This is a genomic window from Kitasatospora sp. NPDC093679 (assembly GCF_040683455.1).
In the GTDB taxonomy this organism is placed as follows: domain Bacteria; phylum Actinomycetota; class Actinomycetes; order Streptomycetales; family Streptomycetaceae; genus Kitasatospora; species Kitasatospora arboriphila.
The window spans coordinates 1-49,224 of record NZ_JBFBDW010000061.1; the positions used below are offsets into that span (position 1 = coordinate 1).

37 protein-coding genes and 2 tRNA genes are annotated in these 49,224 nt (G+C 71.2%); 20 read left to right on the forward strand and 19 right to left on the reverse strand.

Going from position 1 to position 49,224, the window contains the following annotated elements:
- Positions 1–108: 108 nt before the first annotated feature.
- On the reverse strand, positions 109–1,611 hold the full coding sequence (locus AB0O09_RS33095) for a glycosyltransferase family 39 protein (RefSeq protein ID WP_363548403.1): 1,503 nt from the start codon (positions 1,609–1,611) through the stop codon (positions 109–111).
- Between the two features lie 606 nt (positions 1,612–2,217).
- Between AB0O09_RS33095 and AB0O09_RS33100 the strand changes: the two genes are divergently transcribed.
- Positions 2,218–2,532 carry a hypothetical protein gene (locus AB0O09_RS33100; RefSeq protein ID WP_363548347.1) on the forward strand — a complete coding sequence of 105 codons (315 nt, stop codon included), beginning with the start codon at positions 2,218–2,220 and terminating at the stop codon, positions 2,530–2,532.
- Between the two features lie 143 nt (positions 2,533–2,675).
- On the opposite strand, the gene AB0O09_RS33105 is transcribed toward AB0O09_RS33100, so the two are convergent.
- The 5 genes from AB0O09_RS33105 to AB0O09_RS33125 form a co-directional block, all read right to left on the reverse strand.
- Complete coding sequence (locus AB0O09_RS33105; protein ID WP_363548349.1) at positions 2,676–6,083, reverse strand: ATP-dependent DNA helicase; 3,408 nt, start codon at positions 6,081–6,083, stop codon at positions 2,676–2,678.
- 345 nt (positions 6,084–6,428) lie between these two features.
- Positions 6,429–7,442 carry an EcsC family protein gene (locus AB0O09_RS33110; RefSeq protein ID WP_363548351.1) on the reverse strand — a complete coding sequence of 338 codons (1,014 nt, stop codon included), beginning with the start codon at positions 7,440–7,442 and terminating at the stop codon, positions 6,429–6,431.
- 150 nt (positions 7,443–7,592) lie between these two features.
- Positions 7,593–7,883 (reverse strand): hypothetical protein, encoded by a 291-nt coding sequence (locus AB0O09_RS33115; protein WP_363548353.1) that lies wholly within the window; start codon positions 7,881–7,883, stop codon positions 7,593–7,595.
- 93 nt (positions 7,884–7,976) lie between these two features.
- Positions 7,977–8,351, reverse strand: coding sequence for a hypothetical protein (locus AB0O09_RS33120; protein WP_363548355.1), 375 nt, complete (start codon positions 8,349–8,351; stop codon positions 7,977–7,979).
- Positions 8,348–10,771, reverse strand: coding sequence for an AAA family ATPase (locus tag AB0O09_RS33125; protein WP_363548357.1), 2,424 nt, complete (start codon positions 10,769–10,771; stop codon positions 8,348–8,350). Before AB0O09_RS33125 ends, AB0O09_RS33120 begins: the two co-directional genes overlap by 4 nt.
- A 393-nt stretch (positions 10,772–11,164) precedes the next feature.
- Here AB0O09_RS33125 and AB0O09_RS33130 point away from each other — a divergent pair, with 393 nt between their 5' ends.
- Genes AB0O09_RS33130 through AB0O09_RS33145 form a run of 4 tightly spaced genes read left to right on the forward strand, consistent with a single transcriptional unit; the run spans position 11,165 to position 19,398 of the window.
- Positions 11,165–13,315 carry a hypothetical protein gene (locus tag AB0O09_RS33130; protein ID WP_363548359.1) on the forward strand — a complete coding sequence of 717 codons (2,151 nt, stop codon included), beginning with the start codon at positions 11,165–11,167 and terminating at the stop codon, positions 13,313–13,315.
- Positions 13,316–13,332: 17 nt separating this feature from the next.
- On the forward strand, positions 13,333–14,955 hold the full coding sequence (locus tag AB0O09_RS33135) for a class I SAM-dependent DNA methyltransferase (RefSeq protein ID WP_363548361.1): 1,623 nt from the start codon (positions 13,333–13,335) through the stop codon (positions 14,953–14,955).
- The gene (locus AB0O09_RS33140) at positions 14,948–16,141 is read left to right on the forward strand and encodes a restriction endonuclease subunit S (protein WP_363548363.1); all 1,194 of its coding nucleotides are present in this window, start codon (positions 14,948–14,950) and stop codon (positions 16,139–16,141) included. The genes AB0O09_RS33135 and AB0O09_RS33140 overlap by 8 nt, the downstream gene beginning before the upstream one ends.
- A complete protein-coding gene (locus tag AB0O09_RS33145; RefSeq protein ID WP_363548365.1) occupies positions 16,138–19,398 on the forward strand; it encodes a type I restriction endonuclease subunit R in 3,261 nt (1,086 codons plus the stop codon). Before AB0O09_RS33140 ends, AB0O09_RS33145 begins: the two co-directional genes overlap by 4 nt.
- 481 nt (positions 19,399–19,879) lie before the next feature.
- Here the strand turns inward: AB0O09_RS33145 and AB0O09_RS33150 are convergent, their stop codons facing one another.
- Positions 19,880–20,203, reverse strand: coding sequence for a helix-turn-helix transcriptional regulator (locus AB0O09_RS33150; RefSeq protein ID WP_363548405.1), 324 nt, complete (start codon positions 20,201–20,203; stop codon positions 19,880–19,882).
- Positions 20,204–20,673: 470 nt separating this feature from the next.
- On the opposite strand from AB0O09_RS33150, the gene AB0O09_RS33155 reads away from it, so the two are divergent.
- The 4 genes from AB0O09_RS33155 (at position 20,674) to AB0O09_RS33170 (ending at position 24,654) form a co-directional block, all read left to right on the forward strand.
- On the forward strand, positions 20,674–21,717 hold the full coding sequence (locus AB0O09_RS33155; RefSeq protein WP_363548367.1) for a hypothetical protein: 1,044 nt from the start codon (positions 20,674–20,676) through the stop codon (positions 21,715–21,717).
- Between the two features lie 241 nt (positions 21,718–21,958).
- Positions 21,959–22,888 (forward strand): hypothetical protein, encoded by a 930-nt coding sequence (locus tag AB0O09_RS33160; RefSeq protein ID WP_363548369.1) that lies wholly within the window; start codon positions 21,959–21,961, stop codon positions 22,886–22,888.
- Complete coding sequence (locus AB0O09_RS33165) at positions 22,885–24,390, forward strand: hypothetical protein (RefSeq protein ID WP_363548371.1); 1,506 nt, start codon at positions 22,885–22,887, stop codon at positions 24,388–24,390. Before AB0O09_RS33160 ends, AB0O09_RS33165 begins: the two co-directional genes overlap by 4 nt.
- A 191-nt stretch (positions 24,391–24,581) precedes the next feature.
- Positions 24,582–24,654, forward strand: a tRNA-Arg gene (locus AB0O09_RS33170).
- 209 nt (positions 24,655–24,863) lie between these two features.
- Here AB0O09_RS33170 and AB0O09_RS33175 read toward each other — a convergent pair.
- The 4 genes from AB0O09_RS33175 to AB0O09_RS33190 all read right to left on the reverse strand — a co-directional run bounded on the left by AB0O09_RS33175 (position 24,864) and on the right by AB0O09_RS33190 (position 32,014).
- A complete protein-coding gene (locus AB0O09_RS33175; protein ID WP_363548373.1) occupies positions 24,864–25,997 on the reverse strand; it encodes a serine hydrolase domain-containing protein in 1,134 nt (377 codons plus the stop codon).
- Between the two features lie 163 nt (positions 25,998–26,160).
- Complete coding sequence (locus tag AB0O09_RS33180; RefSeq protein WP_363548375.1) at positions 26,161–28,428, reverse strand: N-acetylmuramoyl-L-alanine amidase; 2,268 nt, start codon at positions 28,426–28,428, stop codon at positions 26,161–26,163.
- A 339-nt stretch (positions 28,429–28,767) separates the two neighbouring features.
- Complete coding sequence (murJ, locus tag AB0O09_RS33185; RefSeq protein WP_363548376.1) at positions 28,768–30,780, reverse strand: murein biosynthesis integral membrane protein MurJ; 2,013 nt, start codon at positions 30,778–30,780, stop codon at positions 28,768–28,770.
- 307 nt (positions 30,781–31,087) lie between these two features.
- Complete coding sequence (locus AB0O09_RS33190; protein WP_363548378.1) at positions 31,088–32,014, reverse strand: phosphatase PAP2 family protein; 927 nt, start codon at positions 32,012–32,014, stop codon at positions 31,088–31,090.
- A gap of 453 nt (positions 32,015–32,467) precedes the next feature.
- Between AB0O09_RS33190 and AB0O09_RS33195 the strand changes: the two genes are divergently transcribed.
- Both AB0O09_RS33195 and AB0O09_RS33200 read left to right on the forward strand, forming a co-directional pair.
- A complete protein-coding gene (locus AB0O09_RS33195; protein ID WP_344625982.1) occupies positions 32,468–33,349 on the forward strand; it encodes a sigma-70 family RNA polymerase sigma factor in 882 nt (293 codons plus the stop codon).
- Between the two features lie 108 nt (positions 33,350–33,457).
- On the forward strand, positions 33,458–33,682 hold the full coding sequence (locus AB0O09_RS33200; protein ID WP_363548380.1) for a hypothetical protein: 225 nt from the start codon (positions 33,458–33,460) through the stop codon (positions 33,680–33,682).
- Positions 33,683–33,735: 53 nt separating this feature from the next.
- Here AB0O09_RS33200 and mscL read toward each other — a convergent pair whose 3' ends face one another.
- The 5 genes from mscL to AB0O09_RS33225 form a co-directional block, all read right to left on the reverse strand.
- Positions 33,736–34,152, reverse strand: a complete 417-nt coding sequence (gene mscL, locus AB0O09_RS33205; protein ID WP_363548382.1) for a large conductance mechanosensitive channel protein MscL — start codon at positions 34,150–34,152, stop codon at positions 33,736–33,738.
- 77 nt (positions 34,153–34,229) lie between these two features.
- Positions 34,230–34,511, reverse strand: a complete 282-nt coding sequence (locus AB0O09_RS33210; RefSeq protein WP_344625952.1) for a hypothetical protein — start codon at positions 34,509–34,511, stop codon at positions 34,230–34,232.
- 287 nt (positions 34,512–34,798) lie between these two features.
- On the reverse strand, positions 34,799–35,107 hold the full coding sequence (locus tag AB0O09_RS33215) for an FmdB family zinc ribbon protein (RefSeq protein WP_363548384.1): 309 nt from the start codon (positions 35,105–35,107) through the stop codon (positions 34,799–34,801).
- Between the two features lie 119 nt (positions 35,108–35,226).
- Positions 35,227–36,627, reverse strand: coding sequence for an MFS transporter (locus AB0O09_RS33220; protein ID WP_363548407.1), 1,401 nt, complete (start codon positions 36,625–36,627; stop codon positions 35,227–35,229).
- 338 nt (positions 36,628–36,965) lie between these two features.
- Positions 36,966–38,450, reverse strand: coding sequence for a potassium/proton antiporter (locus AB0O09_RS33225; protein WP_363548386.1), 1,485 nt, complete (start codon positions 38,448–38,450; stop codon positions 36,966–36,968).
- Between the two features lie 221 nt (positions 38,451–38,671).
- Between AB0O09_RS33225 and AB0O09_RS33230 the strand changes: the two genes are divergently transcribed.
- Positions 38,672–41,419, forward strand: a complete 2,748-nt coding sequence (locus AB0O09_RS33230; RefSeq protein ID WP_363548388.1) for a penicillin acylase family protein — start codon at positions 38,672–38,674, stop codon at positions 41,417–41,419.
- 24 nt (positions 41,420–41,443) lie between these two features.
- On the opposite strand, the gene AB0O09_RS33235 is transcribed toward AB0O09_RS33230, so the two are convergent.
- Positions 41,444–42,046 (reverse strand): 5-formyltetrahydrofolate cyclo-ligase, encoded by a 603-nt coding sequence (locus tag AB0O09_RS33235; RefSeq protein WP_363548389.1) that lies wholly within the window; start codon positions 42,044–42,046, stop codon positions 41,444–41,446.
- 58 nt (positions 42,047–42,104) lie between these two features.
- Between AB0O09_RS33235 and AB0O09_RS33240 the strand changes: the two genes are divergently transcribed.
- From AB0O09_RS33240 to AB0O09_RS33275, 8 genes are all read left to right on the forward strand, one after another.
- Positions 42,105–43,043 carry a GGDEF domain-containing protein gene (locus AB0O09_RS33240; RefSeq protein ID WP_363548391.1) on the forward strand — a complete coding sequence of 313 codons (939 nt, stop codon included), beginning with the start codon at positions 42,105–42,107 and terminating at the stop codon, positions 43,041–43,043.
- Between the two features lie 55 nt (positions 43,044–43,098).
- Entirely contained in the window at positions 43,099–44,019 is a 921-nt protein-coding gene (gene galU, locus AB0O09_RS33245) for a UTP--glucose-1-phosphate uridylyltransferase GalU (protein WP_263103980.1), read from the forward strand.
- Between the two features lie 24 nt (positions 44,020–44,043).
- A complete protein-coding gene (gene glp, locus AB0O09_RS33250; protein ID WP_363548393.1) occupies positions 44,044–45,366 on the forward strand; it encodes a gephyrin-like molybdotransferase Glp in 1,323 nt (440 codons plus the stop codon).
- Between the two features lie 54 nt (positions 45,367–45,420).
- A complete protein-coding gene (gene moaC, locus AB0O09_RS33255; RefSeq protein WP_030270697.1) occupies positions 45,421–45,918 on the forward strand; it encodes a cyclic pyranopterin monophosphate synthase MoaC in 498 nt (165 codons plus the stop codon).
- The gene (locus tag AB0O09_RS33260; protein WP_363548395.1) at positions 45,915–46,451 is read left to right on the forward strand and encodes a MogA/MoaB family molybdenum cofactor biosynthesis protein; all 537 of its coding nucleotides are present in this window, start codon (positions 45,915–45,917) and stop codon (positions 46,449–46,451) included. The genes moaC and AB0O09_RS33260 overlap by 4 nt, the downstream gene beginning before the upstream one ends.
- Positions 46,448–47,065, forward strand: coding sequence for a GNAT family protein (locus AB0O09_RS33265; RefSeq protein WP_344625984.1), 618 nt, complete (start codon positions 46,448–46,450; stop codon positions 47,063–47,065). Before AB0O09_RS33260 ends, AB0O09_RS33265 begins: the two co-directional genes overlap by 4 nt.
- A gap of 160 nt (positions 47,066–47,225) precedes the next feature.
- The gene (gene glpR / locus AB0O09_RS33270) at positions 47,226–48,323 is read left to right on the forward strand and encodes a gephyrin-like molybdotransferase receptor GlpR (RefSeq protein ID WP_363548397.1); all 1,098 of its coding nucleotides are present in this window, start codon (positions 47,226–47,228) and stop codon (positions 48,321–48,323) included.
- 123 nt (positions 48,324–48,446) lie between these two features.
- Positions 48,447–48,523, forward strand: a tRNA-Ala gene (locus AB0O09_RS33275).
- Positions 48,524–48,544: 21 nt separating this feature from the next.
- On the opposite strand, the gene AB0O09_RS33280 is transcribed toward AB0O09_RS33275, so the two are convergent.
- Both AB0O09_RS33280 and AB0O09_RS33285 read right to left on the reverse strand, forming a co-directional pair.
- Positions 48,545–48,910: a tyrosine-type recombinase/integrase gene (locus AB0O09_RS33280; RefSeq protein ID WP_363548399.1), complete on the reverse strand. Its 366-nt coding sequence runs from the start codon at positions 48,908–48,910 to the stop codon at positions 48,545–48,547.
- A 1-nt stretch (position 48,911) separates the two neighbouring features.
- Complete coding sequence (locus tag AB0O09_RS33285) at positions 48,912–49,103, reverse strand: hypothetical protein (protein ID WP_363548401.1); 192 nt, start codon at positions 49,101–49,103, stop codon at positions 48,912–48,914.
- Positions 49,104–49,224 lie beyond the last annotated feature (121 nt).

The following is a 49,224-nucleotide window of genomic DNA, read 5'->3' on the forward strand; positions in this document are numbered from 1 at the left end:
GTTCTCGGCCTCGTTGTAGGTCGGGATGATCACCAGCACCCTGCCGAGATCGGCGAAGGTGGTCTCCTCAGGGGCAGTCACGGCACAGCCTTTCGGGTCGGCGGCGGGTCACGGACGGCCCGGCGCGGGTGCCGCACCGGCCGCCGGGCGGCGGACCAGGAGCGACACCGTCAGCCCGGGGACGTGCCGGACCTCGGCCGGGACGAATGCCGTCCGCAGGGCCCGGGCCTGTTCGCCCGGGAGTCGCTCGTACGGATCGTCGCCCGTGCCGATGGTAACGACCCAGACACGCTTCTCGTCACCGACGCAGGTCACGGGCACCGGGCATTCGACCGCGAAGAGGTCGTGGGCGGCCGCCGCGCTCTCCCGGACGAAGAGCTGCCGGGGGCGGACCCCGGCGGGCAGGTAGTAGGAGACGGCCGGGCCGACCATCATCCAGTCCAGGTCGCCGCCGACCGCGACCAGTGCGTCGCCCGGTGCGTACCCGGCCGCCACCAGCCGGGCCGCCCCGCGGTAGTCGGTGTCGGTGTGCGAGGCGGCCGTCCGCAGCACCCGCTGGTGGTCCAGGCCGAGCCAGGCCGGGACGGCGGCCGCCGCGGCCACCAGCAGCACCGCCGCCGCGGCCGACACCGCGGCCGGCGCCCGGCGGACGGGGACGGGCCGGCCGAGCAGCGCGGCCAGGGCGCCGATCCCGCCCCCGGCGAGGGCCGCCCAGAGCGGCACCGTGAAGAGCAGGTAGCGCGCCAGGAAGAAGGAGGTGCTGCCGAGCCGCGACACCCCCCACACCGCGCCGACCGGGAGCGAGGCCGCGAGCAGCAGCAGCGCGGCCGGGCGCCGGGAGCCGCGCAGCAGCAGGGCCGGCAGCGCCATGGCCAGGAACGCGTACAGCACCTGGTGCGAGCCGAACAGGTCCTGCCAGACGAACCGCAGGTCACGGACGGTCGGCGCGGCCAACCAGGACAGCTGGCGGCCCGACTGCAGCCGGCCGAGCGCCATCACCGGCAGCACGGGGGCCACCCCGGCGGCCACCGCGAGCGGCCACTGCCGGAGCACCCGGCGGGCGTCCGGCCGCAGGGCGGCGGCCGCCACCATCGGCAGCTGGCCGACCAGGCAGGCCAGCGAGACGAGGTGGAAGACCCCGGCCACGCCGGTCGCCAGCGCGTACCAGGCCCAGCGGTCGGCGGTCGGCCGCTCCAGCGCCCGCAGCAGCAGCCAGGTCGCGGCGGCCACCGCACAGGCCACCACCGCGTAGGCGCGGGCCTCCTGGGCGTAGCGGGAGATCTGCGGCACGGTCGCCAGCAGCAGGCCGCCGGCGAGTCCGGCGACCGGCGAGGCGAACATCCGTCGGGCGATCAGCGCGGTGAAGCAGGCGGCGCCGGCGACCGCCAGGGCGGACGGCAGCCGCAGGGCGGCGGGTGAGTCGCCGAACAGACCCGTCCAGGCGTGCAGCAGGACGTACGAAGCGCCGTTGCTGGCATCGACGTTGGCCAGCATCGCGAACAGTCCGCGCAGCGGCCGCCCGGCGGCGCTCCAACTCGACACCTCGTCGCGCCACAGCTCGGGCACACCGATCCCGGCGAGGCCCACGGCGAGGGCGACCAGACCAGGCACCAACCAGAAAAGCTCTTGTCGGATTATCTGTACGTATCTACTCATCAGCTGCCAACCCGGACATAGCGGCCGGGCCAGAATAGCCAGTTCCCGCCCTCGGCACCTGCCACCGCACACGATCTCCGAGCGCCGGATCCGCTAGTCTGTCTGCCGTCGGCCGAACACCGCCCGCCCCACCGCAGGCAGTCGGCAGGCCCCGCCTCAGTGGGATCTGCAGGAAATTGGATCGCCGCAGATCAGGGCGAATGCGCTGGGAGGCCGCCGAACGCGCCAGGGCATTTTTCCCAACGATTTTCCAGGTTCGCGCAGGTCACGCCAGGCCTCACGCCGTTCATCGGCTGCCACTCGGAGCCTGACTGAAGTGCCTCAGCCCATCCCTTTGGGTGCGCCAGCTCGCCCATCCGACGACCCAGAAGTCGCTACTCAAATAGCAGCGCGTGAGGCTTGAGATGTGACCCTCCACGCTGCCCCTTGGGTGCCCTGGCCCCGCTCCGACCGCCGCGCGTATCTCCTTTACTGGACGACCAGCGCTGACTCCTGCTGTGTGGCGGGTGCTGCGGCGGCTGGACCGTCCCGCAAGTCCGCATGCTGAGCGGAGCACAGTTCATGGAGTCGGCTGTCCGGCTCCTGGATGAGCAGTTCGGATTGTCGAATCCACGTCTCGGCTCCGTCTACGGATTCTGGCAGTCGCGCGCCGGCGACAACTGGGAGTTCGGCCGCGTGACGGCGGCACGTGTCTTCATCGTCCGCATCAGCGACACCGAGGGGGCGGCAATCGAGCAGAGATCCCCCACGCACTCTCGATGGGGTGTCGCAGACCTGCGAAGACGGAGGCGGGAGATCCACCCTGAGGGCATCGCCCTGCTGGCCACCGGATACATCGAGGGGCGGATTCCCGGCGGGCCCATCTCTCTTTGTTGAGCGCCTGCGAGTTGTGACCCTGGTTGCCGGGGCCGGCACTTCATCGGGGCGTCAGAACTGCTCGACTTCACTCCCAACCCACGTGGTATTACCTGCGCCTGCTTCGTCTGCTCCAGCAGGCGCAGGAGCGAACTGGACGACGGCTACTGGTGATTACTCACCCCGGAGGAGCCAAAGGCGGTGTCCGCGTTCTCGCCACCCCAGCCGGCCGGGCTGCGCCAGATGACATTGACGCGGAAGACGTCACGAATCGTGTCCACAGACCAATCCTCGACGGGCGGTTCGGAGAGAACGAGGTAGAGACCGTCGGCCGGCGCGGGCAGCGTGTGGTTGATCTCGAGCAGGCGGGTCGCGCCCGATCGCAGGTCCGCATAGGTGGAGCAGCCTGCCCCCAGGGCCTCGTAGAGGAACAGACCATGCTTGGTGACGCAGCTGACGTCGACGACCGAGGAGTCGGCCGGCTGGAGGTCCGCCCAGAGAAGTGATGCCTTCAGCGCGTGGCGGACCGCCTCGTGCTTCTTGCACGTACGGTCGGCCCCAGCAGCCGCTTCCAGTGCACGGAGGAAACCGTCCTTCGTGGTCGCAGCCGGTGTTGCGGCGATGGTGTCCGCGGTGGTCATCTGCACTTCTTCCTTCTGGTCGGGTTGCGTCGGGGCGTCGGGGACCGCGCCGTCGGAGTTCGGCGTCGTGCAGAAGCGCTCCTGGAGTTCTCGCCGCGCTACAGCAAGAGGTCCCGCCCAGCCGGAAGCTGCCAACCCCTCCGCGAGCCGGCCCACGTCGAAAGTGCCCTCCTTGAGCGCGCGGTTGGTCGCCGCGGCGAGGTCGCGAAGAACTCCGAGTCGCTCTCTGCCCGGGTCGCCGAACAGGTGAAGCACGTCGACCCAGTCGGCCTGGTCTCGCCGGAGGATGCGGTTGGCCATGCCCTGGAGTTCGGAGAGACGGCTGCGGGCGTCAGGAACGTCGCCGTCGCTCTCGGCCAAGTCTCCGAGAACATCCAGTGCCGCGAGGTAGCGCCCTGCCATCCGCTCCGAAACGGGCGACCGACCGCGCTGGTCGGCGGTGAGCACCGTCTGGGTTGTCTCGTTGGCAAACACCCAGCAGTCCAGCTTCTCCCCCCGCAGCGGGGGAACCGATCCATGGCGGACGGTGAGGACGAGCGGTCGGTCGATCACCGGTGACAACGGCTTGACCTTGTAGCGACCGCCCGGGGCCCGGTCCACGACCTCGACCCGGACATCGGTACCGATCCGGGGAAGCCTTCCGACCTCGGCGCCCTCCGGCTGGGCATCGGGCACCGTCGGTGCCTGGGCGTCCCCGGAACCGGTGAGCACCTCCGGCAGCGGGGCGGTGTGCAGAACGGTCAGACTCTGGGTGCTGCGGGTGAGGGCCACGTACAACTGGCGCAGCCCGGCGGGGCCGCGGTCGGCGATCGTGGCGGGCTCGACAACCAGGACGTGGTCGTACTCCATGCCTTTGACCTGCGCCGCGGCCAGCACGGAGACAGCCTCGCCGTTCCGCTCACCGATGTCACCGTTCTCGGCGATCCTGCGGCTGATGGCGTCCAGCCAGTCCGAGTCGTCGGGAACGATGACGGCCACGGAGCGGGGGGCGCTGCCATCACTGGTGTCCATGAGCCGGGCCACATGGACGACGGTGTCGTCGAGCAGCTTCCACGGCTCGGTCGCCACGGTTCGTACGGCGTCCGCTCCCGCCTCGCGGACGGCCTGCGGGTACGGCAGGGCTGGCGCGATCGTCCGTGCGAGAGGGGCGACGAACTCCATGATCTCGGCGGGGACACGGTAGCTCGTGGTGAGCTGAGCCACCCTCCAGTCGCCGTGGTCGGAGAGGAGCGCGCCGAGCAGGTCCCAGCTTGTCGGGATGTGGGCGCCAGTCGCCTGCGCGAGGTCGCCCAGGACGGTCATGGAGCCGCCCACAGCACAGCGCCGCCGCAGGGAGCGGGCCTGCATGGGGGTGAGGTCCTGGGCCTCGTCGACGACGATGTGGCCGTATCGCGGTGGGGTGTCGCCGCTGATCAGGACGCGGAGCTCTTCGAGGCAGACATGGTCGTCGAGGGTCCACGGATCGGCGTCGGCGCTGGCGGCGCGGGCTCGCAGCAGGGCCGCCTGCTCGTCCTCGTCGAGGAGGCCGTCGGCGCAGTCCCGCAGAAGGTCGGCCGAGTCGTAGAGGCTGCGCAGGGCCTCCCGGGGGCCGGGGGACGGCCAGACGCGTTCGACGAGGCGCTCGACCCGGCGGTTGCGCTCCAGGTCGCGGCGGATCGTGCCGGCCTGCCCGCGGCGCGGGGCGATGTCGGCGAGCTCCTGGAGAAGCCGGTCGACGAAGAGGCCGCGGAAGCGGTCGCGCCGCTCCCGGAAGGGCCCGTCGCCGGCGTGGGCTCGGTCGAGGAGGGCGAGGACCTCGGACTTCGGCACGCGGAGGGTCGTACTGCCGGCGGTGACGACGATCGCGGGCTCATCGCCCTCGAAAGAGGGATCGACGGTGAGTGCATCGAGAGCCTCAGGTCGGTAGTCGTTCTCGATGCGACGCCGTAGGACGGCCGCCATGCGCTCGTCCGACTTCACGAGACGCGCCTTCGGCGAATCGGCACCGAGAATCTCGCCCTCCCACAGCCGGTCCAGCTGGACGGCGTTGACGTTCCGGGTGCCGAGGGTTGGGAGGACCTGTCCGACGTAGTCGAGGAACCGTTGGTGGGGGCCGATGACGAGGATGTCCTGGGCCTTGAAGTGCTCGTTGTTGACGAGCCAGGTCACCCGGTGGAGACCGACCGCCGACTTGCCGGTACCAGGGCCGCCCTGCACGACGAGGATGTCCGACGGGGAGCCGGTGACCAGCTCCATCTGGTCGCGGCGGATGGTCTCGACGATGTCCCGCATCCGGCCGCCGCGCGACCGCTGGAGCTCCCGAAGCAGGAAGTCGTCCGGCTGGAGCCCCTTCCGCAACTGGCGTCGTACGACATCGCCGGGGCTGGAGGCCGACGTGTGCCCCGGTGCGGGGGGTGTGTCCTTCTCCTTCGTCGCGCTGTCGTCGGCGGCCTGCCGGGGCTTCGGTATGGTGGCGGGCTCGTGTTCGGCCGAGGGCGCGGGAACGGGCGTCGGCAGGGAGATCTCGTCGAAGTAGCTCTCGACGATCCGCTGTACGCAGCGGAGCTGTCGGCGCAGGACCACCTCGCCCGGGTTCTCGGGCCGGGTCTCGATCCACTTCTTCGCCAGCGGACTGGTCCACAGCAGGACCACCGGCTCGTACTCCGCGTCGTGCACGCCGCGGCGCCCGATATACCAGGGACGGGGTTCTCCTCCCGGGTCTTCCGGCGCATCGACGCGGGCAAAGACCAGGGCTTCGTCGCCGAGCCCTCCGTAGGCCTTTGCGCGAGCCTCCGCCTCGGCCCGGTTGGCGATTCCGTCCTTGCCGCTCGCCGAGGCGGTGGCGGCCGAAGTGCCGCCCAGTTCTGCCAGTTTCGTGGTGTAGCAGTCGTACGCGTGGTCCACCGCCCGCTGTTCGCCGGCGAGGATTTCGTCCCGAGTGGTGGTGCTCATGTGCGTCCTCCCTGCGGTGCCGGGGGACACCGCCGCGGGCATGTGCCCGCACCTCGCTGAAATAGCTATTGCAAACCAGATGATGACGAATAGTCATTGGATTAATCGGTGGCGGGCAGTGCTCAACACCGACCTGACTGGCCGGCAATTCACCTCGCCCCTACCTGGGATGCAGCTGAGCGATGCCCGACCACCACGGCGTCGGGCTGCCGGTCGCCCCCGCCGATGCCGGTAGGACGCGGTGGCCTTGGAGGACAGCTCCATCATGCACACCGGTCGCGGCGGCGAGGGGGCGCAGCCGACTCCGCAGACGACCCGCCGGGGGCATGGGCCGGCGGCCATCACTTACGTGGTGCTGGCCTGGGGGTCGTCGTCCCGGTCGGTCGCCAGTGCCGCCGGCAGCGGCAGCCCGTACTTGTCGCACAGGAACCGGGTCTGGCAGTACCGCTGGGCGTCGGCGGCCACGCTTCCGAGGACCGCCGAATTCATGCCGGCACCGACGAGGACGCCCACGAATGGCACGACCTTGGCGACGTTCTTGACGGGTACCCTGGAGCCGGCCGGGCCCAGTTGCTGCATCAACTTCTCAAGGGCGGCCAGGAGGCGGTGGTCCTGGCGGAGCTTTTGTGACCAGTTCACGCGCCCCTTGACCGCGTCCGCTGCCCGTGCGACGTCACGCAACGGCTTTGCTTTGGCCGCCTGGGTCATGAAGGACCGCTGTACAAGGCGTTCAATGAAGTCCTGTTCCTTGGGGTCCTTGGCGTCATAACCGTAGGAGTATGCGATGCGCGCTGCTATCGACGTGCTCAGAACCTGGATGACGAGGATGTCGGCGGTCATCGCGGCGGGGATGCCGGCTACGGGGACCATGGCCAGCAGACCCATGGCTCCGCCTTCGAATGCACCGGCGGTCCGCCACTTGAGGGTGTTGCGGGTCAGCAGCCGGTCGCAGACTTGGAGGTCCTGCTGCCGCAGTTCATAGAAACTGTCGATTTCGAAGCCGTGCTTGCGGGCGAGTTCCTCAACGCTCTTCGGGTTGTTGAGATCCATGGCCCAGTCGTTGACCAGCTCGAGCAATGCTGCCGCGCCTGCGATCGCCGGCCGCACGGCCGTGTCGGCGACCGCGTCGCCTGCGCGACGGATCGGTTCCGCGACCGCCTCCGGCACAGCGTCCTTGACTCGCCTCACGGCGTTTCCCGCGACCTCACCGGTACGACCGAGCGCGGCGCTTGCCCAGTTCGGCAGACCACGGCGGTTGTTACGGCGCTGCCAGTGCTCATTGAGCGTGTCCCATACCTGCCCCTCGTACGCGGTCATCGGGGTTGCACCGTCGACCAGTGGGTCGGCGTAAGTGCTCATTGGGGTTCTCCATTTCGACTGTGATCACTGGGTCCACGATGTCTTGCCGATCGACACGTGGGTGAAGCCGCAGCAGTGCGGGGAAGGTGTCCGACATCGACGGCACCGGCCACCTGCGGGTGGTAATTCGCCTCTGCCGCCAGGCAGTAGTCAGGCTTCGTGATCCTGGTTCTCTTGAGGCAAGGGCAGGTCCTGGGGTTCGTTGAGGTGTCCGTACACCGTCGGCCAGGACAGATGAGGGCTCTTGTCGTCGAGCCCTCCGTACGCCTCGGAGCGGGCCTCCGCCTCGGCCTGATCGGCGATGACGTCCTTGCCGCTCGCGGATGCGGCGGCCGTCAGACCGCTGATCAGTTCGGCGAGTTTCATGGGGTCGCAGTCGTACGCGTGGTCCACTGCCCGCTGTTCGCCAATAAGGATCTCGTCCCGAGTGGTGGTGCTCATGTGCGTCCTCCCTGCGGTGCCGGGGGACACCGCCGCGGGCATGTGCCCGTACCCCGCTGAAACAACTACCAGAAACCGGATGATGGCGGGCAGTCAGTGGGCCAGTTCTCGGACGAGGTTGCCGGCCTCGGTCCGCCAGGCCCGTACCTGGTCGTACGTGGGCCCGAGCTCGTACAGGTGGTAGTGGCACCCCAGACTCAGCCGGGACCAGAGGGCCTTTGCCCGTCGCGCCGTTTTCGTCGGCGCGACGGAGTGCAGGAGGAGCAGCTTGGCGCGCCCCGTGGTGCGGGACAGACCGGGCGTCGTGGCTTCCAGTACCTGGTCGACGCAGAGCTCCAGCGCGGTCCGCAGCGCGAGACAGGCGCCGCGGTGCCGGCCAGCGTTGGTGGCGCCCGCGAGTTCGCCGTCGAGGAGGCGGTCGGCAGTAAGCAGCAGACCTTGGACGGAAGCAGGGGAAGCGGTGGTCATGCGGTCACCTCCGGCTTGCGGATCTTCTGTGCCAGGTTCTCGACGTCCGTGACGAAGCGGTGGGGGGCGGGGATCCAGGTACCGTCGGGATGGGCTCCCTTCTGGCACTGCTGGATCAGGAAGCAGGCCGGGCTTCCGTAGCGGCGGCGCACCTCCTCCTTGACGTCGTTACCACGCTTCACGTCGCCGAAGAGGGCGAAGGCCGCGACCTCCTGGAACCTCTCCGCACTGTCGATCGCGGCCTGGAGGTCGTGCTCCGATCCGCCGGTGCGGTGGTGGCGGATCCACGCGGCCTCCAGGAAGGCGTTCTCCAGGGCGATACGGCACAGGCCGGGGAGCACGTGGCTGTACGTCTCGGAGGGGAGGCCCGGGGTGGCGGCGATGGCCCGGGCGTCGCCGATGGCCTGGGCGACCGGGTCGTCGACGCGGTCGACCTTCACCCGGGACCTCTCGCCTCGTGTCACCTGGAAGACCGTGACAGGCAGCTCCTGGTCGGTGAACGCCTTCTGCAGGCGGGGGTCGTGCGTGAAGACGATGATCTGCCGGTGCCTGCCGATCTCGTGCAGCACCTGGGCGAGTCCGTGCACCTTGGTCGGGTCCATGGACTGCACGGGGTCGTCGATGACAAGGAAGCCGAACGGGCTGTCCGCGGTCGTGGCCCTCGGCAGGAAGAGGGAGAGCGCGAGGGAGTGCAGCTCCCCCTGGCTCATGACGTCGAGCGCCGGGGCGTCCTGGCCGTCGACGGAGGCCGCCATGACGAGCTTGCGGACGTTCGCCTTCTCGCTGCCCTTCAGGCTCACCGCCGTGAGGTCGACGTTGCTCTCCTGCCGCAGGCGCTCCCAGATGCCCTGGGTGGCGTCGGTGAAGCGCTCCATGCGCTGCTCCCGCAGCTCGGTGGAGAGGTCCTTGAGCCACTTGACCGCCTTGCGGATGTTGCCCAGCAGAGGCTTGTTCCGCTCGGTCTCGCGCGCCTTGTCCGCCCAGGTGGCGAGCCGGATGACGAGCGCACGCCACCGCTCGTCGCGCTCCTCCAGCTCGCGGGCCGCATGCCTCCTTACGGTGTCGCAGGCGTCAGTGAGGACCGCGGCGGCCTCCTCGGCGCTCCTGGCGAGCTCGACGGGGTCGGTGATCTGCCGGCAGTCGGTCCACACCTTCCACGGGCCGGCCAGAGCCACGGGGATCCGCTTGGGGTTCTCGATGAGGTTCTGGAGGTTCCGCTCACCTGTCCGTACGGCGTCCCGCGCGTCTTCGGCGGTCTTCGCCTCACGGCGCAACTCCGCCACCTGCCGAGAGGCGCGGTCGTGCCACTCCCGTCCGAGGACCCGTTCCGTTCCGCACGCCGGGCAGACGTCGTCGTCGGGATGCCGGTCGGCGTGGGCGAGGGCCTTCTCCAGCAGGTCGGCGCGCAGCCGGGCGTTCTCGGCGTCGGAGCCGTGGAGGTCTTCCACGTCGGCAAGGGCGATCCGCAGCTGCTGGACGGCCTCCCCGACCTCCGCCAGGTCGGGCCCCTGCGCCCCGGACTCGATCTGGAGCTCGGCGAGTCGGCTGTCGTCGGCCGGGGGGAGACCGGCGACGAGCGCGTCGATGGTGTCGAGGTCCAGGGCTCCCGGGGTGTCCACGGCGAGCAGGGCCTGTACGGCGCGGTCGTCGTCCTCCAGCGAGTAGAGGGCCTCCTTCAGGCCGGGCAGGGCGTCCCTCGTCTCCTTCGCAGTGGTGGCGAGGGCCTTCTCCCGCGCGCTCAGCCTGTTGGTCGCGGTGGAGAGCAGGTCCATGCCGAGGATGGCGGCGATTGCGTCGTACCGCTCGGACGGCTTGCCGGTGAGCATGAGGTCGAGGTCGGTGTACGAGAGGAAAGGCCGGTGGTCGGCGAGGGCCGTGTCCCAGCCGGCTTCGGCCAGGGGGACGGTTCCGTGACCGGGGCGCTTGAAGGTGCCCTCGGAGCTGCCGAACTCCTCGCTCGTCCAGGTGCGGGTGAGGGTGCTGTTGCCGGTGTCGCCCTCGATCGCGAGCTTGAGCTCGATCTTGGGGCTGTCGGCGTTGTGGAGGTTGGACCAGTGGCCGCCGCGCGTGGCATCCTGACCCGCCCGGTGGGCCCGGGTGCCGGTGAAGCCGACCTCGATGGCGTCGGCGAGGCTGGACTTGCCGGAGCCGTTGCGGCCCACGACGAGGTTGACGCCGGGGCGGGGGCTCAGGCTCAGCCTGGCGCGGGGGCCGATACCGCGGAAGCCGTTGACGGCGAGGGAATCGAGGTAGACGCGCCCGGAGGGAGCCGACGAAGCGGCGGTGCCGGCGGCGTCGCTGTCGAGTGCTTCACGCAGAAGGGCTTTGACGGGTCCGGGGAGGGCCGACTCGGCCAGGCGCTTCGCCACCGTGTCGGCGAGGGGGAGCGCGGTCTGCTGGTGCTGTTCCTTCTCGGTCACGAGGGCCTCCTGCATGGTGTGGCGGCGTTCGGCGGTGTCGATGCCGCTTTCTGACAGGAGGAGACGATAGGGAGGAGGCAGGCCATAAAGCCTTCAAGAAGTTGATAACTAGGGTTATCAACTTTCCTTCTTTCGAAGCGAGTTGATGGCCTTCAGTCGGTACCTGGCTGGCGGGGGTATGCGGGTCATGGCGAGCTCCGCTTCGGGGAGGGAGCTTGTCAGTCGTGCAAATCGCTGAGCACTATCAGTCTGATAAGGGGGGTTATCAGGCAGATCATCGATCTAACGGCGATTGACGGTAGGCTTCTGCCGTCCGCTCACCGAAGCTGTCGCGGCGGACACGAATCCGCGGAAATCCGTGAACGCCCACGAAAGCCCAGGAGAGGGGGACCGATGAGTAGTCCGGCGCTGGTCGACGGCTCTCCCATCCTGCCCGGTCTGCTGTCCTGGCGTATCGGATACGCCGAGATCGCCGCCCTCGCGCAGGTGAAGCGGCCCGTCCCCACCACTTGGAGCCGGCGCCACCCCGACTTCCCCGCACCAGTGACCCGCGAGGGTGGCAGCCCCCTCTTCGACGTCCGGGAGGTCGTGGACTGGCTGATCCGGACCCACCGCGGCAACGCCGAGCCCCGGCGGCTGCGGGCCGAGGCGGCTCTGCACACCCTTGCCGCCTGGCGGTCCTTCGGCCTCTCCGCCCCCGTCCTGGTGGGCGCGCTGACGGCCCTGATCTGCCTGCGCCAGCAGCGCGACGCACCGGTCGGGGGGCAGGTCTGGAACGACCTCCTCGACCAGGCCGCGAGCCTCGACGCGGAGGACGCCTTCCTCCTCTCCGAGCTGCAGGCCGTCCCCGACCCGGACCGCCTGGGCCCGGCCCTGGGCGCGCTCGCCGACGAGCTGACCGAGGCCGCCTACACCCCCGCCGAAGCCTTCGACTGGGTCCTGGAGGCCCGCCGCCGCCTCGGCTTCCACGACCTGGCGGCTGACGAACCCACCCCGGCGGTGGCTCGCGCCCTCGCGGCCCTGGCCGGCGTCGACACCCTGCCCGACGAGTCCGTCCTCGCCACTCCGTACGCCCGCAGCGGCGACCTGCTCGCTGCCCTGCACGCAGCCGCGCCGGAGGACGCTGGCCACACCTACCTCGCGGCCGAGCCTGACCCGACGCTCGCCCGTCTCGTCCGCCGCCGGATGCTCGTCCGGGGCGTGTACGAGTTCTCGCTCGATGTCACCGAGGGCGAGGAGCTCTCCGCGGAGGACTGGGGCGACCCCGACGTACTGGTCTGCGCTCTTCCGTACGAGGCGGGCGAGACCCGCAGCGCACGCCAGGTCCTGGAACGGGTCCAGGACCTCACCGACTACCTCGGCGACGGCTCGACGGCGGTCATCCTCGGCCCGGCCGACGGGCTGGTCCGACCCCTGCCCCGGCACGGCGACGCGGACCGCCTGCGCCGCTCCTTCCTCGACGAAGGCCTCCTCAAGGCGGCGATCAGCCTCCCCGACGGGGCCTTCGCCTACCGCCCCGGCTACCGCACTGCTGTCTGGCTTCTGTCCCGCACCCCTGAGGAGGAGCGCACGGGCCTCGTCCTCCTCGCTGACTACTCCGCCCAGCCGCTCACCGAGCTGGTCTTCGACACGCTCGCCGAGGACATCGCCATCTGGCGAGCCTCTGAATGGCGCGGGGATCGCCGCCACCGGCTCCGCCACGCGGCCGTCGTACCGGCGAGGGACCTCGACGACAGGCCGGGCTCCCCCTTCACTCCCGAGCACCGCTCGCCCGAGGCCCGGCACACACGGGCCGTCATGGAACGCCCTGCCCGCATCGCCGACGCGGAACGACACCTCGCCGAACTTGACGAGCGGGCCACGCGTCGGGTTACCGGCGACGGCCCGCTGAAGACCGGGGCCGTACTCCGCTCCGAAGACCAGCCGGTCCGCCGTACGACGGTCGGCCGGCTCCTCAAGGACCGCCGTCTGCGCCGCCGCCCCGGTCACCGCATCGCCCCCGAGCACCTCTCGACCGATGGCCACTATGCGGTGATCGGGCCGGAGGAGATCCTTGGCACCTCACGGTTCGGCAGCCGCCGCATCGACCGGGGCCTGGTCCTCACGGCGTACGAACACGTCCAGTTCACCGAGCCCGGCGACCTCGTCGTCACCACCAGCCCACGCTTCGGCGTCCACGTCGACACCGAGGGCCTGTCGGTCGTCGTCGCCCCCGCCCGCGTCCTGCGCGCCCATCCCGACGCCGACCCCCCGGTACGCCCTCGGGTCCTGGCAGCGCTGCTGCGGGCCGCCGCTTCCGACCGCGGCCGCACCAGCGGAGCCGTACGGGCCTCGTACGGCATCGAGGACCTGAGCGTTCCCGATCTTGGGCGCGAGGAGCTGGAGCGGTACGAGGCCGTGCTCGCCGAGATCGAGCGCCGCGCGGAGCTGCTGCGGCAGCAGTCCGAGGCCCTCGATGACCTGGCCCGCATCACCGCCGCTGGCATGGCCGACGGCACCTTGACGATCCAGAACCTGCCCGAACTTCCCGAAATCGCCGGCTGAAGGAGACGACCCACCCCATGCCCCCGCGCAAGAAGAAGCCCACCGAGCAGGAGGAGCTGTTCAGCGCCTCCACGCCCAAGGAGATCCAGGCGATCCTCTGGAAGGCCGCCGACAAGCTGCGCGGCTCCATCGACGCTGCGCAGTACAAGGAGTTCGTCCTTGGCCTGATCTTCCTGAAGTACGTCTCCGACGCCTTCGAGGAGCGCCGCAACGAACTGGCCAAGGAGCTCGCTGAGGACGGCATCTCCGAGGATCAGATCGGGGACTTCCTGGAGGACCGCGACGAGTACACCGGTGCCCACGTCTTCTGGGTCCCGGAGACGGCCCGCTGGTCGTGGATCGCGGCTAACGCGAAGAGCCAGGGAGTGGGCAAGCTCCTCGACGAGGCTATGGATGCGGTCATGCGTGAGAACGCCGCCCTGACCGGCGTCCTCCCGAAGATCTTCAACCGCGACAACATTGACCAGAAGCGTCTGGGTGAGCTCGTCGACCTCATCAGCGACGCGCGCTTCGGCGGCGGTGAGGACAGGCCCGCGCAGGACGTGCTCGGCGAGGTGTACGAGTACTTCCTTGGCAACTTCGCGCGCGCGGAGGGCAAGCGGGCTGGAGAGTTCTACACACCCCGATCCGTTGTCCAGTTGATCGTCGAGATCCTGGAGCCGTACGAGGGCCGGGTGTACGACCCGGCGTGTGGCTCAGGCGGCATGTTCGTACAAGCAGCCAAGTTCATCGAGGCCCACCGGGGCCGCGGCCACAAGGCGGACATCTCCGTCTACGGCCAGGAAAATATCGAGCGTACCTGGCGTCTGGCCAAGATGAACCTCGCCATTCATGGCATCGACGGCAACCTCGGCCCCCGTTGGGGCGATACCTTCACCGACGACAAGCACCCCGATCTTCGGGCCGACTTCGTCATGGCCAACCCTCCGTTCAACTTCAAGGACTGGGACAGGGACGAGGGCGACCCGCGGTGGAGGTACGGCGTCCCCCCGAAGAACAACGCCAACTACGCGTGGCTCCAGCACATGGTCTCGAAGCTGGGCGAGCGCGGTACGGCTGGCATCGTCCTGGCGAACGGCTCGATGAGCTCCCAGTCGAGCGGCGAAGGCGAGATCCGCCAATCAATGGTGGAGGCGGACCTGGTGGCGTGCATGGTGGCGCTGCCGTCCCAGCTGTTCCGTACGACGCAGATCCCGGCGTGTCTGTGGTTCCTGGCGAAGGACAAGTCGCCGCAGGGGGCGAAGGGCCTGGCGGACCGGCGCGGGGAGATCCTGTTCATCGACGCCCGCGAGATGGGCGAGATGGTCGACCGCACGGAGCGTGCGTTCACCAGTGCGGACCTCGCGAAGATCGCGAGCGTCTACCACGCGTGGCGGGGCACGGAGTCAGCGAAGACCGAGGGGCTGACGTACGAGAACGTACCGGGCTTCTGCTTCTCGGCGAGCCTGGAGACGGTGCGGGAGCACGGGTATGTGCTGACGCCGGGGCGGTATGTGGGTGCCGTCGAGGCGGAGGAAGAGGACGCGGAGGATGTGGCAGAACGGATTGCCACGCTGACGGAGGAGCTGTTCGGCCTGTTCGAGAAGTCAGCAGAGCTGGAGAAGACGGTTCGGGAGCAGCTCGGGAGGGTCGATGCCTGAGACGTTGACGATTGCGCAGCTCATGCAGCAGGGAGCACTTTCCTTCGGCGATGGCTATCGCACGAAGAAGTCCGAGCACGGCCAGCCAGGGCTTCCGATCCTGCGGGTCGCAGAGGTGCATAACGGATCCATCCGGCCGGAATTCTCCGACTATGTGAGCGACTCGTATCGGGGCGCCATGGGTGCGAAGGTGTCCCAGCCCGGTGACATCGTTCTCACCACCAAGGGTACGGTTGGCCGCGTCGCGGTCATTCCTGATGATTCCCCTCCGTTCGTCTACAGCCCCCAGGTCTGCTACTTCCGCGTCAGCGAGTCGGGCGCGCTGGATCGCCGCTTTCTCTACTACTGGTTCAAGGGGGCCGAGTTCTGGAGTCAGGCGGGGCACCGCAAGAGCCAGACGGATATGGCTGACTATCTGAATATGGCGGACATTCGATCGCTGTGCATCACCATTCCCGATCGGAGCCAGCAGAAGTCGATCGCGCGCATCCTCGGAGCACTGGACGACAAGATCTCTATCAACGAGCGCATCGCCACCACAGCCGAGTCTCTCTCGATCACTCTCGCGTCTGGCGAGTCCCGGCGAGAAAGTATCCGTCTCGATGAGATCTGCACACTCCGGAAGGTGCAGATGGTGCCGCAGGAACTTACGGACGACGCCGTCGATCATTACAGCCTTCCGGCATTCGACGCCAGCAAGCTTCCCGATCGGGTATCCCCGGAATCGATCAAGAGCAGCAAGTTCACGGTATCCGAGTCGGCAGTCCTGCTGTCGAAGCTGAACCCGGATATCCCTCGGGTATGGAATGTCGAGCCGAGCCCGGACGTCCCGTCGCTGGCATCAACCGAGTTCCTGGTCCTGGTGCCTAGGGGTCCCCTGACCACACATGAGTTGTGGGCAGTCACCAGCCAGCGGAGTTTCCTGGACGAGCTGGCATCAAAGGTGACCGGCACGTCCAAGAGCCACCAGCGAGTCCGCCCCGCTGAGGTCATGGCGACGGAGGTTGTCGACCCTCGTCAGTTCGGTGACACGGGACAGCAGATCCGGAGCCTGGCCCGCAGAGCGGCGCTGGCACGACAGGAGTCCCAGGCCCTCGCCACCCTCCGCGACACCCTCCTCCCCCAGCTCATGTCCGGCCGCCTCCGGGTCAAGGACGCTGAGAAGATTGTCGAGGACCACGTATGACCGGCATCCCCGACGACAGACAGAACCACCGTCCCCGCGAGTCCGACTGGGAGCTCCTCGCCCTCGATGAGCTGGCCGAGCTCGCCTGGGAGCCCAGCCCCGGCAATGAGTTCGCGGTCGGCTCGGGCCACCGGAAGTCGTGGGACGACCTGATCCTTTACCCGGACCTCCGGGACGCGATCGAGCGGCTCAACCCGGAGCTGCCCCCGGATGCTGTCCGGGACGCCGTCGGTGTCGCCGCGACGCCGACCTCCCAGGACACGTACGAGGAGAACCGGACCGCGCACGGCTTCCTGACCGCCGGCATCCGGTCCGTCACGTACACCGATGCCTTCGGGGCAGAGCACAACCCCACCGTCCGGGTCGTCGACCTCGACGACCCGGACGGGAACGTGTACCGCGTGCTCAACCAGGTGACCGTCATCGACGGCGAAAAGCGCCGCCGCTTCGACGTCGTGCTGTACGTCAACGGTCTGCCGCTCGCCGTTCTGGAGCTGAAGCGCGCCGGCGACGAGGACGCGACGCTCCAGGACGCGCACACCCAGGTCACCCGCTATGTAGAGGAGTTCCCGACCGCGTTCCGGTACAACACCGTTGTCCTCGTCTCGGACGGGATCACCGCCAAGTACGGCACGCCTTTCACCCCGTACGAGCACTTCGCGCCGTGGAACACGGACGAGCTCGGCGAGCGCGTCGACCTGTTCTCCGCCGAGGGCATATGGGACTCGGGCCAGAACCTGGCCCTGCACGGGCTGTTCACCCAGGACCGGTTCCTCACCCTCGTCAAGTCCTTCATCAACTTCGTACCGTCGAAGCGGATGAAGCGGGTCGCGAAGCCGCACCAGTACTACGCCGTCACCCGCGCCGTCGAGGCCGTACGCGTGGCCGCCGCGAGCGACGGGAAGGCCGGCGTCGTCTGGCATACGCAGGGCTCAGGCAAGTCGGAGGAGATGGTCCTCACCGCCACCATGGTGATGAAGGACCCGGCTCTCTTGAACCCGACCGTCGTCGTCATCACGGACCGCACGGACCTCGACGACCAGCTGTACTCGACGTTCCTGGAGAGCGAGATCCTTCCGGAGGCGCCGAAGCAGGTCCTCACCCGGGCCGAGCTGCGCGAGGAGCTCGTGGCCAAGCGCGTGGGCGGCATCCTCTTCACGACGCTGCAAAAGTTCGGGCGTACCAAGGAGGAGAAGGAGTCCGGCGCGGACCATCCGCTCCTCTCCGACCGCCGCAACATCGTCGTCGTCGTCGACGAGGCGCACCGTAGCCACTACGACAACCTTGACGGCTACGCCCGCCACCTGCGCGACGCGCTCCCGTCCGCCACCCTCCTCGCCTTCACCGGTACGCCGATCTCCGAGGCCGACCGCAACACCCGAGAGGTGTTCGGCGACTACATCGACGTGTACGACCTCAAGCGGGCCGCCGACGACGGCGCGACGGTCAAGGTTTTCCACGAGAGCCGGGTCATCCAGCTCGTCATGGACCGGGACGTCGACCCGACGACCATCGACGAGGAGGCCGACCGGATCACCGAGGGGCTCGACGACGTTGAGCGCCGCCGGGTCGAGCAGGCCGTTGCCACGATGAACGCGATGTACGGCGCGCCCGCCCGCATCCGGGACCTCGCCGCCGACCTTGTACAGCACTGGGAGACGCGCCGTACGGCCATGCAGCCGTTCGTCGGCGTCTCCGAGACGGGCGGCGCGCCCGGCAAGACGATGATCGTGTGCGCCACCCGCGAGATCTGCGTCAGCGTGTACGACGCCTTGCGCGAGCTGCGGCCCGAGTGGCACAGCGACGAGATCGACAAGGGCGCGATGAAGATCGTGTTCTCGTCGAACACGCGCAAGGACTCCGACCGGCTCCTCGCCCACGCCCTGAGCGACAGCCGCCGCAAGGCCGTCATCAACCGGGCCAAGGACCCGGAGGACGAGCTCCAGCTCCTCATTGTCAACAACATGCTGCTGACCGGCTTCGACGCGCCGCCCGTCCACACCATGTACCTGGACCGGCCGCTCAAGGGCGCCGGCCTGATGCAGGCCCTGGCCCGAGTCAACCGCCGCTTCCGGGGCAAGGAGGACGGCCTCCTTGTCGGGTACGCGCCGCTCACCGAGAACCTCCAGCGGGCGATCGCCGAGTACACGGACGCCGACCAGCAGGACCGCACGCTCGGCCAGGACCTCGACCGGGCGCTGGACGAGCTGCGCAACGAGTACGACATCCTCAACGACATCCTGCGCGGCCTCGACTGGCGGGCCCGGCTGGACATCCCCTCCAAGACGGCATTCATCGACGCCGCGCTCCGGGCTGCGAATCACCTGCTCGACCCGGCCACCCCGGGCAACAACCCCGAGAAGCTCGACGACCCCCGGCAGACGCTCGGCCGGCGCTACCGCGAGCACTCCCACCGCCTGGAGCGCTTCTACGCGCTCTGCGGAAGCTCCACGGACATCGGCGAACGCTTCCCGGACCACCCGACCTGGCGGCGGGACATCCAGTTCTTCGTCGAGGTCCGCGCCTACATGGCGAAGATCGACGCGATGAACCGCGAGGCCCGCGGCCTCCCTGTCGCCCGTGACGTCGAGCTGTACCTGGCGCAGCTCACCTCCTCGGTCGTCGAGACCAGCGGGGTGACGGACCTCCTCGCCGAGGCCGGCCTGGAGACCGCCGACCTGACGCACCTCAACGACGCGCTCGTCGCGAAGCTCCAGAGCAGCGAGACCCCGCATCTGGCGGCGGAGGCCCTGCGGCGGCTCATCGAGCGGAAGATGCGCGAGGTCACCCGGCACAACATCGTCCGCCGGACCACGTTCTCGGAGCGGCTGCAGGACCTCATGGTCCGGTACATGCGGCAGCAGTGCACGAGCGCGGAGCTCATCGCCAAGCTCGTGGAGATGGCCAAGGAGGTCATGGAGGACGCCCGCCGTGGCGAGAAGTTCGAGCCGCCGCTGGACTGGCGCGAGCTCGCCTTCTACGACGCGGTCGCCGACCATGGCACGGCACGCTCGGTCATGGGTGACGAGGTCCTGGCCTCCATCGCCCGCGAACTGGTCGCCGAGGTCCGCAGCAAGCTCAAGCCGGACTGGATCGCCCGCGAGCCGGTCCGCGCCCGTCTCCGCAGCGCCATCAAGCGCCTCCTGGCCCGCCGCAAATACCCGCCGGAGGAGTCCCCGGAGGCCATCGACCTGGTCCTGAAGCAGATGGAGCACTTCGCCAACGAGTGGTCCACCAACGGGGACAGGGACAGCTGAGGATGTGAACCGTCGGCCACGTCCGCGTCGGCCCAGGTCGTCGTACGAGGTGGTCGGCGGTCCTTCCTAAGCCGGTCGAGAATTCTTTCGACCGGTGTCGGCAGCCCGCCTCAGCCTCGCCCCGGCAGGCGTGGTGACGCTTTCCTGCGGACACGATTCTGATCTCCCGACGCAGTGCGAACACCTGCCGGAGCCCGCACCCACCTGACCGAGGATCTGGTGACTGCACCACACAGGGGCTGGATCCCCACACCTCTGGTCAGGCTCTGGACAGGTTGAGCGGCAGCGCCCCGGCGATTGCGATGGAGGGAAACACTGCGCGGCAGGCGGTGCGAAGAGTGCCAGACAACGCTGGCATGATGACCTGCCACGGACACAGGTCCCGGTGCTCGCCTTGAGTTCGCCAGGCGGGCATGCTGAGCCGGGCCCCACGAGGCGCTCCCGCCCCGTCCAGCCGTAAGTAGAGACCTGGCGACGTCACCTACCCCGCGTCATGCGGTGCGCTCGAGCCTTCAGCGGACGCCCCCTCCGCCTCGTCGCTGTAACCCTCTGGGGCCTCGCCAGGGGCAGGGATGCGCCACTGCACGTGATCGGGCCACAGCATCACGCCGAGGGCTCCTTCCAGGTCGATCACGGTCAGTGTGTCAGCCCAGACTGTGCCGTTCAGAACGTTGGCGATCACCTGTCGATTGACCCCGCTCCTGCGGGCGAGAGCATTGGCGCTCAGTCCTTGGTCAGCCATCGCCTGCGCGAGTCTTCGAGCGATGGCCTGAGCGACGAGGGCTCCACGGTGCGGCTCCATCATGGCGTTCGGCCATTCGCCGCCGACCACGTATGTGTTCGGCCTCTGCGCACGTCTCGTTCCTCCAGGCACCAAACAAGTGTGACGGAAGGGCGCTCGGAATGCGGACCCACCTAACCCATGCTACTGATATAGCACCCTAGTGAGAGTGAATAGAGAGAGGGGAATCTTCGGCGACCTTCGTGAGCGCCCGCGCCGCACCTCGCTCTGGGTGGCCACCTCAAGCGGTGCACCCACACGCGTCCGCGGATGGCGCGTCAAGCTCACCGCCAGCGCTGGCGTCGATCAAGTTGTTGGAGTCACGTGACAGCTAAGGGTCCGTCACCTGCTCCTGGACTGCCAGCCTGACGTTCAACTCCGTCCGCTGGCAAAGGCGTTACTTCTATACAAGATCCATAGTTCGCCTGCGCCAGCCGTCGCCCGTGTTCTACGCTGCGCACGCGCCAACTCTCGCACGGCACCTGGAGGAAACCTTGGCCAGCAACGGCCACCGCTCGGTACACGCCGAGCCGGCGAAACCGCTGCCTCACCCCCGCGTGCCGGCCTCGACGTATTGCGACCTGATCTCCACGGCAGGAAGGTTCACCGAGCAGTTCCATGTCAGCGCGCTGGACGAGGCGACTGACCTCGGTCCATGGCGGATCGGGATCTCTATGAAGTTCCTGGCCGACTGCGGCTTGGTCTCGAAGATCTCCGCCCGGGGCATCTACCAACCGTCGCGGAGCGCTCAGGAGATCACCCGCGCCTGGGCGATCGGCCGTACGGAGGGGCTGAGTGCTCTGCGCGCGGACTGGCAGAACCTGTGGTTCGTGCGATCTGCACGGGAGCGTCTCGAGCAAGGATCCGCACCCCGGGTCGCGCTCAGGCTGAAGTTCCTTCGCCAGGTACGAACCCGCGGTCACGAGAAGGCAGTCGATCGGCTCCTTGATCTGATGGTCGCGACAGGTTTTCTCATCGAGGAGCCCGACGGTCTCGTCCGGTGGTACGAGCAGGACTCGACTGACTCTGGTAGCACGACAGCGCACAAGGGGCCCACCGCGGAGGCTGGTCTGGGGCAGCACGCCACCGCCGAGCAGTCTCAGACAGGCAAGCCGACCAGCGCCGCCGGATCTTCATGCCTTCCGGGCCCCGAAGCCGACACCCCTGGCGGTTCGGACCAGAACGAGTCGACCATCCCCGGCCCCCGCAGGGAAGGGGAGTCCGGCCCCCGCCCGGGCTCCGACGTGGACGTCGAGAAGCTGCTGTCGGCACATCTCGGCATGGGTGAGGCGTGGCACATGAATCCCGACGAGGCCTCCGCGGTCCATGACCACGTGACCGGGCTGGTGGCTGTGTTGTCTGCCGTGAGCGCTCGCGCGAAGAGGAGCGAGGCCCCCCTGAAGGCCGAACTCCTCGTCCCTCTATGGTCACTGGCCACCATCGCGGCGATGGACCGTGGCGCCTGGCTCGACACCCATCGGCTGATCCAACAGCTGGGTGCCTCCGCGCCGCTGCGAAAGGAGTCCATGAACAACTGAGAGCTGGGTCCGGAGGCGCTATCTCCTTGGCCGGTTCGGCGCCTCCGGACCCTCACCGAAAACCCATCACTTCCCCGCGGGTAAAGAGCCCACGAGAGAGGGGGCTTTGGCGTGCCCTCACACAAGGCGAGAGCCACCAGTCACCGTAGCGCGACTCAGCCGCGCACCCCACACGTTTCGTCTAATCCAGTGATCATGAGCGCTGTTCAGCGGCACTCCTGCGAGCGAGCGGGAGGTCTCCATGTCTAGGATCACCCTTCGTTCTGCCTTCTTCCGCGTCGTACGCGAGTGGGACGCGGCGGTCCGACGCGGGAGCCTGAGTGCCCAGACCGCCGAGTCCTACATCAAGGTCGGCGAGCGCCTACTGCAGTTCAGTACGGCCTTGGGCATCACTCGGCTGGACGACATCACAGACGCCATCGCTCAGACCTTCGCGGACGCCCCAGGACGCGACCGCCAGGGGCGACTGATTACCACACCCGCCGACAGCACGCGCCGCGTCCGCAAGTCGGGCGTCGACGCCCTGTTCGCGGAGGCCCGGCATCTCGGCCTGACGACGAAAGCACCGCTGCTGGACCTTCCACCCATCCCGCGGTCCGCGCCCCGGCACGCCGGCGCGCTCACCGACCGCGACATCGAGGAGCTACGGTTCCACGCCGAACGGGGAATGCCCCAGACCCGGCACGCCGCCGTCCTCGGCTTACTGCTCTCCGGCCTGCACACCGGCGAGATCGGCTACACCACCGTCAGCGACCTCGATTTCCCGCACGCCCGGGTCTGGGCCTGCGGCACCACCCACACCACGGCCCGCTACTGCCCGCTCGACGACGACTGGAGCATCAGAGTCCTGCGCCTGCGTGCCGAATTCATCGTCAAGCACTCTGGCTCGGACGGCTTCGGAACCCTCGCCACCATCGCCGACTCACCCGCCTACCGCCGCCAGGCCAGCGTGTGCACCGCCTTCGGCGAGATCGTCCGCAGTGGTGGCATCGCGGCTGAGGGCCGCTCGGCGGCCCCGCACGACGTCTCCAGCTGGCTCGCAGCGAAGGTCCTCGAGCAGACCGGTCAGATCGCCGACGTCGCTCTCCGCTTCGGCCTGTCCTCCCTCGATGGTGCAGCCCGACTGGCCGGCTACCAGTGGCGGCCCTCCGCAGAGGAGGCCGGCACGTGAGCCCATCCACCAGTTCCCCGCGCAAACTCAAGAAGGCTGCCAAGGCCAAGAAAGAGCCCGACTGGGTCCTCGGCCCCACGCCCCGGGACATCTTCAGCCCGGCCGGCTTCGATCCCGAACCCAAAGGTCCCGAGGCCCGGAACATCCCGGAGATCGAACGGCTGGAGCTCGTCGTCGCCAATCCCGCCCTGTACAAGGTGGCCACCGCAGTTCTCCCCCGAAAGGAGCCGGGGACACGCGGACGCACCCCCCACTATCCGCCCTACGTCTTCCTCATCTACGTCTGTGCCATATCCGTCTTCAATACGGCCCGTTCCGCCGAAGCCAACCTCCAGCACAAGACGATCTGGGAAGTCGTCCGTGAAGGAGTACGACGGTGCCTGGGTGACGAGGAAGCCGATTCCCTCCCCGAAACCGGTCCTCAGCGCCATCACTGGCTGCAGTACCGGCACAAAATGCTCGACGCCCTCCCTCAGCTCCGTGAAGCCTCCCGGGACTCCTGGATCAAACAGGCCATCGCTCTCGGCTACCTGTCGGAGGAGAGACCCCGCGGCTGCTGGTTGCGCCCGGACCGTAGCCAGGTGATCAACGGCGACGCCACCGTCGTCAGGCCCCCTTCGGACCAGACCGAGGAATTCACCATCGACGAGAAGACCGGCGAGATGCGGCGGCACAGAGTCGATCCGGACGCCGGAATCCAGATCGAGGGTGGCGACAGGGCCGTCTACGGAAAGAAGATCGTCTCCTTCTCCGTACGCCTGTCAGAGAGACCTCACAGCCGAATCATCCTGAACGCCGACGGCGCCCGCCACAGGTCCCCGGAAGAGGACCCGGACAGGGAGGAGGAGGCGAGCACGGCCCTGCGCCTCGCTCACGAGATCCTCGACCGTGCGCCAGGCGTCATCGCTGCCGTGCTCGACACCGCCTGGCGCGGAACCCACCGGGCCAGGCTCGTCGCCCGCGGAATCGTCGTCTACACACCACAGCACGACGGAATCAACCCCAGGCCGCTGAACAAGTACCGCTATGACCACTGCATCCACGACGTCTACGCGGCAGCGGGCCGGTCATGCGAGCGGCACATCTCCGTCGACGGGCAGACCATCTATACGCCGCTACCCGTCCGGGAACTCCCGATGCGCTCCGGAGTGAACAGCCACCGCTTCTACCACGCGGTGGAGATCCCCTGCAGGAACGGACCACACATCGAGCTGATCCCCGTCTATGAGACGAAGGAGGACAGGGCACTCGACCCCAGAACCAAGCGACCGAAATTCAACCGCTGTGAGCACCTCCGCCAGATCCCGCCGAACACCGACCTCGGGGACCGCCTCAAGGGATTCCGCCAGGACAGCGAGTCCACCAACTGCACCCTCGACTACTCCCACTGGGACAAGCGCCTGCCCGCCTATGGCGCCCCCGGAGCTCTGCTCATCTACCTCGGCTTCGCCTGGATGATCAACTCCATCGCCCTCGGCACGGTAGGTGGGCCCCGCAGGTGACCAGCTGCCCGGCCAGCGGCTGGGCAGCTGCCTTCTCGGCGCCGGGCGGGTAACCCCCTCGCCTGCGCACCTCCACCCGCTACACTGACGGCGGCGCGCTGGTCCGCTGGCGCACCGCTGGATCAGTGGACCGATGTGTCCGGGATCGCGGCTTCCGTCGCAATTTCCTGCACATTTTCCTACAGATCCCCGCCTCAGTAGCTCAGGGGATAGAGCACGGCTCTCCTAAAGCCGGTGTCGCAGGTTCGAATCCTGCCTGGGGCACAGCACCAGGAACACGAAAAGGCCCAGGCCAGAGGGTGAAGCCCTCCGACCTGGGCCTTCGCCGTTCCGTGCCGCTGGTCCTGCCGTGCCCCTCCCGTGCCCGTCGTCGGCGGCGCCGGGCTCGATGTGGTGGGCCAGGTGCGTCCCGATCGGAAGGGGCGTCACGAGGTGCGGGAGCGGGTCGGTCTCGGCGCATCGGCCTCGGCGGGTCAGTGGGGCGGGACGGCGCCGGCGTAGACGTTGTCCGGGGTGGCGATCGCGGTGATCGCCCGGGCGAGGAGGGTGGAGGGTTCCTGGCCCTGGCTGAGGACGTCGGTGTTGATCATGACGACCAGGGTGGCGCGCTGCGAGGGCAGGTAGACGGTCACCGTCTCGTAGCCGGGGATCGAACCGTTGTGGCCGATCCAGCCGTTCGTCTCGAAGATGCCGAGACCGTAACCGGTGCCCGGGAAGCCCGTCGGCAGGGTCTTCAGCCGTTCCGCCTGGGTCCCGGGGCTGAGCAGCCGTCCGGTGGCGACGACCTCGGCCCAGCGGCGCAGGTCCTGCAGGTCGGAGATCATCGCCCCGGCCGCCCAGGCCCAGCTGGGGTTCCAGTCCGTGACGTCCTCGACCGCCCCGCTCAACGTCTGGTCGGTGTACCCGCGCGGGTGCGGCTCGGGGAACTCGGCGCCCCGCGGGAACAGCGTGCGGCGCAGGTGGGCCGGGCGGAGCACCCGCCGCTGGACGAAGTCGGCGAGCCGCTGCCCGCTGACCTTCTCGACGACCAGGCCGAGCAGGACGAGGTTGGTGTTGGAGTACTTGAAGGCCGCGCCCGGATCGAAGGTGTACGGGAACAAGCCGCTGCGCATCTCGGCGAGCTGACGCAGGGTGATCCGCCCGCCGTCCGGCACGCCGTCGACGTAGGCGGAGATCGGGTCGTCCAGGCCGACCCGGTGCTGGTCGACGAGTTCGAGCAGCGCGGTGACCGTGAAGGTCTTGGTCTCGCTGCCGATCCGGACGTACGAGTCGACGGCCATCGGCCTGCCGGTGGCGGTGTCGGCGATACCGGTCGCGCGGACGTAGCTTCCCCTGCCCGGCATCCACAGCCCGACCACGACGCCCGGGATGCCCGCCTGCCGGCGGACGTCCTCGATCGTGCTGTCCAGACGGGCGGTCAGCTCGGGGCCGAGACCGTCCGGTGGGCAATCGTCCGGGTCGTACCGCCCCACGCCCGCGGCGCGGACGGTCGGTGCGTGGAGGGTCGTGGCGTGGACGGTCGTGGCGGGGGCGGGTGTCATGGGAGCCAGCACGGACGCCGCGAACAGCGTTGCGGCGAACAGCCGGTGGTGGGGGGTGCGTCGCACGGCGCCTCTTCCGGATCACGGGTTCGGACGGCAACATCACCACCCCGGTCCGCTGCACCTCCCGCCCCGCCGGCACCCGCCGCGGCGAGTCCACTCGTTCGGAGTCGGAGCGGGCGCCCCGGTGGCGCAGCCGGGGCGCAGGCCGGTCCGGGGGCCGCGGAGGTCACCGTCGGTGGCGCCGGGGCCCTCCAGGTGCACGGCGGTCGCCGGCGACGATGCCTGCGGTGCCGGTGCGGCCGGTGCCGGGGTCGGGCAGGCGCTTCGGCGTCACCGGGACGGAACCGCCCGCGGCCGTGGCCGCGGTGACCGCGACGACGTCGGTCGACCTCAGGAACGCCAGCCGGTGGTCGTACCGGATCGGGTAGTAGAGGTCGCGGCCGACGACCAGGGTGCGGTCGTCCGGTGCGTCGCCGTCGATGTTCCGCGCGTAGTAGTAGTCGCCGTGCACCGGCCGGTCCGCCGCCGCGAGGTAGCCCTGTCCGGCCGGGATCGCCGCGGTGTAGGGCGTCGGCGCGAGGCCGGCCGGGTCGAAGACCGCGGCGACGGCCGGGTACGGGGCGTAGGCGGCGCGCTCGGGGTACGCCCTGCCGTACACCGGGACGGAGGTCCGGCCGGCCCTGGGCACCAGGACCGTCCGTCCCGGCCGGTCGTCCGCGGCGGCGCTCCGGCCGTGCGGGTTGTCGAACCAGCCCTTCACACCGCCGTACCAGATCGCCGTCCAGTCGCCCCGCCGGTCCGCGACCACGTAGCCGGTGCCGGCGACCGCCTTGGCCCGCCAGTCGGAGGCCCGGGTGGTGCCGCCGCCGATCAGCGGGGCGGTCGCGCTCGGGGCGGTGCGCAGGTAGACGAAGTTCTCCGGGCGGGCCGGGGCGCCGTCCACCGGGGGCGTGTTGCCGGAGTCGAAGGCAGGGGCGATCGTGACCGTGCCGCCGACCACGACCGGACCGCCGGTGCCGGCCCGCACGGGCGCGCCGACCAGGTCCATGTAGTGGTTCCAGTCCCAGAAGGTGCCGGGGTCCCAGTGCATGCCGGAGAGGTCCTGCTGGCGCGGGCCCGGGACGTCGTCGTGCCCGATGACGTGCTGCCGGTCGAGCGGTACGCCGAACCGGTCCGCCAGGTACCGGGTCAGCGAGGCCGAGGACCGGTACAACTGCTCCGAGTACCAGGTCGCCTTGTCCGCCGGGAACGCGTACCCCTCGTGTTCGATGCCGATGCTGTGCATGTTGACGGTCTTGTTGCCGGCGTGCCACGCGACGTTCCCGGTGCTCACCAGCTGTGTGACGTGGCCGTCCGAGGACCGCACGATGTAGTGCGCGCTGGCCTGCGTGGCCGGCTGCCGGAACGCCGCGATCGAGCCCTCGAAGCCGCCCTCGGTGTCGTGGACGACGATGCGGTCGATCCGCTGGCCGTCGGCGGGGCGGTCGGCGACCGAGTAGTTGCCGAAGGAGGACGGGTCCGAGGCGTTGATCAGTGCGTAGGCGGCGGGCCGGAAGTCGCAGCCGAGGCCGGCCGGGCACTCGACCGGGCCGGGTGCGTTCTCGTCCGACGGACCCTTGCGCCCGGCGCCGCCCTGCTCGGTGGAGGGCCCGGCGGATGGCCCGGCGGAAGGTCCGGCGGGGCGCTTGGCGACCGGGGGAGCGGCGGCCACGGCCGGGGCGGCGGACAGCGTGACCACCTGCCCGTCGGAGGTGACCCGGGAGGCTCCTGCCCTCACCGTGCCGAGTACGCGGTCGGCGAAGTCGTCGCCGCCCTGCCCGGCCGGGGACCCGCTGAAGCGGGACACCGCCGCGAACCAGGCCGCCGGATCGCCCGACAGCGGCCTGCCGGCCTCCCGCTGGTACGCCACCAGCAGGGCCGCCGCCCCGCGGATGCTCTGCAACGGCTCCGTCCGCAGCCGCTCCGCGGGCTCGTGCAGGAGCTCCGCCGCCCGCTCCAGGGTGTGCAGGGCCGGGCCGTCCTCGACCCGGACCCCGGGCGCGGCCCGCCGCGCGGGGGAGTCGTCGCCGCGGAGGTCCGCCTCGGGACCCGGCCCGGCGGCGAGGGCCCGGGTGACCGCGGCGGGGTCCACCCGGGTCAGGCCCATCACGTTGTAGTTGCCGGTGGTGCTCGGCTCGCCGTGGTGCGACTCCCAACGGGTCTGCTGGTACGACAACGCCAGCAGGACGCTCCGCGGCACCCCGAACTCGGCGGCCGCGTCGGCGAACCGGCTCTGCAGGACGCCGGACCCCGCTGCCGCCGCGACCGGCGCGGCGGCAGCAGCGGCAGGCGCGGCCTCCGCACTGCCCTGCGCGGCTGCGGCACCGGCCGGCAGGGCCAGGCCGGCGGCGGAGACCGCCGCCGCCGCGGTGATCGCCAGCGGCAGCCGCCGGCCGTGCCTGCGGTGGTGTGCGGCCCCGGCGGGCCCTCGACCGGCCCTGCGTGCGGCAGTCAACGGAGTCAGCGGCCTTCCCGTTCCCGTTCCGGCCGTGGAGCCGGACCCGTCCGGAGCCCGCCGCGGCAGCACCCGCCGGGAGGTCCCGGTCGGGACTCCGCGGGTGCCGACGCGGGGCGGGCGACGCGGAACCGGGGCCCAGTGGGGTGTCCACCGGCCACCGGGGACCGCACCCGTCCAACGGGCCGGGCAGGGGCTCCGCAACGGGCATCCACCCGCCGGGGCGAACCGCCCTGCTCCGAACGGGAGACGGGCGTACGGCGACGGCCCGGCGCAGGAGTGCTGCGCCGGGCCGTCGGACCGGACGAGGACCCCGGCGCCGCCGGGATCGACAGGGCCTCAGCGGCGGTGCTTGCCGTTGCCCGTGGCGGCGGCCGGCTCCGGGTACGGGATGCGGAGCTTGCGGGCGAACGGGGCCACCGCCGCGCCCGCGCCGAGCGGACGGGCCAGGGCGAACAGCGAGACCAGGACGGCCAGCGAACCGGCGGCCAGGCCGACGACGCTGCTCAGCATCCCGCCGCCGGTGGCGTCGGAGATCCGGCCGGACAGCCACACCGCGGCCGCCGCGCCCGGCAGGCAGGCCGCCGTGATGGCCAGGTGCAGGGCGACGACCGAACCGCCGTCCAGACCGCTGCGAGGCTTGCCGTTGCGGCGCAGGCCCAGCACCATCGTCGCGTCCGGGCCGGCCGGGGCCGAGGCGGGGACGGCGGACGGAACGGGCTTGCGCAGCCGGCGGCCGAGGGCCCAGCCGGTCAGGCCGACACCGACCAGGCAGGCGATGCTCTGCGCACCCGCCATGCCGATGATGATCCAGCGCGGGCTGAGCAGCCAGTACGCGACCGCCGACAGGCCCGAGTTGACCGTGGTCGACACCACCGTCAGCCAGAACGGGGTCTTGGCGTCACCCATCGCGTAGAAGCCGCGGGACAGCGCGTACTGCGCGCAGAAGGCCGGCAGGCCGATCGCGAAGGCGATCAGCGTCTGGGCGATCACCCACGAGTCGGCCGAGGTGACCTTGCCGTGCCCGTAGGCGATGTCGGCGATCTGCGGGGCCAGCGCGATGAACAGCACGGTGGCCGTGACGATCATGGCGGCCGAGGAGCGCAGCATGCCGGCCAGGTCCGAGCCGATCTTCGTCAGCTCGCCCCGGGTCGCGGCCCGGGACATGCCGGGCAGCAGCGCCGTCACCAGGGAGATGGTGATGACGCCCTGCGGGACGACGAACAGCTGGTACGCGTTGGTGTAGGCGAAGTTGCCGAGGCCCATCGTCAGGCCGTCCTTCGCCGCACGGACGCCGGCGCCCGTGCTCAGCCGGCTGATCACGGCGAAGGACAGCTGGGTGACCACGACCAGCAGCAGCGCCCAGCTCGCCGCGCGGATCGGCTTGGTCAGACCGGCACCGCGCCAGTCGAAGCGCGGCCGGAAGCGGAAGCCGGAGGAACGCAGCGAGGGCAGCAGGCCGACCGCCTGGACGACGATGCCCAGGGTGCTGCCGAGACCCAGCAGCATGGTCTGGCCGGCCGTCATCTGCTCGGCCTTGTCCGCGTCGTTGCCGACCAGGATGTAGAGGCCGAAGACCGCGATCGCGACCACGTTGTTCAGCACCGGCGTCCACATCATCGCGCCGAAGCGGTCGCGCGAGTTGAGCACCTGGCCGAGCAGGGTGAAGACGCCGTAGAAGAAGATCTGCGGCAGGCAGTACCGCGCGAAGGCGATGGTCAGGTCGCGCTGCGCGCCGTCGAAGTTCGAGTAGAGGTCGACGATCGTCGGGGCCAGCAGCCAGGCGCCCGCCGTCAGCACGACCAGGATGACGCCGCAGAGGGTGAGCAGCCGGTCGGTGTAGGCGACGCCGCCGTCCTTGTGCGTCTGCGCGGCGTGCACCAGCTCGGGGACGAAGACGGAGGCCAGCACGCCGCCCATGAGCATCATGTAGACGACGTTCGGCAGCGAGTTGGCGACGTTGAAGGAGTCGCCGAGGCCGGCGGCGCCGAGCGCGGCGATGATCATCGCGCTGCGGACGAAGCCGAGGGCGCGCGAGGAGAGCGTGCCGAGGGCCATGATCAGCCCGCTGCGGCCGACCGAGGCGGCGGGCGCGGCCGGGGCCTCGCCCTCGGCCTGGCGCTGCGCGGGGACGGTGGTGGGCGCCTGCGGCGGTACGCCGGGCTGCTGGAAGGCGCCCGGCTGCGGCGGCACGCCCGGCTGGGCGGGGACCCCCGGGTACCCGGGGCCCGCGGCCTGCGACGGATCGCCGGTGTACCCGGCCTCCGGAGGCTGCGGCGGGATCTTGCGCAGGGCCATGGTGGGCGGGTCCGGGTGGGCGTACGAGTCGGGGGACTCACCCGTGGTGTTCATGGTCATCGGATCCCCGTCACTCGGTGCCTGGGCGGTGGGGCTGTGGGGCCTCCGCACAGGTGCACCCAACCGGAGCAGTCTGCCAAACCGCGGCACTCCCTGGGGAGGCCGGTGTCGCGGGCGGCAGCCCTGCGCCCACGGAGGATATCGGGGGTCGGAACGGCCCGGCGGCGTGAAGGGTGATGGATTGTGACCCTATGTCCGGTTATGTCGGCGAAGCTTGCAATCCGTTCGGAGTGATCGGCCGTCATCGTCGTCCCTTCACCGCCGGGGTGGCGCCCGATCGTGTGAGCTTTATCACTGCACGTCAGCTGCGTCGGCGGGGCACCGGGGCCTCGTCCGCAGCGCCGCGGGGGACGTCGCGGCCACCGGGGTCGTCGAGGTCGTCCCCGTCGTCCCTGCTGTTCCTGTCGCCGCGTGCACGTCGGGCCGACCCGCCGCCGCTGCCGTCGGCGGAGTCGTCACCGTCCTCGTCGCCGGCCTCGTCCGCGTTCCCGGTGGGCGTGCCGCGGGCGAGCACGCGCTGCACGCGGGGCCTGGTCCGCCGGTCGACGCGGCGGAAGTCCCGGGCCAGCGCACCGGGCCGCCACAGCTCCACGGCGACCGTCGCCCAGCCCAGCAGGGCCGCGGCGGCGAGCCATCCGGCCAGGACGTCGCTCGGCCAGTGGATGCCCAGGGCGATCCGGCTCCAGCCGACCGCCAGGACCGCCGCGGCGGCCGCTCCGACGGCCCAGATCCGGCCCGCCCGCCCGGCCAGCGGCCAGACCAGGGCGACCAGGGCGGCGCAGGTGATGCCGGAGGCCATGGCGTGTCCGGAGGGGAAGGCCGCGCCGTGGGCGTGCGCGACCGGGTCGGCGAAGTGCGGGCGGTTCCGGCCCACGGCGTCCGCGAGGCCGATCGCCAGTGCCCAGCCGAGGGCGCCCTGGACGGCGGCCCAGGAGGCGAGGGTGCGGGCCCTGATCGCCCACAGCCAGGCCGCGGCACCGAACAGCAGCACCCGCATGGTGACCGGCCCGTCGATGTCGCCCAGCGTCTGCATCGAGGCCGTCCACGCGGTGTGGCGGCGGGCGTAGCCGTGCAGGGCGCCGGCCCAGTGCTGGTCGAGCCGGGTCAGCGGCCCCCAGCCGCTCGCCACCAGCCCGAGCAGCACCCCGAACAACAGAGTGCCACCGAGCGCCCACAGGGCGTGTCGGGCGACGGGCCGACGGGCGGCGGGAACGGCGGACGGGTGCATGGCAGACACCTTCCCAGTGGCGGTGTGCGGAGCGGACCCGGCGCGATCGCGATTCGGCATCTTTTGTGCGGAGAAGGTGCGATCGGGAGGTGTTGTTCGTTGGAAGAGGCGGTAGCGCCCGCGACTGTTGCGCATGGTGGCCGCTCGATGGCGGAGCGTCGATCGCCTCGATGAAAATCGGCAGGATACTGCATGAGGCGCGAAAATCTGAGTGAGTTGGGAATGTTGTCCCATTTCTGCGCGTTGGATCGTTACGTGTGAGCCTCCAGGAGGCCCGCACTTGTATGAGCAGCGCAGCCCCGCGCGAGCCGCGCCGCCAGACCCGGTAGCAGCCAGACCCGGCAATCCAGCAAGGGAGCAAGCATGGCCACTCGTGCCGTCGTTCGCGACAGGGCCGACCGGACTCGCTCGGCCCGGCCGACCAACCTTGAGGCCGACCGCGACCTCGTCGGCATGTACCTCGACGAGATCGCCAGGACGCCGCTGCTCGACGCCGCCGAGGAGGTCCAGCTCTCGTTGCGCATCGAGGCCGGGGTGTACGCCCAGCACCTGCTGGACGAGGGCGCCCTGCCCGAGGGTGCGAGGCGCGAGGAGCTGGAGGCGATAGCCGAGGACGCGGAGCGCGCCAAGGACGTCTTCATCAGGTCCAACCTCCGGTTGGTCGTCGCCGTGGCCCGCCGGTACCCGCGCAGCGGCCTGCCCCTGCTGGACCTCATCCAGGAGGGCAACGCGGGCCTCGTCAGGGCGGTCGAGAAGTTCGACTACGCCAAGGGCTTCAAGTTCTCCACGTACGCGACGTGGTGGATCCGGCAGGCGATCACCCGGTCGATCGCCGACCAGTCGCGCACCATCCGGCTGCCCGTGCACCTCGTCGAGGAGCTCGGCCGGATCCGCCGGGTGCAGCGCGAGAAGTCCAAGGAGCTGGGCCGTGAGGCCGACCCCGCGGAGATCGCGGCCGAGCTGGACACCACCGAGGAGCGGATCAAGGACGTGCTCGACTGGGCGCGGGACCCGGTCAGCCTGAACATGTCGGTCGACGACGAGGGCGAGACCCAGTTCGGCGACCTCGTCGAGGACACCGGTGCCGTCTCGCCGGAGGACGCCGTCATGGTGATGCTCCGGCGCGAGGAGCTGGACGACCTGATCGGGCGGCTGGACGACCGGACGGCGTCGATCATCCGGTCCCGGTACGGCATGGAGGACGGCCGGGAGCGGACGCTGACCGAGGTCGGCAAGCAGCACGGGCTCACCCGTGAGCGGATCCGCCAGATCGAGAAGCACGCGCTGGCCGAGCTGAAGAAGATCGCGGACCATGCGGGCTTCGAGGCGGCCTGACCGCGGGAGCGGCGTTCGCGGGCCCCGGTCCGGGCAGTGCCCCGGGCCGGGGCCCGCGGCCGTCCGGCACCACCTAGGCTGGTGGAGAGGACAGCGGGAGGCAGGACGATGGGCGAGCGGACCGTCGAGCAGGACGGGCAGCCGGGCGGGAAGCCCGGCACGAAGAAGCCGGGGCGGCAGGGGCCGTCCGCGGCGCGGCTGGTGTTCGGCGACCCGCTGGACCGGCAGACCGCCGACGACACCGACGCCGGCTGGGGCGAGCGCCCCGGCGGTGGTTCGGCCCGCGGGCTCGACTGGTACCTGAACCAGCGGCCCCCGCACCACGGCGACTAGCTCCCGCGGGTGCTGCGGCCCGGCGCGGGTCCGTCCGGCGGCCATGCGGTCGGTCAGCCCCGGCGGACGAGGGCGTCGCGGATCTCGGTGAGCAGGACGACCTCCTTCTCCTCCGCCTCCAGGACCTCCTCCTCCGCGGTCTTCCGCTTCGCCATGAAGTGGAGCATCGGCAGGATGAAGACGAAGTAGACCACCGCGGCCGTGATCAGGAACTGCACCACCGCGCTGAGCACCTCGCCCCACAGGATGAAGACGCCGGACGAGACGGACCCGTCCGCGGCGAGGGTGCACGGGCCCTTCAGGCAGGAGCGGTAGGACGCCAGGTCCTTGGTGCCGAACAGGCCGATGATCGGATTGATGATGCCTTTCACGAACGCATTGATGATGTTCGTGAAGGCCGCGCCGATCACCACCGCGACCGCGAGATCGACGACGTTTCCGCGGAGCAGGAATTCCTTGAAACCCTTCATCCCGCAACGACACCACAGCGGATCGGGGGGTCAGGAAATCGGCACGCCGGATTTCGGGGAGCACTCCCGCCCGCCGCTCAGTGCGGGGGCGGGGCGGTGCCCGTGCAGCGCGGTGCGGCCCCCGGCTCGGTGGTCGCCGTGGAGGCGGCCGCCATCGGCGGCGGGCCCGGCCGGAAGGGTCCGGCGGCGAGCGCGGTAGCGGCGGCGAGCAGCCCGGCGGCCAGCACCCCGGGGCGGTGGCGCACTGCCTGCTGCAGTCGGTGACGGCCGCCGGAGCCGCGGCGGATCGGCGGGAAGTCGGGCACGCTCCGGCGGGGCGGGACGGAGCACGGCGGCGGGGGAGCGAGGTGGGTGGTCACGGTGTCGGCGGCCTCCGGTCGGCGGTCCGCGGACCCGGCCGGGCCCGCGGACAGCAGAATGCGCCGAGCCCGGCACCTCCGGAATTGCCGACCGATTTCCTGTGGAAAACCCCGGCCTGTGGAAAACCCGCCTCACCCGAACGGCGCAATCAATTGCCGCGCGCCTGCTCAGTCGCGTACCGGGCGCAGGCAGGACCCCTGGCGCAGCCGCAACCCCCGGCGCACGCGCAAAGGCCCGGTGCCGCTCTCCACGGGGGAGTGCGGCACCGGGCCTCCGGTGCGAAGACTCAGCTCGCGGCCGGCGCCGAGGCCGTCGACCCCGAGGACGCGGCGGCCGGCGCGGAGGACGTCGAGCCCGAGGACGAGCCGGTGGACGACGAGGTCGAGGACGACCCCGAGCTCACCGAGCTGCTGGAGGAGGAGCGGCTGTCCGTGCGGTAGAAGCCCGAGCCCTTGAACACGACGCCGACGGCCGAGAAGACCTTGCGGAGCTTCCCCTGGCAGTCGGGGCACGTGGTCAGCGCCTCGTCGGTGAACTTCTGCACCGCCTCCAGGCCGTTGCCGCACTCGGTGCACTGGTACTGGTACGTGGGCACTTGCTTCCTCCTGGCACTCTCGCCTGATGAGTGCTAACGATCGTCAATGATGCGGTATTCCGCTGGAACAGTCCAGCGATGCCGGGTGTGAGATGGGTCCGGGCCGCCGGGCCCGGGCCTCAGCGCCCGGTTCCCGCACCCACGAGCTGCCGCGGCCCGGTGCCGTCGGCGGCCCGGGAGGCCGTGCCGGCCGGGGCCGGCCCGCCCGCCCGGAGACCGTCGTCCGCGGCCTGCACCCCGGACGCGGAGGGGGCCGGAGCGACCGCGGCGGCGTCCCGCGGAGCGACCAGCAGCCCCCGCAGGGCGAGCAGCGCGACCAGGCCGAGGCCCGCACCGACGACCGGCACGAGGAAGCCGGCGGACGGCCCGCCCGAGTCGATGAGCCGGCCCGCGACGGTGGAGCCGACCGCGAGGCCGAGGCCGATGGCGCCGGTCAGCCAGGTGAAGGCCTCGGTCTTGGCGCCGTCCGGGACGAGCGTCTCGACCAGGGTGTAGCCGGTGATCAGGGTCGGCGCGATGGCCAGGCCGCAGAAGAGTCCGGCGACGGAGAGCGCGGTGAGGTTCGGCATCGCCCAGAGGGTCGAGCAGCCGAGCACCAGCAGGGCGTAGCAGCCGAGCATCCGGCTGCGGGCCGAGCGGCGCCAGGCGACCAGGCCGTAGAGCACGCCGGCGAGCATCGAGCCGCCGGCGAAGATGCCGTACACGGTGCCGCTGGCGCCGGCGCTGCCGACCGACTCGGCGAACGCGGTCACCGAGACCTGCATGGCGCCGAAGACGGTGCCCACCCCGAGGAAGGCGCCGGCCAGCAGCCGGACGCCGGGGGAGGAGAGCGCGGAGGGTCCGCGGCCGCCGGCGGTGCGCGGGTGGCGGGCCGGGGCGGTGCGGCGCTGGGCCGCGAAGGCCAGGCCGCCGGCGACCGTCAGCGCGGCCTCGGCGATCAGCGCGGCGGAGGGGGTGACCGTGGTGGCGACGGCGGTGGCCAGCACCGGGCCGACCACGAAGGTGAACTCGTCGGTGACCGACTCGAAGGCGAACGCGGTGTTCAGCGTGGCCGGGGAGTCCGACAGCCGGGATACCCAGCGGGCCCGGACCATGGCGCCGATCTGCGGCACCGAGGCACCCGCGGGGGCGGCGGCTGCGAACAGCGCCCAGGCCGGGGCGTGGCCCAGTGCCAGGCCGATCAGCGCGGCCACCGACACGGCGTGCACGGCGACGCTGGGCAGCAGCACGGCCGCCTGGCCGTGGCGGTCGGCGAGCCGGCCGGTCTGCGGGCCGACCAGGGCCTGGGCGACGGCGGAGACGGCCGCGACCGCGCCGGCGGTGCCGTACGAGCCGTGGGTGTCCAGGACGAGCAGCACGATGCCCAGGCTCAGCATGGCGTAGGGCAGCCGGGCGGCGAAGGCGGGGACCAGGAACGTCCAGGCGCCGGGGGTCCGCAGCAGTTCCGCGTAGCCGACCCGGGCGGGTGCGGACGCGGGTGCGGCATCGGGGCCGGCAGGCGCGGGCGTGCCGGGGGACAGGGTGTCGTCGACCGTTCGGCGGGCCGTCACGGTCGGTCCTTCCTGCTGCCTGGTAGCGCGCCGGGGAACGGGTGGGCCCCGACGGCGCCGAGAGTCGTCCTCTCGCGCGTCGACCGGGGTAGATACCGGGTCCTGCCGGCTGTGGGGTGGTGCGGGTGCCGGCGTCAGGCAGGGTGCTGCGGACCGCGGCCGCCGAGCGGTCGCGCCAACTCTGCATCAGGCAGATGTTGCGGGTTTTCTAGGTGTAGATCTTCCGTATCGATCGATTATATGGCAGCCGGGCCCTGTGGGGCCGCTGATGCAAGGCAGGTCACATCCCGCCCCCGGCGGCCGCCGGTTCAGCGGCCGCGCAGCCAGCCCGCCAGCTTGCCGCCCCGGTCGACGGCGCGGAGCCGGCGTTCGGCGGCCTCGCCGACCTCCTCGGTGGTGACGACGAGGAGCTCGTCGCCGGCCCGCAGGATGGTGGTGCGCTCCGGCACGAAGCTGCTGCCCTCCCGGACGACCAGGGTGACCGCGGCGCCCCTGGGCAGCCGCAGCTCGCCCACCTCGACGCCGGACATCCTCGACTCCGGGGAGAGCGAGACGGACAGCAGGTGGCCGTGCAGCTTCTCCAGCGGCGCGGACTCGATGCCGAGGTCCTGGCCGAGGTCGCCCTCGCCGATCCGCAGGGCGCGGGCGACCGGCGGCAGGGTCGGCCCCTGCAGCAGGGTGAAGACCACGACCAGCACGAAGACGATGTTGAAGACCTCCTGGGCCCGCGGGGCCGCCGCCACCATCGGGATGGTGGCGAGCACGATGGGCACCGCACCGCGCAGGCCGGCCCAGCTGAGCAACGCCTGCTCCCGCCAGGGCAGCCGGAAGGGCGTCAGGGAGAGCAGCACCGAGGCGGGCCTGGCCAGGAAGACCAGCACGGCGCCGCAGACCAGCGCAGGGACGATCGCCGAGCCCATCTCGCTGGGCGTGACCAGCAGGCCGAGGACGACGAACATGCCGATCTGGCCGATCCAGGCGAGGCCGTCGGCGAAGCCGCGGACGGCCGGCCCGTGCGGCAGCTTGGAGTTCCCGAGGATCACCGCCGCGGTGTAGACGGCGAGGAACCCGGAGCCGTGCAGCAGCGAGCCGCCCGCGTAGGCCAGCACCGTCAGGGCCATCACCGCGATCGGGTAGAGGCCGGAGGACGGCAGGGCGACGTGCTTGACCGCCCAGGCGCCGATCCGGCCGACGGCGAAGCCGACCGCGGCGCCCACGGCGAGCTCGCCGAGGATGGTGCCGACCATCACGTACCAGGGGTCGAGCGGTCCGGTGGCGGCGAAGGCGACGACCAGGATGACCACCGGGGCGTCGTTGCAGCCGGACTCGGCCTCCAGCAGTCCGGTGAGCCGGCGCGGCAGCGGCACGGTGCGCAGCACGGAGAAGACCGCGGCGGCGTCGGTGGAGGAGACGATCGCGCCGAGCAGCAGCGCGGTGCGCCAGTCCAGGCCGACCAGCCAGTGCGCGCCGGCGGCGGTGACGAAGACGCTGACCGCGACGCCGAAGGTGGCCAGCACGCCGGCGGCGGGCATGACCGGCCGGATCGCCCGCCAGCTGGTCTTCAGCCCGCCCTCGGCGAGGATCACCACCAGGGCCGCGTAGCCGAGGACCTGGGCGAGGGCGACGTTGTCGAAGGCGAGGCCGAGGCCGTTGTGGCCGAGGGCGATGCCGATGCCGAGGTAGACGAGGAGGCTGGGCAGCCCGGAGCGGGTGGAGATGCGCACGGCGACCACCGCGACCAGGAGGATCACGGAGAACTCGAGCAGGAACGCGTTCAGGTGGTCGACGGTCACGCAGGGGCACCTCTGCGGCAGGAGGGGCTGATGAGTCGTTACTCAGTCTAACATTTTACTTGATCTTTGATCGAGGCCCCTCGGCCTTCCCTTCCGGTCATCCCTCCGGGGTATCGTCCCCTCTGATCCAACCGTGGGCGTCCCCGGTGCACGTCCGCCACCTGAGCCGACCTAATGTGGTGAGCTGTCACCGCCGCCACGTCCCCCAGTCAAGGACCCAGATGCCCCGCTCGAAGAAGTTCCGGCGCGCCCGTCTGATCGTGATCGTGCTGGTCGTGCTGCTGATCGCCGGGCTGGGCGGGAGCGGTTACTGGGCGGTCCACACCGTGCGTGCCTCCTTCCCCGAGCTGACCGGCACCGTCCGGGTCGCCGGCCTCGCCGCCCCGGTCGACGTGAAGCGCGACGACAAGGGCGTGCCCCAGCTCTACGCCGACACCTCCGAGGACCTCTTCCGCGCCCAGGGCTACGTCCAGGCGCAGGACCGCTTCTGGGAGATGGACGTCCGCCGGCACATCACCGCCGGGCGGCTGTCCGAGATGTTCGGCTCCGGCCAGGTCGAGACCGACGCCTTCCTGCGGACCATGGGCTGGCGCCGGGTCGCGCAGCAGGAGTACGACACCGTGCTCTCCGCCGAGACCAAGAAGTACCTGCAGGCCTACGCGGACGGCGTGAACGCCTGGCTCTCCGAGCACCCCGGCGGGGCCGGCGCCTCCCTCGAGTACGCCCTGCTCGGCGCCGTGAACGGCGACTACAAGCCGGAGGAGTGGACCCCGGTCGACTCGGTGGCCTGGCTCAAGGCCATGGCCTGGAACCTCTCCGGCAACCGCCAGGAGGAGATCGACCGCGCGCTGCTGGCGCAGAACTTCGAGCAGAGCGAGATCGACCAGCTGTACCCGGCGTACCCGTACGACCGGAACGGCACCATCGTCAAGACCGGCAAGCTCGCCGCAGACGGCACCTACAGGCCCGCCGACGGCAGCGCCGCGCCCGGCACCGCCGCCGCGACGGCCGGCACCGGCACCGGCACCACGCAGGGCCGCGCCGCCACCCAGGCCGTCCTCAAGGACCTCTCCGACAAGATGGCCGCCGTGCCGCAGCTGCTCGGCCCGCAGGGCCAGGGCATCGGCTCCAACTCCTGGGTCGTCTCCGGCAGCCACACCACCACCGGCAAGCCGCTGCTCGCCAACGACCCGCACCTCGGCCCCGGCATGCCGTCCGTCTGGTACCAGATGGGCCTGCACTGCCGCACCGTCGGCCCCAAGTGCGGCTTCGACGTCGCCGGCTTCACCTTCGCCGGCACCCCCGGCGTGGTCATCGGCCACAACAAGAAGGTCTCCTGGGGCTTCACCAACCTCGGCGCCGACGTGACCGACCTCTACCTGGAGAAGGTCACCGGCCCCGACACCTACCTGCGCGACGGCCAGGAGGTGAAGTTCCAGACCCGCAAGGAGACCATCAAGGTCGCCGGCGGCGAGGACCGCACCATCACCGTCCGCACCACCGTCAACGGCCCGCTGATCTCCGACCAGTCCTCGGAGCAGCAGAACGTCGGCACCTACGCCCCGGCCGGCAACGCCGCCCCGGACCGCGCCAGCGGCTACGGCGTCGCCCTGCAGTGGACGGCCCTCACCCCCGGCCGGACGATGGACGCCGTCTTCGAGCTCGACGCCGCCGCCGACTGGAAGGGCTTCCAGAAGGCCGCCGCCGACTTCGCCGTCCCGGCCCAGAACCTGATCTACGCCGACACCGAGAACAACATCGGCTACCAGACCCCGGGCACCATCCCCGTCCGCGGCAAGGGCGACGGCCGCTACCCCGCCCCGGGCTGGGACTCGGCCTACGACTGGAAGAAGGACCCGGTCCCCTTCAAGTCGCTGCCCTACAGCTACAACCCGGCCTCCGGCTACATCGTCACCGCCAACCAGGCCGTGGTCGACAAGGGCTACCCGTTCTCCATCACCACCGACTGGGAGTACGGCACCCGCGCCAAGGAGATCACCGACCAGATCGAGGGCCGGCTGAAGAACGGCGGCAAGATCTCGCCGGACGACATGCAGGCCATGCAGCTCGACAACACCAGCGTGACGGCCAAGACCCTCGTCCCGCTGCTGCTCAAGGTGAAGATCTCCGACCCGTACGTCCGCGAGGCCCAGGACCTGCTGAAGGACTGGAACTACCACCAGGACGCCGACTCCGCGGCCGCCGCCTACTACAACGGCGTCTGGCGGGCGCTGCTCACCCTCGCCTTCGGGCAGAAGCTGCCGGCCTCGCTGCGCGCCGAGGGCGACTGCCTGCTGGTCCGGCAGAAGTCCAACTCGACGCTGCCCGACGACGCGGTCAACGGCGAGGTGAAGCCCGTCACCGAGTGCGGCACCCGCAAGCCCGACCAGGCCCAGCCGGACGGCGGCGACCGCTGGACGGAGGTCGTCCGCACCCAGCTGGCGCAGCCCGACAGCACCTGGTGGAACTACATCGACTCCGACCACCTGCCGCAGCACGGCCTGAACAACCTGCTCGCCCAGGCGATGAAGAACGCCCGCCAGGACCTCACCGCCTACCTGGGCAAGTCCATCTCCACCTGGAGCTGGGGCCGGCTGCACACCCTGACGCTCAAGGAGACGACGCTCGGCAGCGACGACTCCTCGATCGCCTCGGGCTTCGTGCACCGGCTGCTCAACCGCGGCCCGTACCGGCTCTCCGGCGGCAGCGCCGCGGTGAACGCCGCCGGCTGGAACGCCGCCGCCGGCTACCAGGTGGACTGGATCCCCTCGATGCGGATGGTCGTCGACCTCTCCGACTTCGACGCCTCCCGCTGGATCAACGTCGGCGGCGCCTCCGGCCACGCCTTCCACAGCAACTACAACGACCAGACCGAGCTGTGGGCCAAGGGCGAACTGCTGCCCTGGGCGTACTCGCCGGACGCCGTCACCAAGGCGACCGCGCACACCATGACGCTCACCAACGGCTGACCCGCCGCGCGGGGGCGCCGCCGCTCAGCCGGCGCCCCCGCGGAAGCGGTGCACCCCCGAGGGCGTCACCACCGCGTCCACCGGCAGGTCGTGGGCCTCGCCGGGCACCTCGGGCAGCAGCTCCCCCTCGTAGAGCAGGGTCGCCAGCAGCGGCTCGGCACCGGCCGCGGCCAGCCGGGCCAGCACCCGGTCGTAGCTGCCCCCGCCGCGGCCCAGCCGCACCCCGCGGCGGTCCACCGCCAGACCCGGCAGCAGCACCAGCCGCGCCCCGCAGACCGCCTCCGGCCCCAGCCGCGGCCCGGTCGGCTCCAGCAGGCCCCGGGAGGCCTGGGCGAGCGCCTCCCGCCCCTCGTACGGCGCCCAGTCCAGGTCGTTGTCGGCCAGCAGCACCGGCAGCAGCACCCGCACCCCGCGGGCCGCCAGCGCGTCCAGCAGCGGACCGGTGCCCGGCTCGCCGCCGACCGACACGTACGCCGCCACCGTCCAGCCCGGTTCGGCCAGCGCGGCGGCGTGCACGGCCAGCTCCCCGGCCGCCGATGCCCGCCGAGCGGGTGACAGTGCGCGGCGTCCCGCCAGCAGGCGTGACCTCAGCGCGGCCTTGTCGTTGTGCAATGGATTGGCAGTCATGGGTCCCCACAGCTCGGCACCGATCGGTGCCCCGAGCCTGACATGCGGAAGGCGCCACATGTCCACCCCGCTCCTGGTCCAGGCACTCGCCGCGCTGAGCGCCCCCGCGCTGGCCGGCGCCGGGCTGCTCGGCGCGCGGCTGCGCCGGGCCGCGGCCACCGCGGCCGAGCGCGAGGCGGCCCTGCAGGGCACCGTCGCCGAGCTGCGCCAGGAGCGCGACGAACTGCAGCGCACGGCCTCCTGCGACCCGCTCACCGGGGTGTGGAACTACCGGCACCTGCAGATCACCCTGGACAAGGAGATCGAGCGTGCCCGCCGCGCCGCGGCCGGCGACGAGAAGCGCCCGCTCGCCCTGCTGATGCTGGAGATCACCGGCTTCGACGCGGTCGTCGCCGAGCACGGCCGCAGCCGGGCCGGCGCCGTGCTGCGCGACCTCGCCCAGCGCCTCGCCGTCGAGATCCGCCGCTCCGACACCCTCGGCCGCTACGGCGGCGAGGAGTTCCTCGTCCTGCTGCCCGACACCGGCGCCGAGGGCGCCGCCCAGGTCGCCGAGCGGCTCGTCTGGACCGTCCGCCGGCACCGACTGCTGGACTGGTCCGGCAGCGGCGCCGAGGCCCGCCCCGCCGACACCCCGGCCGGCCCCGCCGGGGCCCCCGCCACCGCCCGCGGCAACGGCCTCACCGCCGCCGTCGGCATCGCCGTCCTGCCGCGCGACGGATCCCACGCCGCCCTGCTGCTGAGGGCCGCCGACCGGGCCCTCGCCGAGGCCCGCCGGGCGGGCGGCGACTGCTGGCGCGGAGCCCCGGTGGAGACCGTCCCCGCGGCGGCACCCGAGCCCGCACCTGCGGTGCGCTGCCGGCGGAGGTCCGACGGGCCGACGGAGGCGGCGGGAAAGCCGGGTAGTCTGTCCGCCTGTACCGGCACCGAGGCCACCCTCACCTCCGTCGGCCACGCCCGCACCGCTGCCGCCACGGCCGCTGCTCGGGACGGGGTTTAACACCCCACTCACCTCGCTCTCACAGGGCGCTGAAACGCCTCAGTAAGGTCGACGCATGACGAAGACGCACGCCCGCACCCCCGTCACCAAGGCCGTCGTGCCCGCTGCCGGCCTGGGGACCCGCTTCCTCCCGGCGACCAAGGCGACGCCCAAGGAGATGCTGCCGGTGGTCGACAAGCCGGCCATCCAGTACGTCGTCGAGGAGGCCGCCGCCGCCGGCCTGTCCGACATACTGATGGTGACCGGCCGCAACAAGCGCGCGCTGGAGGACCACTTCGACCGGGCCTACGAGCTGGAGGAGCTGCTCACCCGCAAGGGCGACCACGACCGGCTGCGCCGCGTCCAGGAGTCCGTGCAGCTCGCCAACATGCACTACGTCCGGCAGGGCGACCCCAAGGGCCTCGGCCACGCCGTCCTCGTCGCCGAGCAGCACGTCGCCGGCCAGCCCTTCGCCGTCCTCCTCGGCGACGACCTGATCGACCCGCGCGACCCGCTGCTCTCCCGCATGATCGAGGTCCAGCAGGAGCTCGGCGGCTCGGTCGTCGCCCTCATGGAGGTCGACCCCTCGCAGATCCACCTCTACGGCTGTGCCGCCGTCAAGCCGAACGGCTTCGGCGACGACGTCTTCCGGATCACCGACCTGGTCGAGAAGCCCGACACCGAGGACGCCCCGTCCAACTACGCGGTGATCGGCCGTTACATCCTCGACCCGGCCGTCTTCGAGGTGCTCAGCAAGACCCCGCCCGGCCGCGGCGGCGAGATCCAGCTGACCGACGCGCTGCGCGAGCTCGCCGGGCGCGACGAGACCGGCGGCGGCCCCGTCCACGGCGTGCTGTTCAAGGGCCGCCGCTACGACACCGGCGACCGCGCCGACTACCTTCGCGCTATCGTCCGACTGGCGTGCGAGCGCGAGGACCTCGGCCCCGAGTTCCGGGACTGGCTCCGGCAGTTCGTCGCCACCGAGATGCACAGCTGACCCATCACGAAGGCGAGTGAGGCGATGACCGCGGGCCCCGCGCACGGCAGCAACGACCCCTGCTGCGAGGACGCCGGGGCCCCGGCCGCCCCCCGGACGTGGACCGTCGACGAGCACCTCGCCGACGTCCTCGCCGCCGCCGCCCCGCTGCCCGCGGTCGAGGTCGACCTGCTGGACGCCCTCGGCCGCAGGCTCACCGCCGACGTCACCGCCGCCGTCGACCTGCCGCCCTTCGACAACAGCTCGATGGACGGCTACGCGCTGCGGGCCGCGGACACCGCGCCGGTCGCCCTCGCCGTGGTCGGCGACATCGCGGCCGGCGCCGCCGAACTCCCCGAGGTCGGCCCGGGGCAGGCCGCCCGGATCATGACCGGCGCACCGGTGCCGCCCGGCGCCGACGCCGTCGCCCCGGTCGAGTGGACCGACGGCGGCAGCGGCACCGGCGAGGCCGCCGACGCGATGACCGCCGCCGTCGCCGGCGAGACCGTCCAGGTGCTCCGCCCGGTCGCGGCCGGCGCCCACATCCGCCGCCGCGGCAGCGACATCACCGCCGGCACCACGGTGCTCACCGCCGGCACCCTGCTCGGCCCCGCCCAGCTGGGCCTGCTCGCCGCGATCGGCCGCGCCACCGTCGCCGTCCACCGCCGCCCGCGGGTCGCGGTGCTCTCCACCGGCAGCGAACTCGTCCAGCCCGGCGAGCCGATCGGCCCCGGCCGGATCAGCGACTCCAACAGCTTCGCCCTCGCCGCCGCCGCCCGCGCCGCCGGCGCCGAGGCCGTGCGGATCGGCGGCGTGCCGGACGACCCGGCCGTGCTCCGCCGGGTGCTGCAGGAGCAGCTCGCCGACGCCGACCTGATCGTCACCAGCGGCGGCGTCAGCGTCGGCGCCTACGACGTGGTCAAGGAGGCCCTCCAGCCGCTGCACGGCGGCGAGGACCTCGGCGGCGTCGACTTCCGGCGGCTGCGGATGCAGCCCGGCAAGCCGCAGGGCTTCGGCCGGCTCGGCAAGGACGGCGTGCCGCTGCTCGCCCTGCCCGGCAACCCGGTCAGCGCGTACATCTCCTTCGAGCTGTTCGTCCGGCCGCTGATCCGCACCATGCTCGGCGCCCCCGAGGTGCACCGGCCGGTCGTCTCCGCGGTCTGCACCGCGGACCTCTCCTCGCCCGCGGGCCGCCGCCAGTTCCTGCGCGGCCGGTACGGCACCGACGGCACCGTCACCCCGGTCGGCGGCGCCTCCTCGCACCTGGTCGGCGCGCTCGCGCACGCCGACTGCCTGATCGCCGTCCCCGAGGACACCACCGCGCTGCCGGCCGGCAGCCGCGTCGACGTGGTCCTTCTCACGGACTGACGCCACCGGGGTTGTACGGTAGCGCGGTATTCGACCCGCGCCACTGGAGCCCCCGTGACCGAGACACCCCCCGGCGACCGCCTCACGCACGTCGACGACACCGGCGCCGCCCGCATGGTGGACGTCTCCGAGAAGGCCACCACCGTCCGCACCGCGGTCGCCGCCGGGCGGGTCGCCGTCGCCCCGCGGGTGGTCGAACTGCTCCGCGGCGAGGGCGTCCCCAAGGGCGACGCCCTCGCCGTCGCCCGGATCGCCGGGATCATGGGCGCCAAACGGACCCCGGACCTGATCCCGCTCTGCCACCCGATCGCCATCTCCGGCGTCACCGTCGACCTGGCGGTCACCGACGACGCGGTCGAGATCACCGCCACCGTGCGGACGGCCGACCGCACCGGCGTCGAGATGGAGGCGCTCACCGCCGTCGCCGTCGCCGGACTGACCGTCGTCGACATGGTGAAGGCGGTCGACAAGGCCGCCGCGATCACCGACGTCCGGGTGCTCACCAAGACCGGCGGCAAGAGCGGCGACTGGGCCCGCGAGGACGCCCGGTGACCGCCGACGGCCGCCCGGCCGCCGGCCGCCCCGTGCGCGCGCTCGCCGTCACCGTCTCCAACCGCGCCTCGGCCGGCGTGTACGAGGACAAGGGCGGCCCGCTGCTCGTCGAGGGCCTCGGCCGGATGGGCTTCGCCGCGGACGGCCCGCGGGTCGTGCCGGACGGCGACCCGGTCGAGGCGGTGCTCCGCGAGGCCGTCGAGGCCGGCTACGACGTCGTCCTCACCACCGGTGGCACCGGCATCTCGCCGATGGACCTCACCCCCGAGATGACCGCCCGGGTGATCGACCGGCAGATCCCCGGCATCGCCGAGGCGATCCGCGCGCACGGCCGCGACAAGGTGCCCACCGCGGTGCTCTCCCGCGGCCTCGCCGGCCTCGCCGGACGCACCCTGATCGTCAACCTGCCGGGCTCCACCGGCGGCGTGAAGGACGGCCTGGCCGTCCTCGAACCGCTGCTCGCCCACGCCGTCGACCAGCTCCGCGGCGGCGACCACCCGCGGCCGGACAGCACCGTCCGGAGCACGAGCTGAGCGCCGGCTGGCCGGTCGAGCTGACCGAGGGCGACGTGACGCTGCGCCCGATCCGGGCCCGTGACCAGCGCGCCTGGCAGGAGGTCAGCCGCCGCAACCGGGACTGGCTGCGGCGCTGGGAGGCCACCGTGCCCCCGCCGCCGGCCGGCCGCGGCGGGGTCGCCCGGCCGAGCTACCGGCAGATGGTCCGCTACCTGCGCGGCGAGGCGGCGGCCGGTCGGATGCTGCCCTTCGTGGTGCTGCACCGGGGCCGGCTGGTCGGCCAGCTCACCGTCGGCGGCATCACCTGGGGGTCGATGTGCTCCGCCAACGTCGGCTACTGGATCGACGAGGAAGTGGCGGGCCACGGCATCATGCCGACCGCCGTCGCGCTCTCGGTCGACCACTGTTTCCGCACGCTCGGACTGCACCGGATCGAGGTGTGCATTCGGCCGGAGAACCGGCCGAGCCGGCGGGTGGTCGAGAAACTCGGCTTCCGCGAGGAGGGAATGCGTCCGCGGTATCTGCACATCGACGGCGACTGGCGCGACCACCTGGTCTACGCGCTGACCGTCGAGGAGGTGCCGGAGGGCATGCTGGCGCGCTGGCGTGCCGTCAGGAGCGGTCGCTCCTGAATGAATTGAATATTTGTTCGAAATAGATATCGATCCGGCATCGGGCCCCGGGTCGAGTGGTGGCAAACACCGGCAAAATAGTCGGAGAATCAGCTTGATCACACGACACGCCGCGCCAAATTGCTGCCAGGCCTCACCGCGCCCCCGTACCGTGTGAATCGTGAGCAGTAGCGGCCTTATCTACGCGGTCATCGTGGGAGCCTGGGCCGCCTATCTGGTGCCGATGTGGCTCCGCAGGCAGGACGAGCTCAACGAGTCGCGTCCGACGGAACGCTTCAGTACCGCGATCCGCCTGCTGGCCGGCCGGTCGGCGCTGGAGCGGCGCGCTTCGAAGTCCCTCACCGACGAGTCCGACGGCGGCGAACCCGCCCCGGCCGAGGACGGCGCCCCCGGCGACGCCCCGGCCTCCGGCGTGCCCGCGGCCGCCGACGGCGCCCAGGCCGATCCGGAGCCCCCGGCCGCCGGGCCGGCGGACGCCCCGGACGCCCCCGGGAGCGCCGAGGCCCCCGAGGTCCCCGAGATCCGGGCCCCGGACGCCGAGCCGTCCGCGGACCGGCCGGTGCACCGCCCGACCGCCCAGCGCCGGGCCCGGCTGCTCGCCCGCCGGCGCCGCATGGTCACCCTGCTCTTCGTCGCCTTCGCCCTGGGCGCGGTGGTCGCGGCCGTCGCCGGCTTCGCCTTCATCTGGGTACCCGCCCTGCCTGCCCTCCTGCTGACCTTCTACATCGGCCACCTGCGCCGGTTGGAGCGCCAGCGGTACGAGGTCAAGCTCGACCGCACCCGGGCCGCCCAGGCCGCCGAGCGGCTGCGGGCCCGCGAGCGGGCGCGCGAGCAGGAGCGGGCCGCGGCGGACGAGCCGGCCGCCGAACCGGAGGCGGACGTGCGCGCCGCGGACGGGCCGGCCCGGCCGCACCTGCGGCTGGCCGCCGACCTGTCGGCGCACGGCCCGTCCGACACGGCCTCGACCGCGACGGCGCTCGCCGAGGCCACCGACCACGAGGAGTGGGTCGACGGGATGCGCGAGCGGGGGCCGGCCGGCGCCGACTCCTGGGAGCCGGTGCCCGTCCCGCTGCCGACCTACGTCACCGCGCCGGTCGCCCCGCGGGTCACCCGCGGCCTCGACCTCGCGGCCCCCGGCGTCCGCGACTCCGGCCGCCCGGCCGAGTCCCGCCGCACCCCGCTGTTCGACCAGTACGCGGAGAGCGCGGCGCCGCACGAGGCGGACTGCCCGCCCAGGGCCCGAGCGGCCAACGAGTGACCTCCGGCGCCCCGCCCTCCGCCTCCCGCGGACGGCGGGGCGCCGCACGTCGGGGGCCGTTCGGGACCCGCAGAGGCAATGGTCACGAGGTGGTCCGCAGAGGTGATAGAGTTCTTTCTCGTTGGGGCTGTGGCGCAGTCCGGTAGCGCACCTCGTTCGCATCGAGGGGGTCAGGGGTTCGAATCCCCTCAGCTCCACCAACCTCAAAGGCCCTTCCGGGATTACCCGGAAGGGCCTTTGAGCGTTCGTACAGCAGTGAAGTACAGCAACTGCTCCGAAAGCGTGGGCGCTTCGGCGGCGATGTGCCGGCCGAGCTTCGTCAGCGCGCGACGGGTCTCCTCGGACGGTACGCGGGTGTAGATCTCCATCGTGACGGCGATCTTGCTGTGCCGGAGGATCTGCGTCGCGATCCGCGGGTGCACGTCCAGCGCGGCCAAGAGCGAGCCGCAGGTGTGCCGGGTGTCGTGGGGTCGGATCACCCGGACGCCGGCCAGTTCGCACCGCCGCTTGAAGGACCGGTTGAAGTTCCGCGGCTCGATCGGTGAGCCGGTGCGCGTGCTGAAGACGGACCCGAGCCCCGCCCACATCTCACCGCCACCAGCCGAGCCGCGACCTGGCCCGGCGCCGGAGCTTCAACGCTGCCGTACAGATGTCGGGCATGGGGAGGACGGCCGTCGAGGCGTCCGTCTTGTTCTCGTCGTGGACGAGCTGACGGCGAATCCGCTGAAGCTGTGCCTGAACGGTCAGCAGCTCCGCGTCCAGGTCGACAGAGTCCCCCATGTCAGACCCGGCACCTCACCGCGCCGAAGCCCTAGGGCCTGTGTGATGTTGTGATCAATCTTCGGGTTCTGCCCCCGTTTCGGGGTGGAAACCGGTAGGACTGTCAGGTGTGACGCGCAGG

Bases quoted from the DNA above. Each gene is read 5' to 3' on its own strand.
- murJ (WP_363548376.1), bottom strand. From the start codon at position 30,780: ATGAACACCACGGGTGAGTCCCCCGACTCGTACGCCCACCCGGACCCG.
- AB0O09_RS33145 (WP_363548365.1), top strand. From the start codon at position 16,138: ATGACCGGCATCCCCGACGACAGACAGAACCACCGTCCCCGCGAGTCC.
- AB0O09_RS33195 (WP_344625982.1), top strand. From the start codon at position 32,468: ATGTACCTCGACGAGATCGCCAGGACGCCGCTGCTCGACGCCGCCGAG.
- AB0O09_RS33285 (WP_363548401.1), bottom strand. From the start codon at position 49,103: ATGGGGGACTCTGTCGACCTGGACGCGGAGCTGCTGACCGTTCAGGCA.
- AB0O09_RS33130 (WP_363548359.1), top strand. From the start codon at position 11,165: ATGAGTAGTCCGGCGCTGGTCGACGGCTCTCCCATCCTGCCCGGTCTG.
- AB0O09_RS33280 (WP_363548399.1), bottom strand. From the start codon at position 48,910: ATGTGGGCGGGGCTCGGGTCCGTCTTCAGCACGCGCACCGGCTCACCG.
- AB0O09_RS33150 (WP_363548405.1), bottom strand. From the start codon at position 20,203: ATGATGGAGCCGCACCGTGGAGCCCTCGTCGCTCAGGCCATCGCTCGA.
- AB0O09_RS33110 (WP_363548351.1), bottom strand. From the start codon at position 7,442: ATGAGCACTTACGCCGACCCACTGGTCGACGGTGCAACCCCGATGACC.
- mscL (WP_363548382.1), bottom strand. From the start codon at position 34,152: ATGAAGGGTTTCAAGGAATTCCTGCTCCGCGGAAACGTCGTCGATCTC.
- AB0O09_RS33200 (WP_363548380.1), top strand. From the start codon at position 33,458: ATGGGCGAGCGGACCGTCGAGCAGGACGGGCAGCCGGGCGGGAAGCCC.
- AB0O09_RS33115 (WP_363548353.1), bottom strand. From the start codon at position 7,883: ATGAGCACCACCACTCGGGACGAGATCCTTATTGGCGAACAGCGGGCA.
- glp (WP_363548393.1), top strand. From the start codon at position 44,044: ATGACCGCGGGCCCCGCGCACGGCAGCAACGACCCCTGCTGCGAGGAC.
- galU (WP_263103980.1), top strand. From the start codon at position 43,099: ATGACGAAGACGCACGCCCGCACCCCCGTCACCAAGGCCGTCGTGCCC.
- AB0O09_RS33135 (WP_363548361.1), top strand. From the start codon at position 13,333: ATGCCCCCGCGCAAGAAGAAGCCCACCGAGCAGGAGGAGCTGTTCAGC.
- AB0O09_RS33120 (WP_363548355.1), bottom strand. From the start codon at position 8,351: ATGACCACCGCTTCCCCTGCTTCCGTCCAAGGTCTGCTGCTTACTGCC.
- AB0O09_RS33190 (WP_363548378.1), bottom strand. From the start codon at position 32,014: ATGCACCCGTCCGCCGTTCCCGCCGCCCGTCGGCCCGTCGCCCGACAC.
- AB0O09_RS33100 (WP_363548347.1), top strand. From the start codon at position 2,218: ATGGAGTCGGCTGTCCGGCTCCTGGATGAGCAGTTCGGATTGTCGAAT.
- AB0O09_RS33140 (WP_363548363.1), top strand. From the start codon at position 14,948: ATGCCTGAGACGTTGACGATTGCGCAGCTCATGCAGCAGGGAGCACTT.
- AB0O09_RS33240 (WP_363548391.1), top strand. From the start codon at position 42,105: ATGTCCACCCCGCTCCTGGTCCAGGCACTCGCCGCGCTGAGCGCCCCC.
- AB0O09_RS33160 (WP_363548369.1), top strand. From the start codon at position 21,959: ATGTCTAGGATCACCCTTCGTTCTGCCTTCTTCCGCGTCGTACGCGAG.
- AB0O09_RS33230 (WP_363548388.1), top strand. From the start codon at position 38,672: ATGCCCCGCTCGAAGAAGTTCCGGCGCGCCCGTCTGATCGTGATCGTG.
- AB0O09_RS33105 (WP_363548349.1), bottom strand. From the start codon at position 6,083: ATGAGCACCACCACTCGGGACGAAATCCTCGCCGGCGAACAGCGGGCG.
- AB0O09_RS33235 (WP_363548389.1), bottom strand. From the start codon at position 42,046: ATGACTGCCAATCCATTGCACAACGACAAGGCCGCGCTGAGGTCACGC.